This window comes from Mesorhizobium sp. M1423 (genome assembly GCF_040317575.1).
Lineage (GTDB): Bacteria > Pseudomonadota > Alphaproteobacteria > Rhizobiales > Rhizobiaceae > Mesorhizobium.
The window spans coordinates 171,041-228,711 of record NZ_JAMYKU010000007.1 but is presented as its reverse complement, the minus strand read 5'-3'; the positions used below and the strand labels follow the sequence as shown (position 1 = coordinate 228,711).

The following is a 57,671-nucleotide window of genomic DNA, read 5'->3' as shown; positions in this document are numbered from 1 at the left end:
CCGATCCGTGTGATGAACGTCGTCTGGTCGCCGAACGGGTAGAACGGGAAGGTGATCAGCAGCGAGATGGCGCCGTGGCCGACCGCCCACAGCATGGTGGCGATGGCGCGCGGATCGCCCTTGAGCCTGCCGGCGGCAACGCAGGCCTCGACCCTCTCGATCAGCACTTTCATCGCCGGGTTGCCGCTCTGCATTTCGGCGAACGTCTTGCCGGCCGGCGGCCTGACTTTTTCGGTCATGAAGACGGTGCGGTATTCGTTGGGATTCTCGAGCCCGAAGGCGGCATATTCGACCAGCACCGCCTTGAGTGCCTCGATCGGGTCGTCGGCCGTATGATTTTCGATGCGCCTGGCCAGGGTCTCGAAGGCGTTTTCGGCCAACGCGAACAGGATGTCCTGCTTGTCGGCGAAATAGGAATAGACCGACATCGGCGCATAGCCGACGCGCTTGGCGAGCTTGCGGATGGTGAGGCCGTCATAGCCTTCTTCCTGGACAAGCTTGTGCGCGGCGTCGACAAGTTCGGAACGCAGTTCGGCCTTTTGTTTTTCGCGGCGCTCCTGGACGCTTAGCTGCAATTGTTCGACTGCCTTAAATGACTGATGGCTGGATGCAGCATATATACGCTGTACGGCGTCGGGCAAGGGTGGCACGAAGCAGAAGCTCGACGTCACAAAACGATGTAACCCGGCAATAAAGCCGGCAACATCGGACTGTTACAGACAAACGCTAATTCGCGGCTCTGCAAGAATTGTGATCTGGGAGGCCAACATGGCCCTGACTGAGCTTTCGTCCGGCGTGCCGGACGTGAACCCGCTTTCCCATCGCGCCAGGATGGCGCTCAGGCGCGTCGTCATGGTCGCATGGCTGGCGATCGCGCTCGGCTTCGCCATGGAGGCTCTCATTCTGACCGTCAGATTTGCGGCAGGTTCCTACCCGGCGACGACGCTGATCCTGATCGAACTGGCGCAAGGCGTGACCTGGTCGTTCTTCGTCTGCGCCGGCGTCAGCCTCGGCACGGCGCTCGCCAAAGTGCGAGCCTCGCTCGGCGGCCTGATCGCCGCGATCTCGGCGCCGCTGGCCATGGGCATCGCCAAGGGGACGCAAAAGGTCATGGTCAGCGCGCTCGATGCGGCGGCAAAGCCGGCCGTTCTCTCGCTCACGACGCTCGGTGTGCTGCGGGCCATAGAATACGGGCTGCTCGGCTGGATACTGGCGTCGCTGGCATCGAAGGAAGAACCCCGTCCGCTCCATTTCGCGCTGGCAGGCGCCCTGATAGGCGCGGTATTCGGTGGCGGCATCACGGTGCTGACGATTGAGACGGCCGCGGCGAACGACGCTGCTCTGGCACTGCCACAGGCTATCGCAACCGGCCTCAACGAGATCGTGTTCCCAATCGGTTGCTCATTGGTCGTCTACATTGCGCTGCAGGTGAGCCGCCACATGAAGTACGTCGCGGCCGAAGCCAAATAGATTTAGGTTCCCAGGCCCGGATGCCAGTCAAACCGCTTCCGGCTGGCGTTCGATCAGCGTCAGCGTCAGCCAGCGCGCGGTCAGCGCCGGTTTTTTCGAGCCCTCGATCTCGATCGTCACGTCGTGCGCAGTCTGCACCCAGCCCGACGGCCTGACCTTGACATCGGCCAGCACGAAGCGGGTGCGGATGCGCGAGCCGGTTTTCACCGGCGCCAGGAAGCGCAGCGAATCGAAGCCGTGATTGACGCCCATCTTGCTGTTTTCCAGCGGCGGCATGGTTTCGAAGGTCATCGCCGACAACAGCGAAAGCGACAGGAAGCCGTGCGCGATGGTGCCGCCGAACGGCGTCTCGCGCCTGGCGCGCTCCGGATCGCAATGGATGAACTGATGGTCGTCGGTGGCATCGGCGAACTGGTCGATCATGCGCTGCGTGACCACCCGCCATGGCGACACGCCGACTTCCTTGCCGACGTTGGCCAGAAGCACATCGAGACTGATCGGTTCCACGCTGATGTCCTCCATCTTCACCCCCGGCATTTCACTCGCCGGATGGCGTGCGTCTCATTCCTTGAACAATGTCAGCCCGTGTTGCACCGACTGCCCGCCATCGATCGGCAGGATGGCGCCGGTGACATAGCTGCCGGCACGGCTGCACAAATAGAGCGTTGCGCCGGCAATGTCATCCGGTGCGCCGATGCGGCCGATCGGAACGTGGTTGCCGACATGTCTTGCCTGGTCTTCGGTGCCGGTGGCGAAGGCCGTCATCCGGCTCTGGAAAGGGCCGGGCGCAAAGGCGTTGACGGTGATGCGTCGGGCGGCCAACTCGATCGCCAGGATGCGTGTCAGGTGGTGAACCGCAGCCTTCGAGGCCGAGTAGGAGTAAGCGTCTTCGGCCAAAGGCTGCGTGCCCATCACCGATCCCAGATTGATTACCCGGGCCGGGTCGGCCTCGCTGGCAGCGGCCTCGAGCAGAGGCAGCAATTCGCGCGTCACATAGAAGACCGCAGTGACGTTGACGCCGAACACCTTGGCCCAGGCATGATAGGGAAAGCTTTCCAGCGGCGCGCCCCAGGAGATGCCGGCATTGTTGACCAGGATATGCAGCCGTTCGATCCGCGCCCTGACCTCGGCGACAAGCGCTGCAATGCCGGCCTCGCTGGAGACGTCGCCGGCGAAACCCTCGGCCCGGCCGGATGCCCCAAGCCCGTTCAGCTCGTCCGCTACCTTGGCGCAATCCTCGCCCTTGCGCGAGGCAATCATCACCGAGGCGCCGGCCCTGACCAGAGCGGTCGCCGCCATGCGGCCGATGCCGGTGGCGGCGCCGGTGACCAGCGCCGTCTTGCCGGCGACTGAGAACAGCTCGTCCAGATAGCTCATCGAATTCCTCCGCGCAGTTCACCGCTGTTTGATGGTGGGTCAATGAGCGGCTTCGCGTCGCCAAGGCTAGCCGAACTTCGATCACCCTTGCCACGGGTAAAGTACCTAGACCGGGGCGAGGGCACGCCTTGCGGCTGAAAGGTTAAGCCCCAGCGGCAAGGTGGTCATTCGGCCCTGACATGGGTCGGATGAATGATGCAGCCGTCCCCCTAAGCGAGCACCTTGGCCAGCGGTTCATTTCGCGCGTGAAGCAAGTCGTCATTACTCCTCCGCCCAAGCCGCAGGCAGATCTTGAGGACTTGGGACGGTAGCCGAGCGATAGGCAGGACTGACGTTCGTGATCGTGGGGGAGCTATGCCTTCCCGAGGGAGCTGTGGGTAAGAAACAACGCATCGTCCTGTTGGCAGCGGTTTTTGCGTCTGTCTTTGGCGTCTTTTTGCTGATCCTGATCCTGCAGATGGTCAGCCTTTTGGTTGACTAGACCCCAACGAAGACCGTTCGCCCGAAGGGCCGCTCTACCGTAGGCTTTCCAACTCGCGGATGCGTTTGGTGCCGTCGGCCTCGAGCTGCCTTGTGACCGCGCCGATCAACGCTTCGACGACGACGAAAAGGGCGGCGGATGAGTCCCAGGCCGAAGGCACGGCGGTACGCCCGGCGATGACGTGGCGGGCGAAGCGGGCGATCGGCGACAGCCACTGGTCGGTAAACAGCACGATCTGCACGCCACGCTGGTTGGCCGTCTCGGCGAAGCGGACAAGGCTGTCCTGGTAGCGCCTGATGTCGAAGATCACCAGCACGTCGCGTTTACCCATGTCGATCAGCCGGTCGCGCCAGACGCTTTCCTGCCCGCCGAGGTGAAAAACGTTGGGCTGGATGATGGCGAGGTGGGCGGCCATGTAGCGCGCCAGCGGGTCGGTGAACCGGCCACCGATCAGGAATGTCTTGCCGCGCCGGTCGGCCAGCTTGGCGACGATGTCGGCAAGCTGCTTATCCGAAAGGTGCCGGAAGGTCTCGCGCATATTGTCCAGCGTCGCTTCCAGCATCGGCGACACGGCGCTGCTGCCCGGCGACGGGGGATTGAGCGTCCGTGACGCCGGCGACTGCAATTGCGCCGCCAGCTCGTCCTGCAGCGCCGACTGGAATTCTGGATAGTTCTGGAAGCCGAGCCGGGCGACGAAACGCAGGATCGTCGGCGACGATACGCCGGCGGCGGCGGAGAATTCGGCGACCGTCTTCAGCCCGATCAGCGGATAGCTGGCGATCAGCGTTTGCGCTGCGCGCCGCTCGCCGGCCGGCATGGTGCCGATGCGGTCGGAGATCAGTTCGGCAATGCTGGAAACCATGTTTTTCCCCACCCTGGCCGGGCCGTTACCGCATTATCGAAATCGCGTTTGACAAAGCCGGCCAAACTGTATGAAATCATCCGCAGGGACGCAATGATGCAAAATACGTAACATACGATACAGCGCTCCCCGGGGACGGCAGACAATGGAGACAGCACGGCCCGCCAGCCTTGCATCGCCTGAAACCGTAAGGGTGACGAACCCCGGCGGATCAAGCCCTTTCGTGCTGACTTGCGACCACGCCTCCAACTTCCTGCCGCCGGAATTCGGAACGCTCGGCCTTGCCGCCGAGGAGCTTTCCCGCCACATCGCCTGGGATCCCGGCGCCTTGCCGGTGGCGCGCCGCATGGCCGAGGCACTCGATGCGACGCTGGTCGAGACCTGCATCTCGCGGCTCGTCATCGACTGCAACCGCCCGCTCGATGCACCGGACTTGATAGTGACGGTCAGCGCCAGCGAAAAAACCGTGGTCCCGGCCAACCAAGGGCTTTCGGCCGATCAGCGGGAGGCGCGCATCGCGCTCGCTTGGCGGCCGTTCCACGACCGGATCGCGACGATCATCGACGAGCGCCTGGCGGCCGGGCGGGAGACCAGGCTGGTCTCGATCCATTCCTTCACCCCGGTCTACAAGGGCAGCAGCCGGCCCTGGCATATCGGCGTTATCCACGACGAGGACCGCCGGCTGGCGGCGCCGCTGATCGCGGCGCTGCAGCGGCTCGCCGGCGTCACCGTCGGCGTCAACGAACCCTATTCGCCGGCCGACCGTGTCTATTTCACGCTGGAACGCCATGCCCGCTCGCGCGGGCTGCCCTGCGCGATGATCGAAATCCGCAACGACGAGATCTCCGGCGCAGCCGGGCAGCGGAAATGGGCGGATCTGCTCGCGGGTATTTTTCTCAATCTGGCGCCCGAGGCGGCCAAGGCCTCCAGACCAAGCGCAGTCGGAAAGTCAGTTCAATCGGCCAGCTAAGAAACCAACAGGGGACTAAAAAATGGCAGCACCGGGCTATACTGAAGTTGACAAGGCAGAGGACGTAAAGGTTCTCCACAACATGGGCTATGCCCAGGAACTGGAGCGGCGCCTCAGCCGCTTTTCGAATTTCGCGGTTTCCTTCTCGATCATCTGCATCCTGTCCGGCGGCATCAACTCGCTGGCGCAGGCAACCTCTGGGTCCGGCGGCATCGGAATCGGCATCGGCTGGCTGGTCGGCTGCTTCGTCTCGCTGACCTTTGCCGTCGCCATGTCGCAGATCAGCTCGGCCTATCCGACTGCCGGAGGCCTCTATCACTGGGGCTCGATCCTCGGCAATCGTGGCACCGGCTGGGTGACGGCCTGGCTCAACCTGCTCGGCCTGATCACAGTGCTCGGCGCCATCAATGTCGGCACCTGGACGTTTTTCCTCGGCGCCTTCGGACCGGCGCTCGGGATCGAGGGCACGCTGACCAACCAGATGATCTTCCTGGTCGTCATCACCGGTGCCCAGGCACTGATCAACCATCTAGGCATCAAGCTGACGGCCAAGCTGACCGACTTCTCGGGCTATCTGATCTTCTTCGGCTCGATCCTCATCGCGCTCGTCTGCCTGATCTCGGCCGAAACCTGGGATTTCAGCCGGCTGTTCACCTTCCACAATTATTCCGGCGATGCCGGCGCTGGTGTCTGGCCGTCCGTATCCAATGCCTGGGTATTCGCACTTGGCCTGCTGCTGCCGATCTATACGATCACCGGCTACGACGCGTCGGCGCATACCTCCGAGGAGACCATCAAGGCGGCGAGCTCCGTGCCACGCGCCATGGTGATGTCGGTAATCTGGTCGGCCGTCTTCGGCTATCTGTTCCTCGCAGCCTTCGTGCTGATGATCCCGAATATGGACGATGCGGCCAAGCAGGGCTGGAACGTGTTCTTCTGGGCCTTCGACCAGCGCGTCAGCCCCGGCGTCAAGGAGTTCGTCTACCTCGTCGTCTTCCTGGCACAGCTGCTTTGCGGCCTCGCCACCGTCACCTCCGCCTCGCGTATGATCTTCGCCTTCTCGCGTGACGGCGGCCTGCCGGGTTCCTCGGCACTGGCCAAGGTCAGCCCGACCTACCGCACGCCGGTAGCTGCGATCTGGACGGCATCGATCCTGTCCGTCCTGTTCGTCTGGGGCTCGACGCTGGTTTCAGTCGCCGGCACCTCGGCCTACACCATCGTCGTGTCGTGCACCGTCATCTTCCTGTTCCTCTCCTTCACCGTGCCGATCGTGCTCGGCATGCTGGCCTGGGGAACGCCGAAATGGGACAAGATGGGACCGTGGAACATGGGGCGCGCCATCTTCATGCTGTTCGGCGTGCTTTCGATCCTGTCGATGCTCCTGATCTTCGTCATCGGCATCCAGCCGCCGAACGACTGGGCGCTCTACATCACCGTCGGCTTCTTCATCCTGACGGCAATCGTCTGGTTTGCCTTCGAGCGCAACCGCTTCCAAGGTCCGCCGCTCGGCGACATTATCGCGGCGCGTCAGGCAGTGATCAAGGCTGCGGAACAGGCCGTCGGCGAAACCGGCCACTGAGGCCAGTCCTCCAGCTATGGCCGGCGCCTTGCCGGCCATAGCTTCCCACATCTTCAAAGTGACTTTCCACATCGTCAAAGTGACGAGCCCAAAACGACTAGCGCTGGAGTGCCGTAAGAATGGCCGGAAATTTCTCGTTCGATCAGTTGAAGCAAGCGGTCTCCAGCGGCGAGGTCGACACCGTGCTGGCCTGCATCGTCGACATGCAGGGGCGGCTTGCGGGCAAGCGGTTCCTGGCCCGGTATTTCGTCGATTCCGCGCATGACGAGACGCATGGCTGCAACTATCTGTTGGCCGCCGACATCGATATGGAACCGGTGCCCGGCTACAAGGCGGCGAGCTGGTCGAAGGGTTATGGCGATTTCGTCATGAAGCCGGACCTTGCGACGCTGCGGCGCGTTCCGTGGCTGGAGAAGACGGCGCTGGTGATCTGCGACGTGCTCGACCACCATACCCATGACGACCTGGCGCATTCGCCGCGCGCCATGCTGAAGAAGCAGGTCAAGCGGCTGCAGGAACGCGGCTATATCGGCTATTTCGCGTCCGAGCTCGAATTTTATCTGTTCAGCGAGACCTACGATTCCGCCCGCAGAAAGCACTGGCAAGGCCTCGAGACGGCATCGCCCTATATCGGCGACTACCAGATCGGCATCACCACCAAGGAAGAGGGCGTCATGCGCCGGCTGCGCAACGAGATGGAGGCGGCCGGCATCCCGATCGAGAATTCGAAGGGCGAGTGGGGTCCCGGCCAGGAAGAGATCAATGTTCGCTATGCCGAGGCGCTCGACATGGCCGATCGCCACGTCATCCTGAAGAACGGCGCGAAGGAAATCGCCGAGTCCGAAGGCAAGGCGATCTCGTTCATGGCCAAGTACAATTACGGGCTCGCCGGCAATTCCAGCCACATCCACAATTCGCTATGGAGCGCCGACGGCAAGACGCCGTTGTTCTACGACAAAAATGCCGAGTGGACGCTGTCGACGCTCGGCCAGCAATGGGCGGCGGGCCAGCTCAAATATGCCAAGGAATTCACCTGGTTCCTGGCGCCCTACATCAACTCCTACAAGCGCTTCCAGGCCGGCACGTTTGCGCCGACCAAGATCATGTGGAGCGAGGACAACCGCACCGCCGGTTTCCGTCTTTGCGGCGAGGGCACCAAGGGCATCCGCATGGAATGCCGCATCGGCGGTGCCGATTTGAACCCCTATCTGGCTTTCGCCGCGCTGATCGCGGCCGGGCTTGCCGGCATCGATGAAAAGCTTGAACTGCAGAAGCCCTTCGTCGGCGACGCCTACCAGGCCTCGCAGTTGCCTGAAATTCCAAAGACATTGCGCGACGCTACCGCGACGCTGGTGGAATCGAAGATGCTGAGGCAGGCACTCGGCGACGATGTGCTGGAACATTACGTCCACACGGCACACTGGGAACAGTTCGAATACGACCGCCGGATTACCGACTGGGAACTGCACAGGGGGTTCGAGCGGTATTAAATGACCTGTAACGTCGGCGCCGCCCGCCCCTCACCTTTACCCGCTCCCTGTGAAGAACGGGGCCAACGCCGGTGTTTCGTCCCTTCTAGAGCGGCGTCACCAACGAGAATTATTGTAGAATGTGAGGACCCAAGGCATGACCGAAACGGTCAAGATAAAATCCCCCATCGACGGTTCGATCTATGCCGAACGGCCTCTGGCCACGGACCAGGCGATCGGTGCCGCGGTCGAACGTGCCAAGGCGGCGCAGGAGAAGTGGGCGCAGACGCCGGTCGTCGAGCGCGGCAAGTACATGCTTGCCATGCTGGAAGCGCTGGTCGCCATGAGCGACGAGATCGTGCCGGAGATCGCCTGGCAGATGGGCCGGCCGGTGCGCTATGGCGGTGAGTTCGGCGGCGTCAAGGAACGCGTCAGCTACATGGTCGAGATCGCCGAGGCGGCACTGAAGCCGGTCATGGCCTCCAACCCGAAGCACGGCTTTCGCCGCTATGTGAAGAAGGTGCCGCTCGGCGTGGTCATGGTGATCGCGCCGTGGAACTATCCCTATCTCACTGCCGTCAACACGATCGTGCCCGCGCTGATGGCCGGCAGCGCCGTCATCCTCAAGCACGCGGCACAGACATTGTTGGTCGGCGAACGGTTTCAGCAGGCGTTCGACAGAGCCGGCCTGCCCAAGGGCCTGTTCCAGAACCTCGTTCTGAACCATGCGCAGACCGAAAGGCTGCTCGGCTCCGGCAAGATCGACCATGTCAACTTTACCGGCTCGGTCGCCGGCGGCCGCGCCATCGAAAAGGCGGCGGCGGGCACCTTCATGACGCTCGGCCTCGAGCTTGGCGGCAAGGATCCGGCCTATGTGCTGCCGGATGCCAAGATGGACCATGCCGTTGCCAATCTGGTCGACGGCGCCTTCTTCAATTCCGGCCAGTGCTGCTGCGGCATCGAGCGCGTCTATGTCCACGAGAAGGTCTACGACGAATTCGTCGAAGGCTTCATCGCCGAGACCAGGAACTACGTCGTCGGCAATCCACTCGACCAGGCGACCACCATGGGGCCGATAGCGCAGGCGCGCTTCGCCGACCTGATCCGCGAGCAAAAGGCGGAGGCGCTACGCAAGGGCGCCAAGGCGCACATCGACATGAAGGTGGCTAACGACAGGCAAGGCTCGCCCTATCTGGCGCCGGAAGTGCTTACCCAGGTCGACCACCAGATGAGCGTCATGCGCGAGGAAAGCTTTGGCCCGATCGTCGGTATCATGAAGGTGCGCCACGATGAGGAGGCGATCGCGCTGATGAACGACAGCCCCTATGGGCTGACGGCCTCGATCTGGACGCGCGACACGGACCATGCGGCGGCGATCGGCGACCGCGTCGAGACCGGCACCGTGTTCATGAACCGCTGCGACTATCTCGATCCGGCGCTGGTCTGGATCGGCGTCAAGGACACCGGCAAGGGCGCGGCACTGTCGGCCATCGGCTACGACAATCTGACCAGGCCGAAATCATACCATCTGCGCGAGGTGATCTAAGGTGGCGATCGGCAAGCCAACGATCGCTGTTGAGAGGGAGTAATGGCGGATACGCAACAATCGGCGCTGCCGGATCGTGAAGGTCCCGAGGGTATCGGCGGCTGGCTTGTCCTGCCGATGCTCGGGTTGATGCTCACCCCGATACTAGGGTTGGTACAATTGCACAACCGACTATCTCGGCATGTTACAGAACTGGCAGGCCTTCAGTTTGTCCCAAGGTGTGCTGATTGTTGCCGAATTGGTGATATCCGGCATACTAAACCTTACAGCCCCGGCCCTATTATTGTTCTTCATGTTCAAGCGCTGGCAGATATTCCCCGGCTGGTACATGATTTGGGCATTCGCGATGCCGATATATTCCGTTGTCGATTCATGGGCCGGGTATCTGGCTTTTCCCGACAGCTTTCCAACGCTGGATGATGCGTTCGATAAAGAAACGATGCGCGACATTTACCGTTCGGTCTGGGCCGCAGCCATCTGGATTCCGTACATGATGCGGTCAGACCGTGTGGCCAATACCTTTGTGAATTAACGACATCCGAGAGCATGAAAGCAGTCAGAAGGTCGAAATGACAAAACTCGTTTCTAAATGGAATTACCCTACGACCGTCCGCTTCGGCGCCGGACGCATCAAGGAGCTGCCGGAGGTGCTGGCGGCGACCGGCATCAAGCGGCCGCTGTTCGTCACCGACCCGGGACTGGCCAAGCTGCCGGTGGTGGCCTCGACGCTGAAGATCCTCGACGACGCCAAGGTGCCGTATGGCGTGTTTTCCGAGGTCAAGCCGAACCCGGTCGATTCCAACCTGACCGCCGGCATCGCCGTGTTCAAGAAGGGCAAGCATGACGGCGTCATCGCCTTTGGCGGCGGCTCGGCGCTCGACCTCGGCAAGCTGATCGCCTTCCAGGCAGGGCAGACGCGACCGGTCTGGGATTTCGAGGATGTCGGCGACTGGTGGACGCGCGCCGATGCCGATGCGATCGCGCCGATCATCGCCGTGCCGACCACGGCCGGCACCGGTTCGGAGGTCGGCCGCGCCGGCGTCATCACCAATGAAGCGACCCACACCAAGAAGGTCATCTTCCATCCGAAGCTTTTGCCGGCGATCGTCATCGCCGATCCGGAGCTGTCGGTCGGCATGCCGGGCTTCATCACCGCCGGCACCGGCATGGATGCGCTCGCCCACTGCCTCGAAGCCTATTGCGCGCCGGGCTATCACCCGATGGCCGACGGCATCGCCGTGGAAGGCATCAGGCTGGTCTTCGAAAACCTGCCGAAAGCCTATGCCAACGGCAAGGATCTGGTTGCCCGCGCCAATATGATGAGTGCCGCCGCCATGGGGGCCGCCGCCTTCCAGAAAGGGCTTGGCGCCATTCATTCGCTGTCGCATCCGATCGGCGCGCTTTACGACACCCACCACGGCATGACCAACGCCGTGTTCATGCCCTATGTGCTGGCCTTCAACCGGGAGGCGATCGAGCCGCGCATCGCCCGGCTCGCCGCCTATTGCGGCATCAAGGGCGGCTTCGACGGCTTTGCCAAGGCGATCGTCAAGCTGCGCAAGGAGCTCAAGGTGCCGCACGCACTGCCCGGCCTGATCAAGGGGCTCGACATGGACAAGAAGCGCAAGGGCCTGATCGCCGACATGGCGGTGGTCGACCCGACCGCCGGCGGCAACCCGGTCAAGCTGACCAAGAAGGCGGCGCTGACACTGCTCGAAAACGCCATCGCCGGCGCCGTCTGAGACAACTTCCGCATTGAAAATCCACTTGGGAAAAGAGGCGAAGAAAGGGGGAAGGATGAAAGGCACGGCCGAAACTAGTTAGCCGGAAAAATAACGGCGTGGCGATTGCTACAGCCGGTTAAAAAGAGTTTACTTTTTCGCACTGCAGGGCATCGCTTTCACAAAGCTTTCATCTGGCTGTCACACGAAAACGATACCGCATCGCAGGCGTCCAACGGCGTCAGTTCAACGGAGAGAACACATGTTCAAATTCACGGGAAAACTGCTTTCCCTTTCGGCCGTCGCCCTGATGGCGACCTCTGCCATCTCGTCGGCCCAGTCCATGGATGAACTGGTCGCCGCAGCCAAGGCGGAAGGCCAGCTCACCACGATCGCGCTGCCGCACAGCTGGTGCGGCTATGGCGACGTCATCGCCGGCTTCAAGGCGAAGTATCCGGAAATCACCGTCAACGAACTCAATCCCGATGCCGGCTCCGGCGACGAGATCGAGGCGATCAAGGCCAACAAGGACAATAAAGGCCCGCAGGCGCCTGATGTCATCGACGTCGGCCTGTCTTTCGGCCCGTCCGCCAAGGCAGATAACCTGATCCAACCCTACAAGGTGTCGACCTGGGATACGATCCCTGACAGCGCCAAGGATGCCGATGGCTTCTGGACCGGCGACTACTACGGCGTGCTCGCCTTCGGCGTGAACAAAGCCGTCGTGCAGAACGCGCCACAGGACTGGGCTGACCTGCAGAAGCCGGAATATGCCAATTCGGTGGCGCTCGCCGGTGACCCGCGCACGTCGAACAACGCCGTCATGTCGGTCTACGCTTCGGGCCTCGCGGCTGGCGGTACCGGCGGCCAGGACGCCGCCGCCAAGGGTCTGCAATTCTTCAAGCAGCTCAACGATGCCGGCAACTTCGTGCCGGTCGACGCTGAAGCGGCAGCTGTCGCCCAGGGCACGACGCCGATCGTGATGAACTGGGACTACAACCTGCTTGCCATGCGCGACAAGATGGCCGGCAATCCGGAAATCGAAATCGTCGTGCCAAAGGGAGCGGTGGTCGCAGGCGTCTACGTTCAGGCGATCAGTGCCTATGCGCCGCACCCGAATGCCGCCAAGTTGTGGATGGAGTATCTCTATTCGGACGAAGGCCAGCTCGGTTGGCTGAAGGGCTACTGCCACCCGATCCGCTTCAACGATCTCGCCAAGAAGGGCGTGATCCCGAAGGAGATGCTGGACAAGCTGCCGGCCGCCGAGAACTATGAAAAAGCGGTCTTCCCTACTTTGGAGGAACAGAACGCTGCCAAGAAGGAAATCAGCACGAACTGGGATGCCATCGTTGGCGCCGTCGTGAAGTAATTCATAGGGCGCTGGGCGGTTCGCCGCCCGGCGCCCTATGCCAACTTCGGGAACTCCATGGCAGATTCCACAATGTCCCAGACAGCCAGCGTCAGTCCTGGCGCGCCGGAGATCAGCCGCCTTCGGCTGCCACTGCATTGGTTAGGCGTAACTCCGTTCTTCATTTTCGCGCTGCTCTTTCTGATCTTGCCCACGGTAGGGCTGATCGCGGGCGCGTTCAAAAATGCAGCTGGCGACTATACGCTCGATAACATCATAGCGTTGTCGCAACCCAAGCTCGCGGCGGCCTATTGGGTATCCATTCAGATCAGCTTTGTTTCTGCGATCCTTGGCGCCTTGATCGGCCTGGCAATGGCCGTGGCAGTCGTTCGCGGAGGTTTGCCGTCGTGGTTACGCTCGGCGACCTTGACCTTCTCGGGCGTCGCCTCGAATTTCGCCGGCGTGCCGCTGGCATTCTCGTTCATCGCGACGCTAGGTCGGCTCGGAGTGGCGACAATCCTGTTGCGAGACATTTTCGGCATCAACATCTATTCGCTCGGCTTCAGTATCTTTTCGTTTTGGGGCCTAATCCTCACCTACCTTTATTTCCAGATTCCATTGATGATTGTCATCATCACGCCGGCGGTCGATGGGCTGAAGAAGGAATGGGGTGAAGCTGCCGCCACGCTCGGCGCAAGCAATTGGCAATATTGGCGCATGGTGGTCATCCCGGTCTTATGGCCGAGTTTTCTCGGTACGACGGTCCTCCTCTTTGCCAACGCGTTCGGGGCGGTCGCAACAGCCTATGCACTGACGGGGCCGTCACTCAACATCGTGCCCATCCAGCTGTTCGCGCAGATTCGCGGCGACGTGCTTTACAATCCGAATCTAGGCTACGCGCTTGCATTCGGCATGATAGTCATCACCGGCTTGGCCAACCTCTTCTATATCTTGTTCCAACGGCGAGCCGAGCGGTGGCTGAAATGAAGCAAGGCAGCCGCTTTTGGGCTTGGCTCGTTTTTGGCGTGGGAACCGCCTATTTTGTCCTGCCGCTTTTGGCGACCTTTGAATTCTCCTTGCGTAAGCGGCGCGGGGAATACTCCTTTGACGCCTACCGCTCAGTCTTCGAAGATCCGAATTTCCAGACGACATTTACCTACTCCGTCATTGTGGCGGTTTTCACCATTCTTTTAGGCGTGCTCCTCGTTGTCCCGACGGCCTACTGGATTCGGCTGCGGCTACCGAATCTGCGGCCGCTCGTAGAGTTCATCACTCTGCTGCCGCTGGTTATTCCCGCTATCGTCATCGTCTTCGGCTACATCAGAATGTTCGGTTCGAATTCAACGCTGCCTTTCCTGGCGACAGCGCGCGGCACCGATGTTCTGCTGGTCATCGGCTATGCAGTGCTGGCGCTGCCTTATATGTACCGGGCGGTCGATACCGGTCTCAGGACCATCGACGTCAGAACGCTCACCGAAGCCGCACAAATCCTCGGCGCCGGCTGGACCACCATCATCGCCCGCATCATCCTGCCGAACGTACTGATCGCCGTCTTATCCGGCGCGTTTCTGAGTTTTGCCATCGTCATCGGCGAGTTCACCATGGCCTCGCTGTTGAATCGCCCAGCCTTCGGCCCCTATCTGCAGAACATCGGCGCCAACAGTGCCTATGAGCCGTCGGCACTGGCGATCATTTCGTTCGCCATCACCTGGGGCTGCATGTCGCTGATCCAGATCCTGTCGCGCTTCGCGCCGAAATCGGCAAACCGCCCGAACTGATCGAAAGAAAAAGTCATGGCCGAGCCATTCCTCTCAATACAGCAGGTGCAAAAATCCTTCGGCGCCACCACCGTGGTGCAGGATTTCAACCTCGACGTCGAGCCGGGCGAATTCGTCTCCTTCCTCGGGCCATCGGGCTGCGGCAAGACGACGGTGCTGCGCATGGTCGCCGGCTTCGAGGAGCCGAGCGCCGGCAAGATCGTGGTGGCCGGCAAGGACATCACCCGGCTCAAGCCCAACCAGCGCAATGTCGGCATGGTGTTCCAGGCTTACGCGCTGTTTCCGAATCTGACCGTGGCGCAGAACATCGGCTTCGGGCTGAAGGTCGCGGGCATGCCCAAGCCCGATGCCGACAGGCGCGTTGCCGAGATGCTCGACCTCATCAAGCTGCCGCAGATGGGCGATCGCTATCCCTATCAGCTCTCCGGTGGCCAGCAGCAGCGTATCGCGCTGGCGCGGGCCATCGCGCCGAAGCCGAAGCTCCTGCTGCTCGACGAGCCGTTGTCGGCGCTCGATGCCAAGGTGCGTGTATCGCTGCGCGAGGAAATCCGCTCGATCCAGAAGAAGCTCGGCATCACCACCATCTTCGTCACCCACGACCAGGAAGAGGCGCTGTCGATTTCCGACCGCATCGCTGTGATGTATGGCGGCAAGGCCGAGCAAGTCGGCACGCCGTTCGAGATCTACAACCGACCGGCAACCAAATTCGTCGCCAATTTCGTCGGCACGCTGAACGTGCTGGAAGGCACGGTCACCGACGCGGCTTCGGGCAAAGTGCGCGTCAACTCGCAAGAGGTCTCGCTCAAGGGCAAGCTCAACGGCTCGAAGTCCGGGGACACGCTGTCGCTGGCGTTGCGGCCCGAGGCGATCTCGCTCGGCCGCCACCCCGGCCGCGACTCCAGCCTTTCGGGCGAAATCGCCGAGGTGCATTTCCTCGGTTCGGTGATCCGGGTGCGCGTCGGCATCGGCGGCAGCACGGTCTCGCTAGACACATTCAACAGCCCGGCAACGCCGCCGCCTGCAGTCGGCGAAAAGGCCGAGATTTCGTTCTCGTCCGGCGACATGCTTGTGCTGCATTGAGGCAGTTCTGGAAAAACTGTTCCACATTTTCCTGGGATCGCCTTCAGGCGATCCGCCAATAGACAGGCGGATTTGCCTCGGCGCGAGCAAAAGAACCGGATCTGCTCAGACCCAAGCTTGGTAGCGTGACAATTGTCGATTGGACGAATATACGGAGGTCGCGACGGTGTGATTTCCTGTGCTCCACATTTAGTCAGGGAATGTTGCAATCGCGGTCAATCTCATGCGTCAAAAGAGACAAGCAGACCGCCAAGGGAAACCCGCTGGGGAGTGAAGATTGATCCTTGAATTGGAATTGTCTGCAGCCGGTTTTGTGACCTGCAGTTTGGGACATTTTGGCTGATGGGCTCCAGCAATTTCCTGGACTCTGAAGACGCTGTGCGCAGGTTGCCTGGTCATCCGGAACAGGCCGACTTGGCGCGCGCAGCGTATTTCCATCAACTGAAATCGATGCCGGCGCCCCGCTATCATGGAAGTGCCGAGTTGCGCCGCAATTTGCCGAAGCAGCTTGGGCGAGCCTTTGATCTCGGGGTGGGCAATGGAATCCTGTCTCTTGCGTCGGCGGCCGATGGATGGCAGGTCACGGCGGTTGAGCCGGACCCTAGCGCGTTGACCGGAACTGATGCGATTCGGGCGCCCGCCAGAAACACCGGTACGCGCATTGATGTCGTCGAAGCCGGTCACCTGGTATCGTTCATTTGTGAAAAGGAAGATCGTGATGTCGGCTAAAGGGGTCGAAGAAGCGCGGCCGATAACAGTCACTGATACCGCGGCTGACATCTACTCGGACAGTCAGTACCTTGCCAACAATCCTGACTGGCATCTGGCCGATACAGCCTGGAAGGCGCGCGAGATCGCAAACATCCTGGAGCGCAACAATGTTGTCTGGCGCGACGCCGTCGAGGTCGGCTGCGGCAGCGGCGGCATCGTCGGCAAATTGGCCGCGCAATATCCGGGCAGACCTATTCATGGATACGATATTTCCGAAGACGCAGCAAAACTCTGGCCGCTGCAAAAGGCGTCTGGCGCGATCTTCCACCACGAGGATTTTCTGGCGACCAAGTCAGTGCATGACCTTGTCATGCTGATCGACGTCTTCGAACATGTCGAAGACTATATGGGCTTTTTGCGGGCACTGCGCCCGCACGGCCGCTATCACGTTTTTCATATTCCTTTGGACCTTCACGTCCAGGGACTGGTTCGGCGAGCTTACATGCACGCACGTCAGAAGGTGGGGCATCTCCATTATTTCACGCGCGAGACCGCGCTTGCGACGCTTGAGGACACGGGTTACACGGTGGTCGATTGGCACTTTACCGACGTGGCGGGCGAAGCCAACGTTTCCACGAGGCCTCTGCGCACCAAATTGCTCAATCCAGTGCGCAAACTGATAGGCAGCGTTGCCCCGGCTACCAGCGCGCTGCTGCTGGGCGGCTTTTCCCTCATGGTGCTCTGCCGGCCGCGCGATGATCCGTCCGCCCCGGCTGCCATGCCCTTGTGAACTTCAGATAGCCGGAGAGAAATCCTGATGACGAATCCCCAACGCGTCCTCTTACGGGCGGAGCTGGTTTCATAGGCTGGCGGTGCGCGCGAAATCTCGCCAAGGACGGCGCTCGGGTGTTGATCGCCGATAATCTTTCGGTCGGCATGCCGATGCCTGACATGGACGGATGCGAGACGCGGGAGATCGACATCCGCGACAAGAGTGGGATGGTAGAGTTGGCTGAGGGTTTCAAGCCCGACACCATTATCCACCTGGCGGCTATTCACCACATTCCGACATGCGAGCGACAGCGCGCCTATGCGTTGGACGTGAACGTGGTCGGCACCGAAATCGTCCTCGATGCTGCTGAAAAGGCTGGTGTCGGAACGGTCGTGCTGGCGTCCAGCGGCGCGGTGTACGACTGGGTCGATGCCCCGCTCGACGAGGATGCGACCAGGACCTGGCCTTGCGACAACTATGCTCTGTCCAAGCTGACCAATGAAAGCCAGCTTCGTTTCTGGGCCGACAGGACCGGCGGGAGGGGGCGTGTGGCGCGCATCTTCAACACTATCGGCCATGACGACCCCAATGCGCATCTCATCCCCGATATTCTCAACCAGCTCTACAATGCCAAGGGCCAGGCCAGGATCGCATTGGGCAATCTGAAACCGCGGCGCGACTACATCCATGCGGAGGATACCGCTGCCGGGGTGGCGGCTTTGGCCGGCGACACTGGTGAGGCGAGTTTCGATGTCATGAATATCGGTTCCGGCAGGGACGCATCGGTGGAGGAGCTTGTTCGCCTGATCGGAGCGGCGATGAAGGTCGATATCGAGATCGTCGAGGACAAGGCGCGCTTACGCAGGGTCGACCGCGCAACGCAACTGGCCAAGGTGGACAAGATCGGAAATCGAGTTGGCTGGTCCGCCAAGATCGAACTTCCAGCCGCCGTGGCCGATATCGTGCGCGGGTTTCCTTTCAAAAAGGCAGGCTGAGGCATCGAGGGGCGAAGATGATTACCGCGGGCTTCACGCTCATCGGCCGAGGCAACTGGTCAGGTGGGGAGACCTACCTGCGCAACATGCTCGGCGTTATTTCCAGCGAATTGGCCGGGAAGTTGCAGGCCAAGCTGTTCTTAACTCCGGCGCAGGCAGAAAAGATCGGCACATCGATGGATGCTTTCCTGGCCGCGCCGCCGATCGTCGATGCGAAGGTTGCTGATTTTGGCCGCGGTCGCAACGCCATCCGGGCGCTGGCCAGCGGCAGCGACGCCGATGCGGCACGGATACTAAGCCGCGAAGGCGTCGACGTGGTGTTCGAGCCGGCGCAGTTCTACGGCAACCGTTTTCCGATTTCTGTCGTATCGTGGATTCCTGACTTCCAGCACCGACACTTGCCACACCTGTTCTCGCGCTCCATGTGGTGGCGTCGCGATTTGGGATACCGTCTGCAGACGTCCGGCAAACGCATCATCCTGTTGTCGAGCGATGACGCCAGGCGGGACTGCGAGACGTATTATCCCGCAGCACGCGGCAAGACGGCGGTCGTTCGGTTTGCAATCGATCTTGATCCGGCCCCGCATATAGCAAGGCAGGCGGAGGTGATCGCACGGTATGAACTGCCGCAGCGTTATTTCTACCTACCGAACCAGTTCTGGTCGCACAAGAACCATGGGCTTGTGATCAAAGCATTGGCGCACATATCGGCAAATGGCGGGCTTGATAAGGTTGCCCCCGTGATCTTGACCGGGCGAACCGAAGACCCGCGCAATCCCCGACATTTCGACCAGTTGCTGGCTAGCGCCAGGGAGGCCGGCGTGTCGGGTCATTTCCGTCATCTGGGCCTTGTGCCTTACGAGGATGTGTTCGGCCTCAACGCTGCTTCCGATGCTCTCATCAATCCTTCGCTGTTCGAGGGCTGGTCAACCACGGTCGAGGAAGCCAAGGCGCTCGGCACACGGATGCTCCTCTCGGATATCAGCCTTCATCGGGAGCAGGCGCCAAACGCGACGTTCTTTCCGGTCGACGATGCCGTGGCGTTAGCGTCCGCCATGGTCACCATGTCTCAGGGACCGGCGCGAACGCATGAAAAGGCCGAAAAGCTGCGTGCCGATCATGCTGCGCGTCGCCAGATGTATGCGGACGCGCTTCTTGGAGCATTCCAGCGCGCCGCCGCAGTTCGCTGACCGCCCTCAGTCATGATCGAACCGTCCAGGCCCCTGCCGTCGGTCGCTTTTCACGGTTATAACTGGGCATGGCGCTTTTTGAACTGACCCTTGTTCTTCTCCTGGCCGCGGTCGCCCTGACGGCGTTGTCACGGCGTCTGCAGATTCCCTATCCTTCGTTGCTGGCGCTGGCCGGCGCCGGCATAGCCTTCCTGCCGTTTGCACCGACCATCGAGATCGACCCGGAGCTGGCGCTCGCTCTGTTCATCGCGCCGGTGCTGCTCGACGCGGCCTATGACACGTCGCTGCGCGATCTCAACCGCTACAAGGTTTCGCTCATCCTGCTGGCGCTCGGCGCCGTCATCTTTACCACCGTGACCGTGGCATTTGTCGGTTGGACGATGGCAGGCCTGCCCATTGCCGCGGCCATAGCACTTGGGGCGATCGTGGCGCCGCCCGATGCCGTCGCAGCCGCGGCCGTGCTCGGACAGTTCAAGGTGCCGCACCGCATCACCGCCATCCTGGAAGGCGAGAGCCTGCTCAACGACGCCACGGCGCTGTTGATCTACAGGATGTCGGTTTCCGCAGCCGCCGGCTCCATCCTGTTGAGCAGTGCCGTACCAATGATCCTGCTGTCGACGGTCGGCAGCCTTGCCGCAGGCTATGTGCTCGGCCGGTTGTCTCTCGCGATACTCGGCCGCATCGACGACCCGGCGAGCGGCACCGTGGTGCAATTCGCCTCAACGTTCGGCGTCTGGATCCTGGCCGACAGGATAGGGCTTTCCGCCATCATCACGATCGTCGTCTATGCCATGACGATCGCACGTACGTCGCCGCGCCGCATGCCGGCAAGGAATCGTGTCAGTTCCTACTCGGTCTGGGAGACGGCGGTGTTCGTGCTCAATGTCTTGGCCTTCGTTCTGATGGGACTTCAGGCACGGTTGATCGTCGGCCGCCTTGCTGAGCAGGGGCAGGTCGAAGCATTCATCTTCGCCGCAGCCGTGCTGGCTGTCGTCATCGTCTCGCGGCTGGTCTGGGTGCTGGGCTGTGGCGCGATCCTCAGAAGGCTGGCACGTCTGGGCGATGAGGACAGGCGGAGAGACGCTCCGACATTTCGCGGCGGCGTGCTCATCGGCTGGTGCGGCATGCGCGGCCTGGTGACGCTTGCGGCAGCCTTCGCCTTGCCGGCCGATTTTCCCGGCCGCGACCCGATCGTGCTCGCCGCTTTCACTGTCGTGCTCGGCACGCTGGTGCTGCAAGGCGTCAGCCTGAAGCCGTTGCTGCTTCTGCTCAATTTCGACCCCGACCAGACCGTCGACCGGGAGGTCGCGCAGGCGCGCGTCGCCATCATGCAGGCGGCGCTGGACGTGCTCAGCGGCAAGACATCGAGTGCGGCAGGGGCGGTGCGCGAGCAATATGCGGCGCAGCGCGCCATCGCCGAAAACCCGGAGGATGCCGAGGCCGCGACCGAGTATGACAGATTGCGTCTTTATGCCATCAAGAGCCAGCGCGATGCGCTGGAGCGTTTGCGCATCGACGGAACGATCGGCGACGAAGCCTACCACCGCCTCGAGGAAGAAATCGACTGGTCGGAACTGGCAGCATCCCCGCCCGGTCGGTTCCAGCCGCTGACCACTTAGCATCTGGCCCAAGCTCCCTCCGCCCGGCTGCACATTGCAAGGCTGTCAGCGAACGGCTACTGCCAGCAGGAAACTGAGCCGGATAAGCAATGAAGCTGGTCAGCTACAACATCCAGTACGGCTTCGGCAGCGATGGCCGCTACGATCTGGCGCGCTGCGCCAAGGTCGTTGCCGGCGCCGACATCATCGCCTTGCAGGAAGTGGAGCGGCACTGGTTGCGCAGCAACGAGGACGACCAGCCGGAACTTCTTTCGCAATTGCTGCCCGACTATCATTGGGCCTATGGCCCGGCCTTCGACATGGATGCCAGCCAACGGCGTGAAGGCCGCGTCGTCAACCGCCGGCGGCAATTCGGCACCATGCTTTTGTCGAAGCTGCCGATCGTCTGGTCGCGGCTGCACACGCTGCCGCTCAGGCGCACGCTGCGGCCGCTCAACACCCGGAATGCCGCACTTGAGTGCATGATCCGCACCCCCACCGGCCCGGTGCGGTTCTTCTCGCTGCATCTGGCGCATATCGCGGCCGAGGAGCGGCTGGAGCAGATCGAATACCTGCTCGCCGAGCATGACCGGGCGCCGTCCGAGGGCGGACCATGGAGCGGCGCCGACGATGAGCCGGCGCGCAACTGGAGCAATGGCGAACAGGAGCCGGAAAACCCGCTGGCGGCGATCTGGATGGGCGACTTCAACATGGAGCCGGGCAGCGCCGAGTACCGCCGCATCGCCGGCAGCGCGCCCTATCATCGCGGTGCCGCCTATCTCGACGGTTTTGTCGATGCTGCCGCCGTCGCCATGGAACCGACGGCGGATTTCCACACCCATGTGAAGACCATCGACGGCAGAGTGGCAAAGCGCCGGCTCGACCATTGCTTCGTCGGCGGCATGTTTGCCGGGCGCGTGCGTTCGGTCAGTGCCGATATCGGCCAAATCGCCTCCGACCATTTTCCGCTCTGGGTCGATATCGACATGGAAACGCCGGTAGCCACCGGGATCGGCGGCGGATGAGCCGCCGATGAGCCTGTTTGTCTTTTTCGCGGTGCTTGCCGCTGCGGCCATGCATGCGATCTGGAACGCGCTGGTCAAGGTCCATCTCGACCGTTTCCTGTCGATTACGCTGATGACGGCCGGCATGGGTGCCGCCGCGCTGGTGACGTTGCCTTTCGTCGAGGTGCCGAAGCCGGAAGTGTGGCCATACATCCTCGCCTCGGTTGTCTTCCACATGGGCTACAGGACGTTCCTGATCGGTGCCTACAAGGCCGGCGATTTCGCCCAGACCTATCCGCTGGCGCGCGGCACCGCGCCGCTATTGGCTGCTTTGGGGGGCATTGTGGTTGTGGCCGAGATGCCGGCGCCGCTCGCTATCGTCGGCATCGTCTTGTTGTCGGCGGGCACGCTGGTGCTGTCGTTTCGCGGCGGCGCGCATCTGGAGAAGTTGAACCTGCGCGCCGTCGGCTTCGCGCTGGGCACATCGATCTTCATCGCCAGCTATACGCTGTCGGACGGCAGCGGCGCGCGGCTCGCCGCCACCGCGTCGAGTTATGCGGCCTGGCTGTTCGTCTGCGACGCGCTGTGGGCGCTGGTGCTGTGCGTCGTCTTTCGCGGCCCACGGGCGCTGCCGGTGCTGGCGCGCGACTGGAAGGCGGGAATCTATACCGGCGTGCTCAGCGGCGGCGCCTACTGGATCGTGATGTGGGCGATGACCAAGGCGCCGATCGCCTCGGTGGCGTCGCTGCGCGAAACATCGATCCTGTTCGCCATGATGATCTCGGTGTTCGCGCTCGGCGAGAAGATGACGGCATGGCGAGGTGCTGCGGTGCTTAGCATCGTCGCCGGCGTCGTTGCGCTGAGACTGGGATAGTCACGCGATCTCCAGGTCGCACACTATCAGCCCGTCCGTGCCACCTTCGAGCGCCGCGACCAGTCTCGCGCCGGCTCGCTGGTGCGCTTCATGCTCCAGATAGGCATCGCGTGCCGCCGCATCGCGAAAGTCGATGGTGAAGCCGTGCGTGAAGCCGCGGGCGAAGGGTTCTGGGCTGGTGTTGGCGCTGAACTCGACCTTGCCCATGCCGTCGATCACCGGCCGCAACGCTTCGAGATCGCCATGGATTGCCGCGCGCTCGGCGGTGGCGACATCGTTGCGGAATCTGACGAAAACACAGTGCCTGATCATTCTTTGTCCCTCATGCCGCTCGGTTGGTGGAAAACACCGCCGGCGGCAGCGGCTCCCGGCCAAGGATCAGATCGGCGCCCTTTTCGCCTACCATGATCGTCGGCGCGTTGGTGTTGGAGGAGGGGATGCGCGGCATCACCGAGGCGTCGCAGACGCGCAGGCCCTCGATGCCGCGCAGCTTGAGATCGGGCGTTACCACGCTCATCGCATCGTGGCCCATGCGGCAGGTGCCGACCGGGTGGTGGTCGGTCTTGGAACTGCGGCAGGCGTAGTCGAACAGTTCGTCGCCGGTCTGCAGGTCGGGTCCCGGTAGTACCTCGCGCAGCACGTAGGGCTGCAGCGCCTTCTGCCGCATGATCTCGCGCGCCAGCCTCAGCCCCTTGATCGACATGTCGCGGTCATAGGGATCGGACCAATAGTTCGGATCGATCAGCGGGCGGTCGGCCGGGTCGGCACTGTTCAGCCGCACCGTGCCGCGCGAGCGCGGGCGCAGGAAGGCCGAGTTCAGTGTCACGCCCGGATTGTTCAGCTTCTCGACGCCGGCCTCGATGCCGGAGCCGAGGCCGAGATGCAGCTGGATATCGGGAGAGGCGGCGGTCGGATCGGCGTACCAGAAGCCGCCGGTCTCGAACAGGCTGGAGGCCACGGGGCCCTTCTTCAGGAGAAGATACTGCAGGCCGGCCCACGCCGTCCAGTGCAGCTTGGCGTAGTTGTCATAGGTGTGGTTGCCGGTGCATTCGGCGATGACGAACAGGTCGAGATGATCCTGCAGATTAGAGCCGACGCCGGGCAAATCGTGCACCGGCGTCACGCCGACCGCCTTCAGATGGTCGGCCGGGCCGATGCCCGACTGCATCAGAAGCTTCGGCGAGCCGATGGCGCCGGACGAGACGATCACCTCGCGTTCGGCGTGCAGGATCGTTGGCTGGCCGCCCGGCTTGTCGACGATCTCGACGCCGACAGCGCGGCCTTTGTCGACGACGATGCGTGTCACCAGAACGCCGGTCCTGATGGTGAGATTCTTGCGCTCGCGGATCGGCCTGAGATAGGCGACCGAGGCGGAGGAGCGTTTTGCGTCCTTCTGCGTCAATTGGTAGTAGCCGACGCCCTCCTGGCTGGCGCCGTTGAAGTCGGGATTAAAGGGAATGCCCATCTCTTGTCCGGCACGGAAATAGGCCTCGCAGATCGGCAGCGGCGCGATCGGGTTCGATACGCCGAGCGGGCCTTGGTCGCCGTGAAAATCGTTGGCATAGCGCTGGTTGTTCTCGGCGCGCTTGAAATAGGGCAGCACGTCGCGATAGCCCCAACCGGCAAGGCCTTCTTCCTTCTCCCAGGCATCGTAGTCGCGGGCGTTGCCGCGCGTGTAGATCTGGGCGTTGATCGAAGAGCCGCCGCCGATCACCTTGGCCTGCGTGTACCGGAAGACGCGATCGTTCATGTACTTTTGCGGCACCGTCGACCAGCCCCAGGCGGCGATGCCCTTGGTCATCTTGGCAAAACCGGCCGGCATGTGGATCAAGGGATGCCAGTCCTTGCCGCCGGCTTCGAGCAGCAGCACCTGATGCGACGGATCTTCGCTCAGCCGATTGGCGAGTACGCAGCCGGCCGGGCCGGCGCCGACAATTATGTAGTCAGTCATGGGATGTAGTCGATCATGGCGTCACCTGTTCATAGCCTCGGCACGGACAGCGCGCCGTCGACATTGATGACCGAGCCGGTCGAAAAGCCGAGCTTGCCCCCGGCGAGCGCCGCCACGGCGGCACCGATATCCTTGCTCTCGCCCCAGCGCATTGCCGGCACCAGGCCGCCGTCGATCAATCCGTCATATTTGGCGGTGACACCCGCGGTCATGTCGGTGCGGATGATGCCCGGCCGCACTTCGAACACGGCGATGTTTTCGGCGGCAAGCCGCAGCGCCAGGTTCTTCACCCACATCGAAAGCCCGGCCTTGGAAATGCAGTAATCGGAGCGTTCCGGCGAGGCCATGGCGGCACTGACCGAAGTGATGGTGATGATCGACCTCGCACCATCGCTCGGCAGGTCGAGCATCGCTTTGGCAACGGCCTGGCTGAGGAATACGGTGCCGCGCAGATTGATGCTGAGCACCCGGTCGAAATTTTCCGGCTTGAGTTCAAGCAGGTCGCCGCGCAGGACGGTGCCGATGCCAGCATTGTTGACCAGGCAGTCGATGCGGCCGAAGGCGCTTGTCGCGGCATCGATCAGCGCTGCATGGTCGTCGAGGTCGGCGATGTCGCCGCTGACATAGGCGAACTTCGCGCCGCGCCCGGTGATGTCGGCGGCGAGCCCGTCGGCGGCTTCGTTGGCAAGGTCGGCGACGAGGATGTCGAAGCCGGCGCTGGCCAGCGCCTCGGCGCAGGCAAGGCCGATGCCGCGCGCGCCGCCGGTGACGATCGCTGCCGGGCGGCTCATGTTGCGAGCTCCGTCTTGCGGATGTGGTCGGCGACGCGCAGCGCCTGTGCGGCGATCGACAGCGCCGGATTGACGGCGGCCGAATTCGGCAGGAAGCCGGCATCGACGACGAACAAATTGCTGTGGTCGAAGGAGCGGCAGAATGGGTCGAGCGGCGAGGTCGCCGGGTCATTGCCCATCTTCACCGTGCCGCACTGGTGCGAGGGCGTGCGCTTGTCGAACGGCCGCGACAGGACGATCGGATAGCCGCAGGCGCGGAAATTCTCGCGCATCACCTTGGTCAGCCCGTCGAGCGACTGCATGTTGGAGCGCCGCCACTGCATGATGATGTCCTTGCCGTCGACCATGATGCGGCTCTCGGGATCGGGCAGGTCCTCGCACATCAGATACCAGTCGACGGCGCGGCCGGCCATGAAATCGAGCGCGAATTTGGGCGCGCGCCTGACATTGGCCTTGAGGATGTTGCCGTCGATCTTGCCGAGGAGTTGGACATTGCCGAGCGGCTTGCCGCCCTTGCCGTCGGACAGATAATAGTCGTTCAGCATCAGCGTCTTCTGGTAGACGGATTTGTTCCGGCGGCGCGGATCGATCGCCAGCATGGCGCTCGAATTGTGGTTCATGAAGTTGCGGCCGACCTGGTCGGAGCGGTTGGCCAGGCCTTTGCCGCCGCCTTTGCCGTTGGGGGAAGGCGAACGCAGCAGGATGGCGGCGGAATTGACCGCGCCGGCCGACAGGATGACCAGCTTCGGCGCGACGCTCTTCAGCGTACCTTTCTGTCGATAATGGACGGCGGCGATCGTCCTGGCGTCCGGCGATGCTTCGAGATGTTCGACATGCGCGCCGGTCTCGAGCTTGATGTTCTGGTCGGCAAGGGCCGACGCCAGCGGCCCCGTTTGCGCGTCGACCTTGCCGGCGCCGGTGTTGGGAAACGCATCCCACGGCGTGCTGCCGTCTTTCAGCCAGGCTTCGATGTCGACGCCGAGCGGCAGCGATGCCGGATGCAGGCCCAGGCTCTTCAACTCGGCGCGCGCACGCGCGATAGGCGGCTCGTCGGGTACCGGGCCGAAAGGGTAGGGCGTCGAGTGGAACGGCTCGGTCGGGTCTTCGCCGAGCGCACCACGCACGCGAAAAAGCTGCTCGGCCCTGGAATACCAGGGTTCGAATTCCTCATAGGAAAACGGCCAGGCCGGCGAGATGCCGCCATAGTGCTCCATCTCCGAAAAGTCTTGCCTGCGGTAGCGGATCAGCACCGCGCCGTAGAATTTCGAATTGCCGCCGACATAGTAGTAATTGCCAGGGTTGAACGCGGCACCCCCGGCCTCGAGCCACATCTCCTTCGGCCGGTAGTGGCCATCGACGAAGATGGCGCGGGTGTCGCGTGTATGCGGCGTCGCCGGCAGCGGTTCGCCGCGCTCCAGCATCAGGATCGAGGCGCCACCGCCGGCAAGGCCGGAAGCGATCGTGGCGCCGCCTATGCCGGAGCCGATGATGACGATATCTGGATTTGTCATGGCCGTCAGACGATGCGTCTCTCGGTCGCCGGATCGAAGAACACCGCCTTGGTCAGGTTGAAGGCGAGCGGCGTGACCGTGCCGGGCTGGATGTTGGCGTCGGCGCGCAGCCGCGCCACCACCGCCTTGCCGCCGAGATTGGTGACCGCGAACGTATCCGAGCCGGCCGGCTCGATGACCTCGATGTGACAGTCGGCGCGGGCGATGTTCGAGGCGTTGCGTTCGGCGCCTTCGGGATCGGTCAGTGCTTCCGGGCGGACGCCGAAGATGATCGGTTTTCCCTGGAACGCCGACAGGCCGGCCGGCGCATTGGCCAGCGGCAGCGAGATCGGCTGGCGCGCCTCGCGCTCCATGACGACGGAGAAGCCGCTGCCGTTGCTGCCGATCGTCGCCGGGATCAGGTTCATCGCCGGCGAGCCCATGAAGTCAGCAACAAACAGGTTGACCGGATTGTTATAGATTTCGGCCGGCGTACCGAACTGCTGCACCTCGCCGTCGCGCATCACCGCGATCTTGGTGGCCAGCGTCATCGCCTCGATCTGGTCGTGCGTGACGTAGACGATGGTGGTGCCGGTGGTGGCGTGCAGGCGCTTGATCTCGATGCGCATGTCGACGCGCAGCTTGGCGTCGAGGTTGGACAAAGGCTCGTCGAACAGGAACAGCTTTGGATCGCGCACCAGTGCCCGGCCCATGGCGACGCGCTGGCGCTGGCCGCCGGAAAGCTGGCTTGGCTTGCGCTTCAGCAAATGGCCGATCTGCAGGACCTTCGCCACCTTGTCGATGGCCTTCTGGCGCTCGTCGGCCGGCACGCCGCGCATCTCCATGCCGAAGGCGATATTGCCGGCGACCGTCATGTTCGGATAGAGCGCGTAGCTCTGGAAGACCATCGCGATGTCGCGCTTGGAGGGGTGGAGATCGTTGATCGTGCGTCCGTCGACGCGGATTTCGCCTTCGGTGATGGTCTCCAGGCCGGCAATGGTGTTGAGCAGCGTGGACTTGCCGCAACCGGAGGGCCCGACCAGCACGAGGAAGCCGCCCTTTTCGAGGTCGAGATCGATGCCTTTCAGGATCTCGACCGCTCCGAAACGCTTCTTCAACCCGTCAATTTCCAGAAAAGCCATGCGATTATCCTTTGACGGCGCCGGCCATCAGGCCGCGCACGAAATAGCGGCCGGCGAGCACATAGACGAGGAGCGTCGGCAGCGCGGCGATCATCGCCGCCGCCATGTTGACGTTGTATTCGACGACGCCGGTCGAGGTGTTGACGACGTTGTTCAGCGCCACGGTCATCGGCATCACGTCGCCGGAGCCGGCATAGGCGGAGGCAAAGAGGAAGTCGTTCCAGATATTGGTGAACTGGTAGATCACCGTCACCACGATGATCGGCAGCGAGTTGGGCAGCATGATGCGCCGGAAGATCTGGAAGAAGCTGGCGCCGTCGATCTGCGCCGCCTTCACCAATTCATTCGGAAACGCTTCGTAGTAATTGCGGAAGAACAGGGTGGTGAAGCCGATGCCGTAGACGACGTGGACGAACACCAGGTTCACCGTCGGATTGCCGAAGCCGAAGGTGAGGCCGGTCGCGTTCTGCAGCTTGACGCCGAACCGGCCGAAGCTGCCGAGGATCGTTGCCATCGGCAAGAGAACCGATTGGAACGGGATGAAGCAGGCAAACAGCATCAGCCCGAACACCAGCGTCGCCCCGCGAAAGCGCCACTTCGTCAGCACATAGCCGTTGAGCGCGCCGAGCAGGGTCGAGATGACGACCGCTGGAACCACCATCTTGATCGAGTTCCAGAAATAACCCTTCATGCCGACGCAGGTGAGACCCGAGCAGACCTCGCTCCACGCCCTTATCCAGGGTGCGAAAGTCGGCGCTTGCGGCAGCGCCAGCATGTTGCCGTTCTGGATTTCGTCCATGGTCTTGAACGAGGTCACCAGCATGACGAATAGCGGCATCAGGTAGAACAGCGCGAACAGCGCCAGCAGCCCGTAGATGACGATGCGGTTGACCGTCCTGGCGCGGATACCGCCAGTGTTCTGGCGAGCAGGAGTGGCCACGGCGCTCATCGCGGCTTCTCCCGGAGCTCGGAATAGAGATAGGGAACGATGATCGCGGTGATGGTCATCAGCATGATCACGGCGCTGGCCGAGCCGACGGCCATTTCGTTGCGCTTGAAGGTGTACTCATACATGAAGTTCGACGGCAGCCAGGCCGAGCCGCCCGGCCCGCCGCTGGTCAGCGCGACGACCAGATCGTAGGACTTGATGGCGAGATGCGCGAGCACGATCAACGCCGAAAGGAAGATCGGCCGCAGCAGCGGAATGACGATGCGGCGGTAGAGCTGGAAGGTGGTGGCGCCGTCGATCTGCGCCGCCTTCATGATCTCGCCGTCGATCCCGCGCAGGCCGGCCAGGAACATCGCCATGATAAAGCCCGAAGCCTGCCAGACGCCGGCGATGACCACCGTGTAGATGACGAAATCCTTGTTCTTGATCCAGTCGAAATGGAAGCTCGTCCAGCCCCACTGGTGCAACGTCTGCTCGAGGCCGAGGCCGGGGTCGAGAAACCATTTCCAGGCAACGCCCGTGACGATGAAGGACAGTGCCATGGGGTAGAGATAGATCGGCCGCAACATGCCTTCGCCGCGGATCTTCTGATCAAGCAGGATCGCCAGGAACAGGCCGAGTGCCAGGCAGATGGAAATATAGAGGAAGCCGAAAATCCCCATATTGGTGATCGACGTGTACCAGCTGGACGGCGGATCGCTTTCGAAGGTCCAGCGCCATAGCCGCTGATAGGCGCGTGGCCCGGTGATGGCGTAGGAGGGAAAGGTCTTGGAGTTGGTGAAGGACAGATAGATCGTCCACAGGATGAAGCCGTAGACGAAGACGACGGTGGCGGCAAAGCTTGGCGCTAGCACGAGCTTCGGCAGCGCGTCCTGAAGGCGCGAGCGCACCGAGGCGCCCGGACGGGCATCGTGCTCCGGCGTCAGCGTGATACTGGTTTCAGCAACTGTACTCATCTGTCCATTCCGTATGGCGGGTCCGGAATTCGGCTGTCGCGGGCTCTGCGGCACGAAAGCGTGCCGGTCGGCGCAACCGCAAAACCTCGCCGCAGGGAAATCTCCCCGGCTTGCGCCGGGGAGATCATTCACATCGGCGGTGCCTTACTTGGCGTCTTCGATCGCGCTGACCAGTTGGGTCACGGCCTCGTCCGAGGTCTTGATCTGGCCGTGCACGAACTTCGAGACGACATCCTTGTAGGCGTTGGCAACCGCCGGAGGCGCGCCATAGCCTTGCGCCAGCGAACCGAACAGCGTGCCGCCTTCATTGGCGGCCTTCAAATCGGCCATGCCCTTCTTGCCGCAAGCGTCGAAATCGGTGTCCGGCACGTCGGTGCGGGCCGGAACAGAGCCCTTGACGACGTTGAAGGCCGACTGGAAGCTCTTCGACAGAGTGGCGGTGGCCAAGGCGATCTGGGCGGCCTTGCGGTCCTCCGGAACGTTGAACATGCCGAACATGTCGGAGTTGTAGACGACGCTGCCATCGGTGCCGGGGAAGCGGTAGCACAGGAAGTCGGTGCCGGGGACCTTCTTGGCGGCGTTGAATTCGCCCTTGGCCCAGTCACCCATCACCTGCACCAACGCATCGCCCTTGATGACCATGGCGGTGGCGAGGTTCCAGTCCCGGCCCGAGAAGTTCGGGTCGACATAGGTGACGAGCTTGGCGAGATTGTCGAACGACTTCTTCATCGTGTCGGACTTCAGCGACTCCTCGTCGAGGTCGTTGAAGGCCTTCTTGTAGAACTCGGGCCCGCCGGTCGACAGCACGACCGAGTCGAACATGGTGGCTTCCTGCCAATTCTGGCCGCCCAGCGCGAGCGGGATGACGCCCGCCGCCTTGGCTTTGTCGAGCAGCGCGATGAAGTCGTCGAAGGTCTTGGGCTCGGTGCCGCCGATCTTGTCCATCACCGCCTTGTTGATCCACAGCCAGTTGACCGAGTGGACGTTGACCGGGGCCGCGACCCACTTGCCGTCATAGACCGAGAATTTCTGCAGGGCCGCGGGAACGGACTTGTCCCAGCCTTCCTTTATCGCCGTCTCGGTCAGGTCGCCCATGACGCCGGCTGCGGCGTAGTCGAGCACGGTATAGCCAAGCATCTGCGAGGCGGTCGGGTAGTTGCCGGCCGCCACCATCGCCTTCAGCGCGGTCATGGCGGCGTCGCCGCCGCCGCCGGCCACCGGCACGTCCTTCCAGGCAAAGCCTTCCTTGGCCAGATCCTGCTTGAGCACGTTCAGAGCGGCAGCTTCGCCGCCCGACGTCCACCAATGCAGCATCTGGACTTCCTTGACGTCCTCGGCATGGGCCGCGAACGCAACGCCCGACGCGAGTGCCGTCCCGATAAGCAGTTTGCGCAACATGTACTTCCTCCCTTGTTGAACTTACAACGACCGGCGGATGGCCACCGGGTTCTTCCCAACTCAGCCGACCCACCATCCGGTGCGCTGGCCGCGATGAAACTGGATTGTCTTTTCCTCGGTATAATCCTCGACGGCGCGCTTGCCGAGTTCGCGTCCCAAACCGGACTGCTTGTAGCCGCCGAAAGGCAGTTCGGGGTAACCCTCCATGAACGTGTTCACCCAAACGGTTCCCGAACGCACATTCCGCGCCACCGACATGCAGGTATCGATGCTGGCGCTCCACACGCCCGCCGACAGACCATAGGGCGTGTTGTTGGCGATGTGCAACGCCCTTTCAATCGATTCAAAAGTCAGCACCGAGAGCACCGGACCGAACACTTCCTCGCGCGCAATGGCCATGTCTTCGGTGACGTCGCGAATGATGGTCGGGTCGAGATACTGGCCGGCGCTGGATGCAAGTTGCTTGCCGCCAGTATAAATCCGGCTGCCGTCGTTTTCCGCTGCCGTCACGTAGCCGGTGACCTTGGCCACATGGTCGGCGGAGATCATCGCGCCAACCTTGGTGCGGTCGTCGAGCGGGTCGCCGACAACCACCTTGGCGGTGAGGGCTTTGACGGCGCCGAGGAACTCGTCGGCGATCGCCTCATGGACGATCAGCCGGCTGCCGGCATTGCAACATTCGCCGGCATTGAAGAAGCCGCCGAATACCGCCGCGTCGGCGGCGGCCTCGAGGTCGGCGTCGGGAAAGACGATCTGGCCGTTCTTGCCGCCGAGCTCCATCGAGACTTTCTTCAGCGAGTTGGCGGCAGACGCCATGGTCATCTTGCCGACGCGGGTGGAGCCGGTGAACGACACCATTTCGACCAGCGGATGGCTGACCATCGGTGCGCCGACATCGGCGCCCAGCCCGGCAAGGATGTTGACGACGCCATCGGGCAAGCCGGCCTGCATCAGGATCTCGCCGAGCACGAAGGTCGAGGCCGAGGTCATCTCGCTCGGCTTGACCACCGCCGTGCAGCCGGCGGCGAGCGCGAAGGGCAGTTTCTGGCTGACGATAAGGAACGGGAAATTCCACGGCGTGATGATCGAGACGACGCCGATCGGTTCGCGCAGCACGACACCGAGCATGGCATCGCCGAGATTGGCGTAGCTTTCGCCGTGAAGCGTGCGGGCGAGTGCCGCAGCATAGCGCCAGATGTCGATGGCGCCGCCGATCTCGCCGCGCGCCTGGGCGATCGGCTTGCCGGATTCCAGCGCGTCGAGCCGGGCAATCTCGTCCAGTCGCGCCTCGATCAGGCCAGCCGTCTTGAGCAGGATCGCGGCGCGCTCGGCGGCTTTCATGCGCGGCCACGGGCCGGTCTCGAAGGCCTTGTGCGCGGCCTGTACCGCCGCCTCGACGTCCGCCGCGCCGGCTTGCGCATAGCGCGAAACGGTGAAGCCGTGGCCGGGGCTGCTGCGCTCCAGCGTGCGGCCGTCCTGGGCGCCGACGAACTTGCCGCCGATCAGCAGTCGGTAGCTTTTCGGCGCTGCGGCTGCCTCGGCGGGCATGGTGATGTTAAGAGGCGCGTTCATGTGATTTCCAGGTTCCGCTCGCATTCTATGATCTTGAAAACGCCGGTTTCTGCTTGGCTTTGAAAGCCTCGACGCCGGCCCTGAGATCGCTCGTCAGCGCAACGAAGCCGCTGGCCAGCGCTTCGGTCGCGGCGGCACTCTCTTCGCCTTCGGCGATGGCAATCATCAGCTTGGCGGCTTCGGTTGCCAGCGGCCCGCGCTCGGCGATCTTGCCGGCCCAGGCCTTGGCGTCCGCGAACGCCTTGCCGGTCTCGACCGCCCGGTCGACAATCCCCCACGCCATCGCATCGGTTGCCAGAAACACCTCGCCGCCAAGCGCCATCCGCCGCACCGCCTGTGCACCGAAGCGGCGCACGGCGCGCTGTGTGCCGGACCAGCCGGGAACGACGCCGATCGAGGTCTCGGGGAAACCCAGCTTCACCTGTGTTTCTGCCACGCGGAAGTCGCATGCAGCCGCCAGTTCCAGCCCACCGCCCAGCGCATGGCCGGCAAGCACGGCGATCGTCGGCTGCCGCAGCCGCGCCAGCCGGTCGAAGACGCGGTGGCCGTAGCGCACCCATTGCACCTGGAAGTCGACAGCGCTCATTTCTGCCCATGCTTCGACATCGCCGCCGGCGCAAAAGCCCTTGCCTTCGCCGCAGACCAGCACGACGCGGACGCCATCCGCCGCCTCGGCCTCGTCGAGTGCCGCTTCCAGCGCCCGCAGCATCGGAATGTCGAGCGCGTTGAATTTCTCCGGCCGGCGCAGCGTGACAATGCCGATGGCGCCGTCAGTTTCAAAGGTTACTAGACGCTCAGCCATGTGCGCCCCCAAGCGAGGCGCCGCTATTAAGCAACAGGCCGATCGGTCGGTCGTGGTAGAGCGCGTCCGGCGTCACTTTGAGGTCGTTGGCGACAGCAAGCGGGATCTCGGCCTGCGCCAGCACATCGCGTTCAAGGTCGATGCCCGGCGCCAGCTCGGTGACCATCAGCCCTGCCGGCGTCAGCTTCATCACGCAGCGCTCGGTGATGTAGGTGATGTCCTGCCCTTGGGCGACGGCACGCTTGCCCGAGAAGGAGATGTGCTCGACCTCGCCGACGACTTTCTTGACCTTGCCCTCCTGGTCGATGCGGATGCCGCCATCGGCCAATGAGAGTTTGGCACCGGCATTGAAGAAACCGGAAAAGACGATCTTCTTCGCCCGTGCGGTGATGTCGACGAAGCCGCCGGCGCCGGCGGTGACATGCGGCCGCGCCGAAAGCTTCGAGACATTGACAGAGCCGTGGCGGTCGATCTGCAGGAAGGACAGCAGCGAGGCGTCGAAGCCGCCAGCCTGAAAATAGATGAACTGGTGCGGCGAGGGCATGAAAGCGTCGGCGTTCGACGAGCAGCCGAACTTGAAGTCGAGCAGCGGCACGCCGCCAACCGCGCCCTGTTCGATGACCCAGGTGACCTTGCCGTGCTGGCCTTCCTCGAGCAGGATGCGCGGCACATTGGCCGAGATGCCGAAGCCGATATTGACGGCCATGCCGTCGGCAAGCTCCATGGCGACGCGGCGGGCAATGACCTTCTGGACGTTCATTTCAGCGTTGCGAAAGCTCGACATTGGCCGGAAGATCTCGCCGGAGATGGCCGGATCGTAGGGCGTCAGCGTCGTCTGCAACTGGTCGGGCGCCACCACGATATGATCGACCAGCACGCCGGGCACACGCACATCGTGCGGCTTCAGCGTGCCGTTCTCGACGACGCGCTTGACCTGCGCGATGACGATGCCGCCATTGTTGCGAGCGGCCAGCGCCTGTTCGAGGCCGCCGAGATAGGCGCCTTCATGCTCATAGGTGAGGTTGCCGCGCTCGTCGGCGGTGGTGGCGCGGATGATCGCGACCTGCGGCACGATCGAGCGGAAATAGAGCCACTCCTCGCCATCGAACTGCTGCACGGAAACGATCGGCTCGCTGGCGGCGGCATTCATGGCGCAGCCTTGGTGGCGCGGGTCGGCGAAGGTGTCGAGCCCGACCTTGGTCAGCACCCCGGGGCGCTTGGCGGCGGCCTCGCGATGCATGTCGAACAGGATGCCGGACGGCACGTTATAGGCGGCGACCGAATTGTCGCCGATCATCTTCCAGATCTGCGGCGGTTCGGACGAGGACGGCCCGGATGGATAGGAGCCGCACAAAGTGCGCTTCAACAAGCCGGGCTTGGCGAGATGATCAATGCCCTTGATGCCGTACATGTCGCCGGCGGCGATCGGGTGCAGCGTCGTGATATCCTTGGGATGCCCATCCGCGTCGAAGCGCTCGCCGATGGCGGCCAGCACCGCGTCCGGACAGCCGAGGCCGCTCGACGATGACACGGAAACGACCATACCATCCTTGATCAGGCCGGCAGCCTCAGTCGCGGAGACGAGCTTGCTCACCCAGCACTCCCGAGCTTCGGGTCGATGGCAACGGCCTTGCCGGACCTGGCCGACTGCAATGCCGCTTCGGCCGCGGTCAGCGACCAGACGCCGTCCTCGCCGGTGGCGGAAGGCTGGCCCTCGCCGCGGATCGCCGCGTGGAATTGGCGCAGCGAACGGGCATAGAGGTCTTCGCGATCGAAGCTCAATTCCTCCTCGCCCTGTGCCGTTCGCAGCAACACAGAGCCGACTGGCTTCTGCGTCATCACGTCCCTGCCGATCAGCGAGCCTTCGGTGCCATGCACCTCGAAGCCGGTCCCGGCGAACTTGGTGGTGAAGCCCTCATGCGACTGGGCGATGACGCCCGATGCGAAGCGCCAGAGGCACATGGCGCCGTCTTCCAGCCCGCCGGCGGCCATGCCGGCCGATTGTGTGAAGGCCGAGATCCCGACTGGATCGTCGCCGAGCACGAAGCGCAGCGTATCGGCATCGTGGACGGTGATGTCGAGCACCACGCCGCCGCCGGCGTCCGGCCTGGTGATGCGCCAGCCCTGCAGGTTTTCCGGCAGATAGACAGAGTGGAAGACGCGCGCGGCGATCGGCCTGCCAATGCGGCCGGCAGCGATCGCTGCGCGCATCGCCCGATGCGAGCCGGCATTGCGCAAATGGTGATTGGTGCCGAGCACGACGCCGGCGGCCCTGGCCGCCGCGACGATCTTGCGGGCGTCGGCACTGGTCAGCGCCAGCGGCTTTTCGCACAGCACATGCTTTCCCGCCTCGAGGGCGGCGAGTGCCTGTTCGAGATGCAATTCGTTGGTGGTCGAGATGTAGACGGCGTCGATATCGGATTTGAGCAGGGCGTCCAGCGTCGTGACCGCCGCCTGAATACGGTTTTCGCTGGCATAGGTGCCGGCGCGCTCCGGGCTGGAGCTCATCACTGCGGCGATCTCGCCGTCCGGCTGCGCGCGGATGGCGCCGATCATGAACTGTCTTGCGATCGTGCTGGCGCCGATCAGCCCCCAACTGACGGTCATGCCGCGTCTCCTATTCCTGCGCAGCTATGCTCCTTGCGATCGGGGCCGCAGCTTTCCCTGACCACGAGGTTGACGGCGCCGATATGATCCTCGGCGCGCGTGGTGCGCGATTGGATCATCCTCAGCACGACATGGGCGGCGCGCTCGCCGAGGCCGGCGGTGTTCACCGACACGCTGGTCAGCGCCGGCATATAGTGCTCGGCCTCGGCGACGTCGTCGAAGCCGACGACGGCAAAGTCCGCGCCAGGCTCCAGGCCGCGCTTGCGTAGCGCCAGCAAGACGCCGAAGGCGACCGCATCGTTGAAGCAAAGGGCCGCAGTGGGCGGCGCGGCCATGGCGAGCGCGGTTTCCAGGCAGGCAATGCCGCCCTTGCGGCTGGTTTCGCCCTCGAAGACCAGCCTGTCGGCCGGTGCGATGCCGAGCGCTTCACAGGCCTCGCGAAAGCCGCCCAGCCGCTCGTGATAGACGACAAGGTCGGACGAACCGCCGAAGAAGGCCAGCCGGCGGTGGCCCTTACCGATCAGATGGGCGGTAGCGAGATAGGCGCCGCGATGATTGTCGGGCGTGATCACCGGGATGCGGCTTTCGGGGAGGCGGCGCATGACGAAGACAACCGGAACGCCCGCGGTCTCAAGGCGGCGGAACGCGCCGGGCGTGGTGCCGCGCGCGGGAGACACGACGAGCCCGGCGACACCCTGCTCCATCAGCGATTTCAGAACCTCTTCCTGGCGCACCGGGTTTTCAGCCGTATTGGCGATGAAAGGCACGACGCCGGCCGACTGGAAGACGCGCTCCATGCCGACCGCCAGTTCGGCGAAGAACGGATTGGTGAGATCGTTGATGACCATGCCGATGACATTGGAATGGGCCTTGCGCAGATTGGCGGCGCCGCGGTTGTAGACGTAGCCGACGTCCTCGATCGCCTTGCGAACCTTGAGCGCAGTTTCAGGCCGGATCAGCCCGCTGCCTTGCAGCACCAGCGAAACCGTCGATTTGGACACGCCCGCCTCACGGGCTATGTCGAGTATCGTTGCCTTGGCCCGGCTGGCCATCCAGATCTGTCCTCCCGATGGTTTCTTATGCGATTTATTGGAACGATCTAATCCCTCCTATGGATTTGAGTCAATCGCGTTTTTGCGAATCCGTGAAAATGCGGCTCATGGCGCCCAATTGCCAAGGAGTGTATGGCTTTCTGCTGTTGCGCTGCCGCAATTCGACCGGCGCACGGCGGAGCGGCAAAGCATCTTGATTTATTGGAACGTTCCATTTAATAGGCGCTGGGAAGGGAGAGAGCCATGGACATCACCTTGCCAGGGGAAGGCGGCGGCCGCATCCGCTACCGGCTTGTCGGCCAGCCGGTGCAGCCTGCGGCCGGCGCGCGGTTCTCGCGCATCGCCTATGCCGCCGCCCATGTGGTCGCCGATCCTGTGGCGATGACCGATCCGTGGTCCCGGCCGGCAGTCGACTGGGACAAGACGATGGCGTTTCGCCGTCACCTTTGGCGGCTCGGCTTCCGCGTCGCCGAAGCGATGGACACCTCGCAGCGCGGCATGGGTTTCGACTGGGCAAATGCCAGGGAATTAATCCGCCGCTCGATCGCCGAGGCGCGCAGCGTCGACGGCGCCGATCTCGCGTCGGGCGCCGGCACCGACCATCTGGCGCCGGGCGCCGCGAGCACGCTCGCCGATGTCATCGCGGCCTATGAAGAGCAGCTCGGCTTCATCGAAGGACTTGGCGGCAAGGCGATCATGATGGCCAGCCGTGCACTGGCGGCGGTCGCCAAAGGGCCCGACGATTATGTCAGTGTCTACGACCGCATCCTGTCCCAGTCCTCCGGCAAGGTCATCCTGCACTGGCTGGGCGATATGTTCGACCCGGCGCTGAAAGGCTACTGGGGCAGCAGCGATTTCGAAACTGCGCTCGAGACGGTGATCGCGATCATCGAACGCCATGCCGGCAAGGTCGAAGGCATAAAGATATCGCTGCTCGATGCCGGCAAGGAGATCGCGCTCAGGGACCGGCTGCCCGAGGGCGTGGTGATGTTCACTGGCGACGACTTCAACTACCCCGAGCTGATCGCCGGCGACGGCGACAGGCATTCGCACGCGCTGCTCGGCATTTTCGATGCCATCGCGCCCGTCGCCAATGCGGCGCTGGCAAAGCTGGCCGACGGCGACCGCGCCGGCTATGACGCGCTGATGGTCCCGACAGTGCCGCTGTCGCGCAAGATCTTCGAGGCGCCGACCGAATATTACAAGGCCGGCATCGTTTTCATGGCATGGCTTAACGGCCATCAGGAGCACTTTTCGATGATCGGCGGCATGCAATCGGCGCGCGGCATCCGTCACTATGCCGATGTCTTTCGCCTTGCCGATCAGGCGGGGTTGCTGGCCGAGCCGGAACTCGCCATCGCCAGAATGACAAGCCTCTGCGCAGTAGCGGGTGTCTGATCGCTAGACGTTACAGCGTCTGATCCAAACGCCTGGTTTGGGTGGTTTTGCGATTTGGCTTGTCTGGATAAATCTGTATGCGGTATGCGTCCGGCAACAGAGAAGCCGATCCGGCGCTCCGCCGGCCACTGGCAAAGCTGCCGTTCTGCATTGGGGTGAGTTGATGACCTTCGACCTTCAGGGCAAGCGCGTTTTTGTCGCCGGGCATCGCGGCATGGTCGGCTCGGCCATCCTGCGCAGATTGGCCGACGAGGATTGCGAGGTCCTGACCGCCTCGCGCGCCGAGCTCGATCTTCTCGACCAGGCCGGGGTGCGGCGCTGGATGGCCGACCGCAAGCCGGATGCAGTGGTGATGGCAGCGGCCAAGGTCGGCGGTATCCTGGCCAACGACAGGCTTCCGGTCGATTTTCTGCAGGACAACCTCGTCATGCAGAACAATGTCATCGACAGCGCCTTCCGTAACGAGGTGCAGAAGCTGCTGTTTCTCGGTTCATCCTGCATCTATCCCAAATTCGCGGCGCAGCCGATCTCCGAGGACGCCTTGCTGAGCGGCCCGCTCGAACCCACCAACGAATGGTATGCGATCGCCAAGATCGCCGGGCTGAAACTGTGCCAGGCTTACCGGCGTCAGCACGGTGTCGACTACATCTCGGCGATGCCGACCAATCTCTACGGCCCGGGCGACAATTTCGACCTCAATTCCAGCCATGTCGTGCCCGCTCTGATGCGCAAGGCGCACGAGGCCAGGCGCGCCGGCCGCAAGACCCTGGAGGTGTGGGGATCGGGCACGCCGATGCGCGAGTTCCTGCATGTCGACGACGCCGCCGACGCCCTGGTCTGGCTGCTGAAGAATTATTCGGGCGACAGCCACATCAATGTCGGTTCGGGTGAAGACATCACCATTGCCGACCTTGCCCGCACCATCGTGTCGGTCGCCGGCGCCGATGCCACGATCACATTCGATCCGACAAAGCCGGACGGCACGCCGCGCAAGCTGATGGACGTGTCGCGCCTGTTCGCCACCGGCTGGCGTCCGCGCTACTCGTTGCGCAGCGGATTGGAACAGACCTATGCCTGGTTTCTGGAGCACGTCGAGACTGGCGATCTTCGCCTCGGCGCGGCCTGAGGTCGGTATTGGCGAGCTCGGCGTCAGGATCGGATCAGGCCGAGAACGTCAGCCGATGAAAACACCGACGGCCGATTGAGGGATTGTCTGGATGGTGGGCGTGACAGGGATTGAACCTGTGACCCCTGCAATGTCAATGCAGTGCTCTCCCGCTGAGCTACACGCCCATCCGAAGCCGCGCATACACCATTTTTGGTTCAGCGCGTCAATAGCGGGAAAGGGAAAGAATGGCTGGCTTGCCGCGTCGGTCAAGACGCGACAAAAAGCGCGTCAGGCGGCCTGCAACATCTTTTCGACTTCGTTGACGAGGTCGCGCAGGTGGAACGGCTTCGACAGCACCTTGGCGTCTTTCGGCGCTTTCGAATCGGGGTTCAGCGCGACGGCGGCGAAGCCGGTGATGAACATCACCTTGAGATCGGGGTCGATCTCGGTGGCGCGGCGGGCGAGCTCGATGCCATCCATCTCGGGCATGACGATGTCGGTCAAAAGCAGCGAAAAAGGTTCCTCGCGCAGCCGCTCATAGGCGCTGGCGCCATTGTCGAAATCGCTGACCTGATAGCCGGCGCGCTCCAGCGCCTTGACGAGGAACCGGCGCATGTCGTCGTCGTCTTCCGCCAGCAGAATGCGTGCCATCTTGTCCCGTCCGAATCACCCAACCGACAATGCCGTGCGGCAAGCCCGTTAACCATGCTGTATATGAGGAGGTGACGGTAAACATCAAGTGAACGTTGGGCGCACAATCCTGATTTGGCTAGCGCTTCGGCGGCTGGACATGCGGGCGGCGAGGTGGCACTTTCCTGTCATGATGCATTGGTATTTCCGGGTTCGTTCAAATTGAAAACGGCAGCCGAGGATTTTTCGGTCGTTCCACCCTTCGAAATCCGATCGGGCGCCGAACAGCGCGTTCCCTTCCTCTTCAACTCGCCGCATAGCGGCCGCTACTATCCGGACCGGTTCATGGCGATGGCCAAGCTGGACCGCAACGCCATCCGCCGCTCCGAGGACTGCTATGTCGAGGAATTGTTCGGCGGTGCCGTTGCGCTCGGGGCGCCGATGCTGGCGGCAAACTTCCCGCGCGCCTATCTCGACGTCAACCGGGAGCCGTGGGAACTCGACCCTCGCATGTTCGCCGAACCGGTGCCGTCCTTCTGCAACATCCGCTCGGCGCGGGTGGCCGGCGGGCTCGGTACCGTGCCCAAGCTGGTAGGCGAGGGGCTCGACATCTATTCCGGCCGCTTGCCGCTGGCCGAAGCCGTGGCGCGCATCGAAGCGGTCTACAAACCCTATCACGAGACGCTGAAACGGCTTTTGACCAGAACCCATGCGCGCTTCGGTTATGCCGTGCTAATAGACTGCCACTCGATGCCGGCAAGCATAAGAGTTGGCGACAGCGGATTGCGGCCGGATTTCATCGTCGGCGACCGGTTCGGCATCTCCGCCGCGGCGGCGTTGACCGAGACGGCGATCGGCCTGCTCACCGGCATGGGCTACAGCGTCGCCCACAACAAGCCCTATGCCGGAGGCTTCATCACGGAGCACTATGGCCGCCCGGTGCGCCATCTGCATGCGCTGCAGATCGAGGTCAATCGCGGGCTCTACATGAATGAGCGGACGTTCCAGAGATCAGCTGGTTTCGACGCGTTGGCCGACGACCTGGCGCGGTTTTCGGCCGAGTTGATGGCAATGCCGGATCATCATTTCGTCGATCTGCCGCTGGCCGCCGAATAGCGGCCGGAATCGCGGCATTCGCCGCTCATGTGGCAGCGTAAAAAGCGTAAAAAAAGACCGCATCGTTTGCACGACACGGTCGAAGTCTAGGGAGGAAACGCCCAAGGAGGGCATGGACAGGAACCCCTGTCCGAGAACAAACGTATTGTGCGCTGCACAAATGTCAAGGCACGTTCCGGCTTTTTTAATTCACTGTGAAGTGGAAATTGCATTTCCATGATGACTGCGTTGCATTCGAGCAACAGTTGGCGTCGTGCGAAAGGCTCCGAATGCGCTTGTTTCGGTACAAAACGCCCTTGTTTCGGCACAAATCCGTAGGCAAACCGGCATCTCAAACATGCTGGAGCGGGAGAATCAGTTGGACATCAGCATCGATTTCATGCGGCGCATTGCGCGTGCCGCCGCAGCCGAGACCTTGCCGCGCTTCCGCAGCCAGGGGGCGGTCGCCAACAAGGAGCACGGCAGCTTCGACCCGGTCACGGAGGCCGACCGTGAGGCCGAGCGCGCGATCCGGGCGCTGATATCAGCGCAATACCCCGATCACGGCATTCTCGGCGAGGAGCATGGCAGCGAAAACATCTCCAGCCGGCATGTCTGGGTGATCGATCCGATCGACGGCACACGCGCCTTCATTTCCGGCCTGCCGGTGTGGGGCACGCTGGTCGGGCTGACGGTCGACGGCGATGCCGTCGCCGGCCTGATGTCGCAGCCCTTCACCGGCGAGCTGTTCTACGCCAACGCTTCCGGCTCGCATTATGAAGGTCCCGGTGGCCCGCGAAAACTCACGACGCGCAAGACCACGAATCTCGCCGAGGCGACGCTGTTCACCACCACGCCGGCGCTGTTCAAGGGAGACGCGCGCTTGCGCTACGACTTGTTCGAGCAACAGGTCCAGCTCGCCCGCTACGGCACCGACTGCTATGCCTTCGCCATGGTGGCGGCAGGCAGCGTCGATATCGTCGCCGATCCCGGATTGAAGCCCTACGACATCGTTGCGCTTATCCCGATCATCGAGAAGGCAGGCGGCGTCGTCACCACTTTCGAGGGCGGACCGGCGGAAAAGGGCGGCGACATCCTGGCGGCGGCGACACCGGAGCTGCACGCAGCGGCGATGGCGGCGCTGCGCGGCTGAGAATCCGGTACCCAAGCGTCTGTTTTTGCGCAAATCCGACGGAAACCGCGGTACGGTTCTAAAGCGCGTCGCGTTTGAATGGGCGCGCTCGTTTTAATGCATGTCGTTATCGCAAAACCGCTGCGCACTTTTGCGGGACATGCATTAGCTATCGGCAGGCCAAGCGTCCGAGAGACGCAGGCCCCACAAAATGAGCACGAAAGAGATGAGGCCGGTCGGCGCGGACGAATACGCCACGCCTTTGATGACGGCTTCCTGAAAGGCGCTTCCGTGGAAGGCTCCGGCCGCCAACGGCATTGTCTCGTTGCCGGCCCCCCAGGCGCTGGCGATCACGTAGGCGGCCAGGATCGCCAAAGCCGAATAGATCAGGAGCCAGAACGCAATCCGCGACATCGCCGCGCCGAGATTGAGCCTAGACCATGCGAGGCCTAGCGCCAGCAACAGAACGCCCTCCAGGGCGCTGAGCGTGTGCGCGGACAGTCCGAGCCGCGGTGCGGCGAGGTACGGTATTGCAAACCCTTCGAATGACGAAAACAGCAGCAGCGCGACGCCAATCTGCAGTAGCCGATGCCCCTGACGTGACAGCGTGTTCGATGCGTTCATGGTCGTTTTTCTCCCGGTCTCTGCCGAATTGCCTCCAATCTCTTTGGCCGCTACCTAGCGCTCGATGCCTGAACGGGAATAAGGGGCAAGCTGCGCCGGGCAAGCAACCCGCGCAGGCTTTGTTGCCGGGCGCTGGCGAAGCGGTTAAACAGCGTCGCCGGTTCCTGGGATGAAAGCATCGAATGCCGCAAGCAGTTGCTCGCGATAGAGGTCGGCCTCCTGCAGGATCTCGTGGCGAGCGCCGTCGATCATCACTAGCGAGCCGACGCGCAGACGTCTTGCATAGGCTTCGACTGCCCTGGTCGAGACGACCTGGTCGGCGCCGGCGGCGATCATCAGCAAGGGCACCTGGATCTTGGCCATGAAATCCGGGTCGCTGACGATCAAGGACGCCTCCGTGGCCGCCTTCAGCCAGCAGATCGTCGGTCCGCCGAGCGCCAGCTGCGGATAGGTTTCGTAGATCAGCGTGTTGCGCCGATAGCGTTCCGGGTCGCTGGTCAGCTTGTTTATGGCGAAGGGCACCGATTCCTTCGGCCGCGGCCCCCATGCGGCATAGAGCCGGCCAAGGCCGAGAAGGCAGAACAGCGAACAGATGCCGCGAACGGTTTTTACCGAAACCGGGAGGTCAGGCACGGTGAAGAATGGTGCGATCAGCACCATGCGACGTACGCGGTTCGCCATTGAGGGTGCGGCGAGCAGCGCAATCACCGCCCCGGCCGAATGGGCCAGTATGTAGTAGGGTCCCCGGCAATCGGGCAGCACGATCTCTTCGAAGAACTGCTCGAGATCGCCGGTATAGTCGAAAAAGCTTCGGACGTAGCCGCGCTGGCGATCGCCGATCATCCGGTCGGAAGCGCCTTGGCCGCGCCAGTCGAGGGTCGCCACGCCAAAACCCCGGTCGGCAAGGTTGCGAATGGTCTCGAAATACTTCTCGATGCACTCGTTGCGGCCGGTCAGGACGACGACGGTGCCCTTCATCGGGCGGGCAACCGCGGCAAACAGCCCATAGCGGATCTTCTTGCCGTCGCGCGTGGTGAAGAAGCCGCCGGCCGCGTTTTCCGGCAGCGGATTGCCTGGAGTTTCGTAGAACAGGGAGGGCTGGGGGAACAGATCGGTCATACGGTGTTTGCTTGGCGTCGGTGACGGCGTGGGCGCAAGTCAGGCATAAACGCCCATGCGCCAAAAGCAAAGGAATTCGGGACGCCGGGGACGTCGACCCAGGCAGCGAACAAGTAAGGCCGGAAGCAGCCTAGGGCGTGCTTCCGGCCTCTGTCGACCCGGGAGGAAGGGACGTTACACCCGGTTCGGCCTCGTCGTGTCGCCTTCTCAGGCGACCTGTTTCTGATCTCGAGAACAGTTTTAATGCCGTCTGGCTGAACGCTCGCCGAAGCCACGGTTCATCTGCCGTTCATCGGCATCGGGACGTGATCAGGGGCCGATGCGGTTCGGACGCGGGCAAATCTTGAAATGCCGTCGCCCGCTTCCCAAATTTGTTATGCGGCCGCCAATGTCGGGGCCGCTGGCCCATCCGGAACGCCGTCACGGGTTTCGCACCGGCCATACGCAAACCTTGTTGCTCAACAGGAGAACACACCATGCGTCACGTTGATTTTTCCCCGCTCTACCGTTCGACCGTCGGTTTTGACCGGCTGTTCACCATGCTCGATTCGCTTGCGCAGCCGGAAGGCCAGACCTATCCGCCTTACAACATCGAGCGCACCGGCGAGGACGCCTATCGCATCTCGATGGCTGTGGCCGGCTTCTCGGAAGATGAGATTTCGATCGAAGCTCACCGCAATGTGCTGACCGTCAAGGGTGAGCGCAAGGAGGAAGGCAATGGCGAAGGCTCCGAACTGCTCTATCGCGGTATCGCCAGCCGAGCCTTCGAGCGCCGCTTCCAGCTTGCCGATCACGTCGAGGTTGTCGGCGCCGCGCTGAAGAACGGCCTGCTTTTTGTCGACCTCAAGCGCAACATCCCCGAAGAGCTGAAGCCGCGCAAGATCGCGATCACCTCGGCTCCGGCCAAGGCCAAGCAGATCGAGGCCAAGACCGCCGCCTAAATCGGGCAGCTAAACTCCCCGGGACGCCAACTCCCCGGGAAAAAGGGGCGGTGCAGCAAATGCGCCGCCCCTTTTTGCTGGTGGTAAGACTTGCTATCCGGCGAGCAGGTAGCCGAAACGGTCGACCTCGTCGGCCGTGGTCGCGAAGCTGGTGACGAAGCGATAGAGAGCTTCGTCCTCGCCGACATGGTTGTCGTAGCCGAGCGGCCTATGCCAGTCGTGGAACACGGCGCCTGCTGCTTGCACTCTTTCGGCCTCGGCCTTTTTCATGACCGCGAAGACCTCGTTCGCCTGCGGTAGCCAGGCCAGCCGGGCTGAAGGGGAATCTTCGATCGCCGCGGCTAGGCGTGCCGCCATCGCATTGGCGTGCCGTGCCGTGTCGAGCCATAGCCCACCCCTGAAATAAGCATCGAATTGCGCGGCGATGAAGCGCGATTTCGAGAACAGTTGGGCGGCGCGCTTGCGCAAAAACGCCAATTCCTTGGCTCGCTCGAGGTCGAACAGCACGATCGCCTCGGCGCACCAGCAGCCATTCTTGGTGCCGCCGAAGGAAAGGATGTCGACGCCGTGCTTCCAGGTCATTTCCGCCGGCGTCGTTCCCAGCGCGACGAGCGCATTGGCAAAGCGGGCCCCGTCCATGTGCAGCGGCAATCCGTGCTGCTTTGCAATCGCCGAAATCCTGGCGATTTCGTTCAGCGTGTACACGGTGCCGACCTCGGTCGATTGGGTGATCGAAACCGCCATCGGCCGCCCGGAATGGACGTTTTCGGGTGCGAAACGGTCCACTGCCCGTTCCAGATCGCCGGCATCGATCTTGCCGAGTGCGCCGTCGATTGTATAAAGCCGCGAACCGCCGGTGAAATATTCCGGTGCACCGCATTCGTCCTCGATGACATGCGATTCGCGATGGCAGAAGGAAATGCCGCCTGGCTTGTTATAGGTAGTCAGCGACAGCGAATTGGCAGCGGTGCCGGTGGCCACGAAAAACACCGCGACCTCGCATTCGAAGATTTCACTGAAGCGCTGGTAAACGGCCTTGTCGAGGACACCGTCGCCATAGGCGGTGGAGAAGCCGTCGGTATGGGCCGACAGGCCGGCAGCGATACGGGGATGGGCGCCTGCCCAATTGTCGGAAGCGAAAATCATGCGTCTGCCTATGCTGGGAAAATTGGTGCGAGCTTGGCCGCTTTCGCATGCCGGCCGCAAGTGGCAGATGCCGAAAATCCGCTAAAGCCAGCGAAAGCCAGACCGTAGATGCAGCGACTGAAGGTTACGCTGTCGCCGCGTTCCGCGCAATTTTCTGTCGCCAACGTTCCAATAATTTTGTGAATCGGTCTTGTATGCGCTCAAGATTTCTGTCATAAATTTAGGACAGTAGTGCTGTCTTATTTTGTCGCACAAAACTGGCCGCATTGGCATATGATTGCGCCTGTACGGCCATTGCCGCGAGCGACAGCTAGACAGCCTGGCTCTGGCCTGTACGAATACCATATGCGAACCATGCGGAAAGCCGCACGGTCGGCAAGAATTTCGCAAGACGTGCCGCAAGATTGAAAGGGGAGCCACGCGCTTCCCGACGGAAACCAGCGCCCGAAGGGGACGGAACGGAGGACAGGACGATGACGGACATGACGCCATCTGCGACGAAGGCCGCGCAGACGAAAGCGGCAGCCGTCAAAAATCCGTCCCTGACCAATATTGGGCGAACCAGCACCGGCTATGCCGCGCACGGCCTCTACGATCCGCGCAACGAGCATGATGCCTGCGGCGTCGGCTTCATTGTCAACATGAAGGGCGTAAAGTCGCACCAGATCGTCGAGGACGGCCTTGCCGTGCTCGAAAACCTGACGCATCGCGGCGCTGTCGGCGCCGATCCGCTGGCCGGCGATGGCGCCGGCGTGCTGGTGCAGCTTCCAGACCGTTTCTTCCGCGAAGAGATGACAGCCCAGGGCATCGAACTGCCGCCGGCCGGTCAGTACGGTGTCGGACACTGGTTCATGCCGCAGGATGCAGCACTTCGTGCTCACATCGAGGACATCATTGCCGAATCGGCGCAGTCCGAGGGGCTTCCGCTCATCGGTTTCCGTGATGTGCCCGTCGACAATTCGTCCTTGTCGACGGCGCCTGATATCGTGGCGTCCGAGCCGTTCCATCGTCAGATATTCATCGGCCGTACAGCCGACATTCTTGACGACGAGGAGTACGAGGCCAGGCTCTATCTGTTGCGCAAGGTGATATCGGGCCGCATCTACGCCGAGAACGACAACAAGGACATCGGTTCCTACTGCGTGTCGCTGTCGGCGCGCACCATCGTCTACAAGGGCATGTTCCTGGCCTACCAGGTCGGCGCCTATTACAAGGACCTCACCGATCCGCGCTTCGAAACCGCGCTGATCCTGGTCCACCAGCGCTTCTCGACCAACACGTTCCCGTCGTGGAAGCTGGCGCATCCCTACCGCATGGTCGCGCACAATGGCGAGATCAACACCGTGCGCGGCAACAACAACTGGATGGCGGCGCGACAGGCGTCCGTCGATTCCGAACTGTTCGGCAACAACATCTCGAAGCTTTGGCCAATCTCCTACGACGGCCAGTCAGACACCGCCTGCTTCGACAATGCGCTCGAGTTCCTGTTCCAGGGCGGGTACAGCCTCAGCCACGCCATGATGATGCTGATCCCGGAAGCCTGGGCCGGCAACAAGCTCATGGATGCCGACCGCAAGGCTTTCTATGAATACCATGCCGCGCTGATGGAGCCGTGGGACGGACCGGCGGCGGTGGTCTTTACCGATGGCCGCCAGATCGGCGCCACGCTCGACCGCAACGGTCTGCGCCCGGCACGCTACATCGTCACCGACGATGACCGCGTCATCATGGCCTCGGAAGCCGGCGTGCTGCCGGTGCCGGAGGAGAGGATTGTCAAGAAGTGGCGGCTGCAGCCCGGCCGTATGCTTCTGATCGACCTCGAGAAGGGCCGCATCGTCTCTGACGAGGAGCTCAAGTCGGAGATTGCGACCAGGCATCCGTACAAGAGCTGGCTCGCCAACACGCAGCTCATCCTCGAAGACCTGAAGCCGGTCGAGCCGCGCGAATTGCGCAGGGATGTCAGCCTGCTCGATCGCCAGCAGGCGTTCGGCTACAGCCAGGAAGACACCAAGCTGTTGATGTCGCCGATGGCGACCACCGGCCAGGAAGCCGTGGGATCGATGGGCACCGACACGCCGATCTCGGCGATGTCGGACAAGTCGAAGCTGCTCTACACCTATTTCAAGCAGAACTTTGCTCAGGTCACTAACCCGCCGATCGACCCAATCCGCGAGGAGTTGGTGATGAGCCTGGTGTCCTTCATCGGGCCGCGGCCCAACATCTTCGACCTGGTTGGCAATTCGCGCCGCAAGCGGCTCGAGGTGCGCCAGCCGATCCTGACCAATGGCGATCTCGAAAAGATCCGCTCCATCGGCCACACCGAGGACCGGTTCGACACCAAGACGATCGACATTACCTATGGCTCGAACGAGGGCGCAGCGGGCATGCAGGGTGCCATCGACCGCTTGTGTGAGCGGGCGGAGGCGGCGGTCGCCGGCGGCTACAACATCATCATCCTGTCCGACCGCCAGGTCGGGCCGGACCGGATCGCCATCCCGGCGCTTCTGGCGACAGCCGCGGTGCACCACCACCTGATCCGCAAGGGATTGCGCACTTCGGTCGGGCTGGTCGTGGAATCCGGCGAGCCGCGCGAAGTGCATCATTTCTGCTGCCTTGCCGGCTATGGCGCCGAGGCGATCAACCCTTATCTTGCCTTCGACACGCTGCTCGATATGCACAAGCGTGGCGAACTGCCGAAAGAGGTGGACGCCTACGAAGTGGTCTCCCGCTACATCAAGTCGATCGGCAAGGGCATCCTCAAGGTGATGTCCAAGATGGGCATCTCGACCTACCAGTCCTATTGCGGCGCGCAGATCTTCGACGCCATCGGGCTGAAGACCGATTTCGTGCAGCAATACTTCACCGGCACCGCGACACTGATCGAGGGCGTCGGACTGGACGAGATCGCGGCCGAGACGCTCAGCCGCCATACCGATGGTTTCGGCAACGACCCGGTGCTGCGCAACAGCCTCGAGGTGGGCGGCGAATACGTGTTCCGCATGCGCGGTGAAGCACACATCTGGTCGCCGGATGCGGTGGCCACCTTGCAGCACGCCGTGCGCCAGGGCTCGTGGGAAACGTTCAAGGACTATTCCGCCCAGATCGACAGCGAGACGGCCCGTGCCCAGACCATTCGCGGCCTGTTCAAGATCAGGCTCGCGGAAGAAACTGGGCGCAAGAAGGTTTCGCTCGACGAGGTCATGCCGGCGGCCGACATCGTCAAGCGGTTCTCGACCGGGGCGATGTCCTTCGGCTCGATCTCCAGGGAAGCGCACACGACGCTGGCGCGCGCCATGAACGCCATCGGCGGCAAGTCGAACACCGGCGAGGGCGGCGAAGAGGCCGACCGCTATCTGCCACTGCCGGGCGGCGGCAAGAACCCCGAACGCTCGGCGATCAAGCAGGTCGCCTCGGGACGCTTTGGCGTCACGGCGGAGTATCTTGTCAATTCCGACATGATGCAGATCAAGGTCGCGCAAGGGGCAAAGCCCGGCGAGGGCGGCCAGTTGCCGGGCCACAAGGTCGACGCGACCATCGCCAAAGTCAGGCATTCGACGCCGGGCGTCGGCCTGATCTCGCCGCCGCCGCATCACGATATCTATTCGATCGAGGATCTGGCGCAGCTCATCTACGACCTGAAGAACGTCAATCCGGCGGCGGACGTATCGGTCAAGCTGGTCTCGGAAGTCGGTGTCGGCACGGTTGCGGCCGGCGTCGCCAAGGCGCGTGCCGATCACATCACCATATCAGGCTATGACGGCGGCACTGGCGCTTCACCGCTGACCTCGCTCAAGCATGCCGGCAGTCCGTGGGAAATGGGCCTTGCCGAGACGCACCAGACGCTGGTGCTCAACGGCCTCAGGTCGCGCGTCGCGCTGCAGGTCGATGGCGGCCTGCGCACCGGGCGGGACGTTGTCATCGGCGCGCTGCTCGGCGCCGACGAGTTCGGTTTCTCGACCGCGCCGTTGATCGCGGCCGGCTGCATCATGATGCGCAAGTGCCATCTCAACACCTGCCCGGTCGGCGTCGCGACGCAGGACCCGGTACTGCGCAAGCGCTTCAAGGGCACGCCCGAGCACGTCATCAACTTCTTCTTCTATGTGGCGGAAGAGGTGCGGGCGCTGCTCGCCGAGATGGGCTACACCCATCTCGACCAGATCATCGGCGACACCGACCTTCTGGAAAAGCGCGAGCTGATCCAGCACTGGAAGGCGCGCGGGCTCGACTTCAGCAAGATGTTCTACAAGCCGGATGCGCCGCACGAGGCGGTGCACTGGACCGAGCGGCAGAAGCATCCGATCGACGACGTGCTCGACCGCAAGCTGATCGAACTGGCAAAGCCGGCGCTCGAAGCCAGGCAGCCAGTCAGCATCGAACTGCCGATCCGCAACGTCGACCGTTCGACCGGCGCCATGCTGTCGGGTGAAGTGGCAAAGCGCTTCAAGCACAAGGGCCTGCGCGAGGACACGATCTCGGTCAAGCTCACCGGCACGGCCGGCCAGTCCTTCGCCGCCTTCCTGGCGCGCGGCGTCTCGTTCGAACTGGTAGGCGCGGCCAACGACTATGTCGGCAAGGGCCTGTCGGGCGGCCGCATCGTCATCCGTCCGCCGGAGAATACGAAGATCGTTGCTGCCGAGTCCATTATTGTCGGCAATACCGTGCTCTACGGCGCGACCGAGGGCGAGGCCTATTTCTGCGGCGTCGCCGGCGAGCGTTTTGCCGTGCGCAATTCGGGCGTCGCCGCCGTCGTTGAAGGCGTCGGCGACCATGGTTGCGAATACATGACCGGCGGTATCGTCGTCGTCATCGGCCAGACCGGTCGCAACTTCGCCGCCGGCATGTCGGGCGGCGTCGCCTATGTGCTCGACGAGGCGGGCGATTTCGCCGAACGCTGCAACATGGCGATGGTCGAGCTGGAGCCGGTTCCGGAAGAGGACGACCTGATGGAAAAGCTGCTCCACCATGGCGGCGATCTCGACCACAAGGGCCGTGTCGACGTATCCGGCGATATGACCAGCCATGACGAGGAGCGGCTCTACCAGCTGATCTCCAACCACGTCCACTACACGGGCTCGGTACGAGGTCGCGAGATCCTCGACGATTGGGCGATTTTCCGGCCGAAATTCCGGAAGATCATGCCGGTCGAATACCGCCGCGCGCTGATCGAGATGGAACGTATGCGCACGAACGTGGCGGCGGAATAGATTTGGAAATTGCCGGGAAGCCATGCGTCCCGGCAACCATCTTCATCAACAATCCTGACCTCGGACTGAAGGTTGCCACGGCTGCCTTATGAGGTTAACGGGTGCGTCGCCAGGCGTGCCTTCCGGACAGCAGGGACTGGACTATGGGCAAGGTAACAGGGTTTCTCGAGATCGATCGGCAGGTGCACAAGTACCAGCCGGCTTCCGACCGCATCCGGCATTTCCGCGAGTTCACGCTGCCGATGTCGGATAAGGAGATCGAGAAACAGGCGGCGCGCTGCATGGATTGCGGCATTCCGTATTGCCATGGACCGACCGGCTGCCCGATCCACAACCAGATCCCGGACTGGAACGACCTCGTCTACAATGGCGACTGGGACAACGCGATCCGCAACCTGCATTCGACCAACAATTTTCCGGAATTCACCGGCCGCATCTGTCCGGCACCTTGCGAGGAAGCCTGCACGCTGAACCTCGAGGACATTCCGGTCGCCATCAAGACGATCGAGCAGGCGATTGCCGACAAGGCCTATGAAACCGGCCATATCCGGCCCTATCCGCCGGAACGGAAGACCGGCAAGCGCGTCGCGATCATCGGCTCGGGGCCGGCCGGCATGGCGGCCGCCCAGCAACTCGGCCGCGCCGGCCATGACGTTCACGTCTATGAGCGCGAGAGCCGGCCGGGCGGGCTGATGCGCTACGGCATCCCCGACTTCAAGATCGAGAAGCATTATATCGACCGGCGCATCGAGCAGATGCAGGGCGAGGGTGTCAGCTTCCATTGCGGCGTCAATGTCGGCGTCGACAAGCCGGTCGCCGAACTGCTCGCCGAATACGACGCGGTGCTCTATTGCGGCGGTTCCGAAACGCCGCGCCCGGCCAACATCCCGGGCGACGATCTCGACGGCGTGCACGACGCGATGCCCTATCTGGTGCAGCAGAACAAGCGCATCGGCGGCGAGCCGATCCAGTCGGTGGCATGGCCGTCGCGCCCGATCGTCGCCGGCGGCCAGCATGTCGTCGTCGTCGGCGGCGGCGACACTGCCTCCGACTGCGTCGGTACCGCCTTCCGCCAGGGCGCGGTGCGCGTCACCCAGCTCGACATCCGGCCGCAGCCGCCGGAAAAGGAAGACAAGCTGTCGGTCTGGCCCTACTGGGCGACCAAGATGCGCACCTCATCCTCGCAGGCCGAAGGCGCCGAGCGCGAATTCCAGGTGGCGACGCTTGAATTCATCGGCGAAGACGGCCAGCTGACCGGGGTCAAATGCTGCGAGGTCGACGAAAAGCGCAAGCCGATCGCCGGCACCGAATTCGTCATCCGCGCCGATCTCGCGTTCATCGCCATCGGCTTTGCCGGGCCGGCCGCTCGAGGGCCGGTGTCGGAACTCGACGGGCAGATGACGATCGTCACCGACAGCCGCCGTTCGAAGAACGTCGAGGCCAATGACCGCGATTACAGAACCAGCGTCGAAAGGCTCTATGCGGCTGGCGACGTGCGGCGCGGCCAGTCGCTGGTCGTCTGGGCAATCCGCGAGGGCCGCCAGGCGGCGCGCGCCATCGATGAGGCTCTGATGGGATCGAGCGTGCTGCCGCGCTGAGTCCGTTCCGAAACTCTACAGAAAGAGTCGCCGGTTTTACTGCCGGATCGCCGTCGTCGTGTCGGATGCAGCAGCCGCAGTCGCAGGTTGTATCTTGGGCGGCCACGAGAAATCGTCGGCGCGGCCGGGCGAGGCGTCGGTCGCCTTGCCCTCGACGATCAGCTTTTCGCCGGGCAAATTCTTGTCCGCCTTTGCCGGCGGGGCGGCGCCGAGAAGTTCCGAGCCGCCGTCCAGCGCCGGATCGCTGAGCAGCATCGGCACAGTGCGATCGGCGGCTATCGGTGCGGCAGCAGGTGCCGGCGCCTCGACGGGAGCGCCGGCCGGGGCAGAAGCTGTGACCACGCTTCCCGGAGCGGCCAGCCCAAGGATCTTCATCAGCGGCTTTTCGGTGTAGAAGGCGAGCTTGCGCTTGCCGGCCTTCGACATGTTGATGCCGTCGTCGGAGCGCAGGCGCACCGATTGGCCCTTTATGTCCGGTCCGCTGGTGATAAAGGCGCCGTTCTCGTCGACGAACCCGTCCCAGACATCGACGAATTCGCCGCCGTGGCTTTCGGCGGACGAGCGGTAGATGTCGTTGAAGGCCAGCATGTCGGAGGTCATTTTCGAGACCCGGAAGGCCGGCATGCCAACCCACAGATACGGCACCTTGGCTGAAGCGATGGCTTTGCCGAGCGCTTCGGTCCGGCGCTCGTACTCCTTGGTCCAGTTTTCGGATCGCGGCTGCTCACGCACATCGCCGACGCGCATCTGCTGACGGTCGTTCGATCCGAGCATGACGACGACGGCTGCCGGTTTTTCGGCAGCGATCAGCGACTTGACCTGTTCGGGCCAGTTGTAGACATCGTCGCGCACGAAGCCGGACGAGCCGTTGGCGCGGACGACAATCCTGACGCCGGTGTTTTCGGCAAAGGCGGCGTCGAGCCCCTCAGCCAGTCCAGACGCCATGAAATCGCCGACCACCAGAACGACGCGCGCATCGGGCGCCTTCTCGGCCACCGGGGTTGTCGGCTCGGCCGGCGCCGGCCGGCGAACGGACCGGGGCTTCCTCAGCTTGGGTCTGGGCTTTGTTCTCTGGAATTCTCTCGGGAATTCGGGCGGCGGCTGCTCAAACCGCTCGCTTCTGCGCGGAAACAACAGGTCGCGCAGCGACCAGCCACGACTTTCCGGCTCCTGCGCCATGGCCGAGGTATGAAAGGCGCTGGCCGCGCCGACTGCCAGAACGACGATCGCCAGAACGAGGATCGGCACGCGACGAACGATCAACCGGATGCGCGCAGCCGAAACCAATCACCCTCTCCATCCCGTAACCGGCTCTAGTTTTGCCTGAGCCATTTGAGCACTTCCTTGCTCGGATACCCGTCCTGGGTCAAGCCGGCCTTTGCCTGGAAGGCCATGATGGCGGTTTTCGATCCGTCACCGATCTTGCCATCGAACTTGCCGTCGTAATAGCCGTGCTCGGAAAGTCGCTTCTGAAGCTCCTGCCTTTCCTCGAAGGAGAGCTTGGTAAACGGTCGCTTCCAGTCCTGCACAAGCCCGCCATAACCGGCGATTTCGTCGGCAAGAAGGCCCACGGCGAGCGCATATTTGTCGGCATTGTTGTAGCGCTTGATGACCGAGAAATTCTTGATCATCAGGAAAGCCGGCCCGCCCCGGCCACCGGGCAGCTTCAACGTCGCCTTGTCCCCACCGTTCTTGAACGGCTTGCCGTTGGCACGGGTGACGCCAAGCGCCTGCCATTGCGACAGCGACTTCGAGCCCCCGGGCAGCTTCTTGCCGTCCGGAAGGCTGACCTCATAACCCCAGGTCTTGCCTGCCTGCCAGCCGTTCTTCCTCAGCAAATTGGCGGCTGTCGCCAGTGCGTCGGGAATCGAATTCCAGATGTCGCGCTTGCCGTTGCCGTCCATATCGACCGCATAGGACAGGTAGCTGGTGGGGATGAACTGGGTATGACCCATCGCGCCGGCCCAAGAGCCGCTGAGATGGCTTTCGTCGATGTCGCCGGTCTGCAGGATCTTCAGCGCCGCGATCAGCTGGGTGCGGGCAAATTTCGCGCGCTTCGGGTCGGCATAACCAAGCGTCGCCAGCGAGCGCACGACATTGCGCATGATGTCATCGCGCTTGAGGGTTTCGCCGTAGTTCGACTCCATCGACCAGATGGCCAGCAGGATGTAGCGGTCGACGCCGTATCTTGCCTCGATCCTGTCCAGCCACGGCTTCCATTTCCTTGCCATCTGCTGGCCGGCGGCGACCGACTGGTCATGGACGCGGTTGTCGAAATAATCCCAGGCGGGTGCGGTGAATTCGGGTTGAGTACGGGCCTTTTCCAGCACCATCGGATCAGCATCGCTGATGCCCTTGAATGCCTGGTCGTAGACGGAGCCGGAAACGCCGCTCGCCACGGCGGTAGCACGGAAGCTGGCGACCCATTGGCGGAAGCCGGCATCGGCAAAAGCCGGCCCGCTGGGCATGAGCAAGGCAAGCGAGAGGCTGGCGGCCGTCAGGACGCTGGTGAAGCGCCTTGCGACGTTGCGAACGGACATCTTTTCCTCCTTCTTCATCTCAGGAAGACTATTCATCGCCGAACCCGGTTAGCATTTGGTTTACCATAGGTGCCGCCCGGGATGAAAAGATGCGTCGACGCTTTACCAGCTGAGATTTCTTGCCCCGTCGTTCAGTAATGCTCGATTTCGGCATGAAAATGTCTCGAATCGGGATTGCCGAACCGGCATGCAAATGGATAATTGGCACATGAAGAGAGTTCGCAAGGCAGTATTCCCGGTTGCCGGTCTCGGCACGCGCTTTCTCCCCGCCACCAAGGCCATTCCCAAGGAAATGCTGACGGTCGTCGACAGGCCGGTCATCCAGTATGTGGTCGATGAGGCGCGCGAAGCCGGGATCGAGCATTTCATCTTCGTGACCGGCCGCAACAAGGCGGTTATCGAGGATCACTTCGATGTCCAGTTCGAGCTCTACGACACGCTTGCGCAGCGCGGCAAGGATGATCAGCTCGCCCGCTTGCAGCGGCTGCAGCCGGCGCCGGGGCAGACCAGCTTCACCCGCCAGCAGGTGCCGCTCGGCCTTGGCCACGCCGTCTGGTGCGCGCGCGAGCTTGTCGGCGACGAGCCCTTTGCGCTGCTGTTGCCCGACATGATCATGCAGTCGGAAAAAAGCTGCATGAAGGACATGGTCGAGCTTTACGCCGAGACCGGCAACAACATCGTCGCCGTGCAGGAATGCGATCCCGCCGAGGCGCATAAATACGGCATTGTCGGCCGCGGCGAGGACGCCCATCACGGTTTCAGCATCACCGGCATGGTGGAAAAGCCGAAGACCGGCACCGCGCCGTCGAACCTCTTCATCAACGGGCGCTATATCCTGCAGCCGGAGATATTCAAGATACTCGAAGGCCAGGAAAAAGGCGCCGGCAACGAGATCCAGCTCACCGATGCAATGCTGAAGCTGCAGAAGCAACAGCCCTTCTACGGCTACCACTACCGCGGGCGGACGTTCGACTGCGGCTCGCCCGAAGGCTTCGTCGAGGCCAATGTTGCCTTCGCACTGTGGCGCAGCGACATGAATGCAAGCATGGCCGGTGTCATTCGCACGCTTCTCGACGAACTCGCGCCGTCAGAACGCCGCGGCGTAGCCTTCTAGCTTCAACACCGGTTCCCGCTGACTGGCTAAAGCGCGCCGCATTCGACCAGCCTTATGCGATGCGCTTTAGGTTCTTGTTTTATGCATGTCGTTATCGCAAAACCGCTGCACACTTTTGCGCGACATGCATTAGCGCTGCAACTTCAAGCCGACGAAGATACTGTTGGCCGTGTAGTCGCGTCCAACCAGGTTGCTGGTCAGTTTTTCAGTCCTGACGCGGGTGGTGAGCCCGGCATAGCGGTTCAGCCACCATGTCAGCCCAGCCTCGGCGCTCAGCGTCAAATCATGATTGTCGGAGCCGGTATAGTCGCGCCATTCAACGCCGAGAGCGGCATTTCCGGTCAGGTTGGCGCGGATTTGCCGCTCTCCGGTGAGGCTGCTGGAATAGAGCATGTCGCCGCTTTCGCCCGCGTTCGTCGTGTTCTCGGCGGTCGTCTGTGCGGTGAGGCCGATCGTGGTGCCGCGTTCCGGCGACCATTTGAGATCG

The 57,671-nt window shown here is 62.8% G+C and carries 50 protein-coding genes, 1 tRNA gene and 1 pseudogene (2 of these 52 running past the window's edge); 27 read left to right on the top strand and 25 right to left on the bottom strand.

The window, feature by feature from the left end; translation table 11 throughout:
* A protein-coding gene (locus tag NKG95_RS11900) for a TetR/AcrR family transcriptional regulator (protein WP_352857420.1) crosses the window boundary here: on the bottom strand, positions 1-575 show its 5' portion. Its footprint begins 67 nt before the window's first position; only the first 575 of its 642 coding nucleotides appear in the window; the start codon lies at positions 573-575; the stop codon falls past the left edge of the window.
* A 193-nt stretch (positions 576-768) separates the two neighbouring features.
* Between NKG95_RS11900 and NKG95_RS11895 the strand changes: the two genes are divergently transcribed.
* A complete protein-coding gene (locus NKG95_RS11895) occupies positions 769-1,470 on the top strand; it encodes a hypothetical protein (protein ID WP_352845539.1) in 702 nt (233 codons plus the stop codon).
* A 27-nt stretch (positions 1,471-1,497) separates the two neighbouring features.
* Here NKG95_RS11895 and NKG95_RS11890 read toward each other — a convergent pair whose 3' ends face one another.
* Together NKG95_RS11890 and NKG95_RS11885 are read right to left on the bottom strand one after the other, a co-directional pair.
* A complete protein-coding gene (locus NKG95_RS11890; RefSeq protein ID WP_031194015.1) occupies positions 1,498-1,992 on the bottom strand; it encodes a MaoC family dehydratase in 495 nt (164 codons plus the stop codon).
* Positions 1,993-2,031: 39 nt separating this feature from the next.
* Complete coding sequence (locus tag NKG95_RS11885) at positions 2,032-2,847, bottom strand: SDR family oxidoreductase (protein WP_353040693.1); 816 nt, start codon at positions 2,845-2,847, stop codon at positions 2,032-2,034.
* A gap of 337 nt (positions 2,848-3,184) precedes the next feature.
* On the opposite strand from NKG95_RS11885, the gene NKG95_RS11880 reads away from it, so the two are divergent.
* On the top strand, positions 3,185-3,328 hold the full coding sequence (locus tag NKG95_RS11880; RefSeq protein WP_352484631.1) for a hypothetical protein: 144 nt from the start codon (positions 3,185-3,187) through the stop codon (positions 3,326-3,328).
* A gap of 34 nt (positions 3,329-3,362) precedes the next feature.
* On the opposite strand, the gene NKG95_RS11875 is transcribed toward NKG95_RS11880, so the two are convergent.
* Positions 3,363-4,190 (bottom strand): MurR/RpiR family transcriptional regulator, encoded by an 828-nt coding sequence (locus NKG95_RS11875; RefSeq protein WP_353040692.1) that lies wholly within the window; start codon positions 4,188-4,190, stop codon positions 3,363-3,365.
* A gap of 145 nt (positions 4,191-4,335) precedes the next feature.
* On the opposite strand from NKG95_RS11875, the gene NKG95_RS11870 reads away from it, so the two are divergent.
* The 17 genes and pseudogenes from NKG95_RS11870 (at position 4,336) to NKG95_RS11790 (ending at position 22,825) form a co-directional block, all read left to right on the top strand.
* Positions 4,336-5,160: an N-formylglutamate amidohydrolase gene (locus NKG95_RS11870; RefSeq protein ID WP_353040691.1), complete on the top strand. Its 825-nt coding sequence runs from the start codon at positions 4,336-4,338 to the stop codon at positions 5,158-5,160.
* Positions 5,161-5,182: 22 nt separating this feature from the next.
* Positions 5,183-6,739, top strand: coding sequence for an amino acid permease (locus NKG95_RS11865; protein ID WP_353040690.1), 1,557 nt, complete (start codon positions 5,183-5,185; stop codon positions 6,737-6,739).
* Positions 6,740-6,858: 119 nt separating this feature from the next.
* Entirely contained in the window at positions 6,859-8,229 is a 1,371-nt protein-coding gene (locus NKG95_RS11860; RefSeq protein WP_352845543.1) for a glutamine synthetase family protein, read from the top strand.
* A gap of 136 nt (positions 8,230-8,365) precedes the next feature.
* A complete protein-coding gene (locus NKG95_RS11855; protein WP_353040689.1) occupies positions 8,366-9,754 on the top strand; it encodes an aldehyde dehydrogenase family protein in 1,389 nt (462 codons plus the stop codon).
* Positions 9,755-9,935: 181 nt separating this feature from the next.
* On the top strand, positions 9,936-10,286 hold the full coding sequence (locus NKG95_RS11850) for a DUF2569 family protein (RefSeq protein WP_353040688.1): 351 nt from the start codon (positions 9,936-9,938) through the stop codon (positions 10,284-10,286).
* A gap of 37 nt (positions 10,287-10,323) precedes the next feature.
* On the top strand, positions 10,324-11,496 hold the full coding sequence (locus NKG95_RS11845) for an iron-containing alcohol dehydrogenase (RefSeq protein ID WP_023719041.1): 1,173 nt from the start codon (positions 10,324-10,326) through the stop codon (positions 11,494-11,496).
* A 241-nt stretch (positions 11,497-11,737) separates the two neighbouring features.
* On the top strand, positions 11,738-12,844 hold the full coding sequence (locus NKG95_RS11840) for an ABC transporter substrate-binding protein (RefSeq protein WP_353040687.1): 1,107 nt from the start codon (positions 11,738-11,740) through the stop codon (positions 12,842-12,844).
* Between the two features lie 72 nt (positions 12,845-12,916).
* Positions 12,917-13,810 (top strand): ABC transporter permease, encoded by an 894-nt coding sequence (locus NKG95_RS11835; RefSeq protein WP_031194018.1) that lies wholly within the window; start codon positions 12,917-12,919, stop codon positions 13,808-13,810.
* Entirely contained in the window at positions 13,807-14,601 is a 795-nt protein-coding gene (locus tag NKG95_RS11830) for an ABC transporter permease (protein WP_353040686.1), read from the top strand. Before NKG95_RS11835 ends, NKG95_RS11830 begins: the two co-directional genes overlap by 4 nt.
* A gap of 15 nt (positions 14,602-14,616) precedes the next feature.
* Positions 14,617-15,681 carry an ABC transporter ATP-binding protein gene (locus tag NKG95_RS11825; protein WP_023719045.1) on the top strand — a complete coding sequence of 355 codons (1,065 nt, stop codon included), beginning with the start codon at positions 14,617-14,619 and terminating at the stop codon, positions 15,679-15,681.
* Positions 15,682-16,023: 342 nt separating this feature from the next.
* Entirely contained in the window at positions 16,024-16,410 is a 387-nt protein-coding gene (locus NKG95_RS11820; protein ID WP_353040685.1) for a class I SAM-dependent methyltransferase, read from the top strand.
* A complete protein-coding gene (locus NKG95_RS11815) occupies positions 16,346-17,182 on the top strand; it encodes a class I SAM-dependent methyltransferase (protein WP_198030481.1) in 837 nt (278 codons plus the stop codon). Before NKG95_RS11820 ends, NKG95_RS11815 begins: the two co-directional genes overlap by 65 nt.
* A gap of 62 nt (positions 17,183-17,244) precedes the next feature.
* A pseudogene (locus tag NKG95_RS11810) lies at positions 17,245-18,159 on the top strand (NAD-dependent epimerase/dehydratase family protein); the annotation flags it as partial.
* A 17-nt stretch (positions 18,160-18,176) separates the two neighbouring features.
* Positions 18,177-19,349 carry a glycosyltransferase family 4 protein gene (locus NKG95_RS11805; protein WP_352856958.1) on the top strand — a complete coding sequence of 391 codons (1,173 nt, stop codon included), beginning with the start codon at positions 18,177-18,179 and terminating at the stop codon, positions 19,347-19,349.
* 68 nt (positions 19,350-19,417) lie between these two features.
* Positions 19,418-20,968: a cation:proton antiporter gene (locus NKG95_RS11800; RefSeq protein WP_353040684.1), complete on the top strand. Its 1,551-nt coding sequence runs from the start codon at positions 19,418-19,420 to the stop codon at positions 20,966-20,968.
* 89 nt (positions 20,969-21,057) lie between these two features.
* Positions 21,058-21,972, top strand: a complete 915-nt coding sequence (locus NKG95_RS11795) for an endonuclease/exonuclease/phosphatase family protein (RefSeq protein ID WP_352918346.1) — start codon at positions 21,058-21,060, stop codon at positions 21,970-21,972.
* 7 nt (positions 21,973-21,979) lie between these two features.
* Positions 21,980-22,825, top strand: a complete 846-nt coding sequence (locus NKG95_RS11790) for an EamA family transporter (protein ID WP_023719051.1) — start codon at positions 21,980-21,982, stop codon at positions 22,823-22,825.
* Here the strand turns inward: NKG95_RS11790 and NKG95_RS11785 are convergent, their stop codons facing one another.
* From NKG95_RS11785 to NKG95_RS11725, 13 genes are all read right to left on the bottom strand, one after another.
* Positions 22,826-23,137 (bottom strand): Dabb family protein, encoded by a 312-nt coding sequence (locus tag NKG95_RS11785; RefSeq protein WP_352845560.1) that lies wholly within the window; start codon positions 23,135-23,137, stop codon positions 22,826-22,828.
* A 10-nt stretch (positions 23,138-23,147) separates the two neighbouring features.
* The gene (locus NKG95_RS11780) at positions 23,148-24,776 is read right to left on the bottom strand and encodes a GMC family oxidoreductase (protein ID WP_352481919.1); all 1,629 of its coding nucleotides are present in this window, start codon (positions 24,774-24,776) and stop codon (positions 23,148-23,150) included.
* A 29-nt stretch (positions 24,777-24,805) separates the two neighbouring features.
* Positions 24,806-25,567, bottom strand: a complete 762-nt coding sequence (locus tag NKG95_RS11775) for a 3-ketoacyl-ACP reductase (RefSeq protein WP_023719054.1) — start codon at positions 25,565-25,567, stop codon at positions 24,806-24,808.
* Positions 25,564-27,078 carry a GMC oxidoreductase gene (locus tag NKG95_RS11770; RefSeq protein WP_353040683.1) on the bottom strand — a complete coding sequence of 505 codons (1,515 nt, stop codon included), beginning with the start codon at positions 27,076-27,078 and terminating at the stop codon, positions 25,564-25,566. Before NKG95_RS11770 ends, NKG95_RS11775 begins: the two co-directional genes overlap by 4 nt.
* Positions 27,079-27,083: 5 nt before the next feature.
* Positions 27,084-28,199, bottom strand: a complete 1,116-nt coding sequence (locus tag NKG95_RS11765) for an ABC transporter ATP-binding protein (protein WP_023719056.1) — start codon at positions 28,197-28,199, stop codon at positions 27,084-27,086.
* A 4-nt stretch (positions 28,200-28,203) separates the two neighbouring features.
* Positions 28,204-29,148: a carbohydrate ABC transporter permease gene (locus NKG95_RS11760; protein ID WP_023719057.1), complete on the bottom strand. Its 945-nt coding sequence runs from the start codon at positions 29,146-29,148 to the stop codon at positions 28,204-28,206.
* Positions 29,145-30,104: a carbohydrate ABC transporter permease gene (locus NKG95_RS11755; protein WP_353019930.1), complete on the bottom strand. Its 960-nt coding sequence runs from the start codon at positions 30,102-30,104 to the stop codon at positions 29,145-29,147. The genes NKG95_RS11760 and NKG95_RS11755 overlap by 4 nt, the downstream gene beginning before the upstream one ends.
* A gap of 144 nt (positions 30,105-30,248) precedes the next feature.
* Positions 30,249-31,502 (bottom strand): ABC transporter substrate-binding protein, encoded by a 1,254-nt coding sequence (locus NKG95_RS11750; RefSeq protein ID WP_031194023.1) that lies wholly within the window; start codon positions 31,500-31,502, stop codon positions 30,249-30,251.
* 60 nt (positions 31,503-31,562) lie between these two features.
* Positions 31,563-33,074 (bottom strand): aldehyde dehydrogenase family protein, encoded by a 1,512-nt coding sequence (locus NKG95_RS11745; RefSeq protein ID WP_353009948.1) that lies wholly within the window; start codon positions 33,072-33,074, stop codon positions 31,563-31,565.
* 25 nt (positions 33,075-33,099) lie between these two features.
* Complete coding sequence (locus tag NKG95_RS11740; RefSeq protein WP_352845567.1) at positions 33,100-33,876, bottom strand: enoyl-CoA hydratase/isomerase family protein; 777 nt, start codon at positions 33,874-33,876, stop codon at positions 33,100-33,102.
* On the bottom strand, positions 33,869-35,470 hold the full coding sequence (locus NKG95_RS11735) for an acyl CoA:acetate/3-ketoacid CoA transferase (protein ID WP_353040682.1): 1,602 nt from the start codon (positions 35,468-35,470) through the stop codon (positions 33,869-33,871). Before NKG95_RS11735 ends, NKG95_RS11740 begins: the two co-directional genes overlap by 8 nt.
* Positions 35,467-36,483 (bottom strand): Gfo/Idh/MocA family protein, encoded by a 1,017-nt coding sequence (locus tag NKG95_RS11730; protein WP_353040681.1) that lies wholly within the window; start codon positions 36,481-36,483, stop codon positions 35,467-35,469. Before NKG95_RS11730 ends, NKG95_RS11735 begins: the two co-directional genes overlap by 4 nt.
* On the bottom strand, positions 36,480-37,535 hold the full coding sequence (locus tag NKG95_RS11725; RefSeq protein WP_353040680.1) for a LacI family DNA-binding transcriptional regulator: 1,056 nt from the start codon (positions 37,533-37,535) through the stop codon (positions 36,480-36,482). The genes NKG95_RS11730 and NKG95_RS11725 overlap by 4 nt, the downstream gene beginning before the upstream one ends.
* A gap of 243 nt (positions 37,536-37,778) precedes the next feature.
* Here NKG95_RS11725 and NKG95_RS11720 point away from each other — a divergent pair, with 243 nt between their 5' ends.
* Both NKG95_RS11720 and fcl read left to right on the top strand, forming a co-directional pair.
* Positions 37,779-38,933, top strand: coding sequence for a dihydrodipicolinate synthase family protein (locus NKG95_RS11720; RefSeq protein ID WP_023719064.1), 1,155 nt, complete (start codon positions 37,779-37,781; stop codon positions 38,931-38,933).
* Between the two features lie 163 nt (positions 38,934-39,096).
* Positions 39,097-40,059 carry a GDP-L-fucose synthase gene (fcl, locus tag NKG95_RS11715; protein WP_353040679.1) on the top strand — a complete coding sequence of 321 codons (963 nt, stop codon included), beginning with the start codon at positions 39,097-39,099 and terminating at the stop codon, positions 40,057-40,059.
* 92 nt (positions 40,060-40,151) lie between these two features.
* Here fcl and NKG95_RS11710 read toward each other — a convergent pair.
* Both NKG95_RS11710 and cpdR read right to left on the bottom strand, forming a co-directional pair.
* Positions 40,152-40,226 (bottom strand) — tRNA-Val (locus NKG95_RS11710).
* Positions 40,227-40,329: 103 nt separating this feature from the next.
* The gene (gene cpdR / locus NKG95_RS11705) at positions 40,330-40,692 is read right to left on the bottom strand and encodes a cell cycle two-component system response regulator CpdR (RefSeq protein ID WP_006199474.1); all 363 of its coding nucleotides are present in this window, start codon (positions 40,690-40,692) and stop codon (positions 40,330-40,332) included.
* 153 nt (positions 40,693-40,845) lie between these two features.
* On the opposite strand from cpdR, the gene NKG95_RS11700 reads away from it, so the two are divergent.
* Entirely contained in the window at positions 40,846-41,787 is a 942-nt protein-coding gene (locus NKG95_RS11700; protein ID WP_023719085.1) for an N-formylglutamate amidohydrolase, read from the top strand.
* Positions 41,788-42,145: 358 nt separating this feature from the next.
* Positions 42,146-42,919 carry a histidinol-phosphatase gene (gene hisN / locus NKG95_RS11695; protein ID WP_353040678.1) on the top strand — a complete coding sequence of 258 codons (774 nt, stop codon included), beginning with the start codon at positions 42,146-42,148 and terminating at the stop codon, positions 42,917-42,919.
* A 144-nt stretch (positions 42,920-43,063) separates the two neighbouring features.
* Here the strand turns inward: hisN and NKG95_RS11690 are convergent, their stop codons facing one another.
* Both NKG95_RS11690 and NKG95_RS11685 read right to left on the bottom strand, forming a co-directional pair.
* Positions 43,064-43,522, bottom strand: a complete 459-nt coding sequence (locus NKG95_RS11690) for a styrene oxide isomerase (RefSeq protein WP_353040677.1) — start codon at positions 43,520-43,522, stop codon at positions 43,064-43,066.
* A 144-nt stretch (positions 43,523-43,666) separates the two neighbouring features.
* Positions 43,667-44,641, bottom strand: coding sequence for an alpha/beta fold hydrolase (locus NKG95_RS11685; protein WP_352494701.1), 975 nt, complete (start codon positions 44,639-44,641; stop codon positions 43,667-43,669).
* A gap of 476 nt (positions 44,642-45,117) precedes the next feature.
* Here NKG95_RS11685 and NKG95_RS11680 point away from each other — a divergent pair, with 476 nt between their 5' ends.
* Positions 45,118-45,582 (top strand): Hsp20 family protein, encoded by a 465-nt coding sequence (locus NKG95_RS11680; protein WP_023675381.1) that lies wholly within the window; start codon positions 45,118-45,120, stop codon positions 45,580-45,582.
* 93 nt (positions 45,583-45,675) lie between these two features.
* On the opposite strand, the gene NKG95_RS11675 is transcribed toward NKG95_RS11680, so the two are convergent.
* Positions 45,676-46,728, bottom strand: a complete 1,053-nt coding sequence (locus tag NKG95_RS11675; RefSeq protein WP_352790804.1) for a threonine aldolase family protein — start codon at positions 46,726-46,728, stop codon at positions 45,676-45,678.
* A 473-nt stretch (positions 46,729-47,201) separates the two neighbouring features.
* On the opposite strand from NKG95_RS11675, the gene gltB reads away from it, so the two are divergent.
* Both gltB and NKG95_RS11665 read left to right on the top strand, forming a co-directional pair.
* Positions 47,202-51,932: a glutamate synthase large subunit gene (gene gltB, locus NKG95_RS11670; protein WP_353040676.1), complete on the top strand. Its 4,731-nt coding sequence runs from the start codon at positions 47,202-47,204 to the stop codon at positions 51,930-51,932.
* Positions 51,933-52,075: 143 nt separating this feature from the next.
* Complete coding sequence (locus NKG95_RS11665) at positions 52,076-53,530, top strand: glutamate synthase subunit beta (protein ID WP_353040675.1); 1,455 nt, start codon at positions 52,076-52,078, stop codon at positions 53,528-53,530.
* A 36-nt stretch (positions 53,531-53,566) separates the two neighbouring features.
* On the opposite strand, the gene NKG95_RS11660 is transcribed toward NKG95_RS11665, so the two are convergent.
* The gene (locus NKG95_RS11660) at positions 53,567-54,817 is read right to left on the bottom strand and encodes an SGNH/GDSL hydrolase family protein (RefSeq protein ID WP_353040674.1); all 1,251 of its coding nucleotides are present in this window, start codon (positions 54,815-54,817) and stop codon (positions 53,567-53,569) included.
* 26 nt (positions 54,818-54,843) lie between these two features.
* Positions 54,844-56,070, bottom strand: coding sequence for a lytic murein transglycosylase (locus NKG95_RS11655; protein WP_353040673.1), 1,227 nt, complete (start codon positions 56,068-56,070; stop codon positions 54,844-54,846).
* 208 nt (positions 56,071-56,278) lie between these two features.
* Here NKG95_RS11655 and galU point away from each other — a divergent pair, with 208 nt between their 5' ends.
* The gene (galU, locus tag NKG95_RS11650; RefSeq protein WP_023719094.1) at positions 56,279-57,184 is read left to right on the top strand and encodes a UTP--glucose-1-phosphate uridylyltransferase GalU; all 906 of its coding nucleotides are present in this window, start codon (positions 56,279-56,281) and stop codon (positions 57,182-57,184) included.
* Positions 57,185-57,313: 129 nt separating this feature from the next.
* Here galU and NKG95_RS11645 read toward each other — a convergent pair whose 3' ends face one another.
* On the bottom strand, positions 57,314-57,671 hold the final stretch of the coding sequence (locus tag NKG95_RS11645; protein ID WP_353040672.1) for an outer membrane beta-barrel protein. 1,394 nt of this gene lie beyond the right edge of the window; 358 of the gene's 1,752 nt are visible here — the last part of the coding sequence; its start codon lies off the right edge, out of view; its stop codon occupies positions 57,314-57,316.

Bases quoted from the DNA above. Each gene is read 5' to 3' on its own strand.
- NKG95_RS11800 (WP_353040684.1), top strand. From the start codon at position 19,418: ATGGCGCTTTTTGAACTGACCCTTGTTCTTCTCCTGGCCGCGGTCGCC.
- NKG95_RS11680 (WP_023675381.1), top strand. From the start codon at position 45,118: ATGCGTCACGTTGATTTTTCCCCGCTCTACCGTTCGACCGTCGGTTTT.
- NKG95_RS11875 (WP_353040692.1), bottom strand. From the start codon at position 4,190: ATGGTTTCCAGCATTGCCGAACTGATCTCCGACCGCATCGGCACCATG.
- NKG95_RS11730 (WP_353040681.1), bottom strand. From the start codon at position 36,483: ATGACCGTCAGTTGGGGGCTGATCGGCGCCAGCACGATCGCAAGACAG.
- NKG95_RS11825 (WP_023719045.1), top strand. From the start codon at position 14,617: ATGGCCGAGCCATTCCTCTCAATACAGCAGGTGCAAAAATCCTTCGGC.
- NKG95_RS11760 (WP_023719057.1), bottom strand. From the start codon at position 29,148: ATGAGCGCCGTGGCCACTCCTGCTCGCCAGAACACTGGCGGTATCCGC.
- NKG95_RS11655 (WP_353040673.1), bottom strand. From the start codon at position 56,070: ATGTCCGTTCGCAACGTCGCAAGGCGCTTCACCAGCGTCCTGACGGCC.
- NKG95_RS11865 (WP_353040690.1), top strand. From the start codon at position 5,183: ATGGCAGCACCGGGCTATACTGAAGTTGACAAGGCAGAGGACGTAAAG.
- NKG95_RS11750 (WP_031194023.1), bottom strand. From the start codon at position 31,502: ATGTTGCGCAAACTGCTTATCGGGACGGCACTCGCGTCGGGCGTTGCG.
- NKG95_RS11665 (WP_353040675.1), top strand. From the start codon at position 52,076: ATGGGCAAGGTAACAGGGTTTCTCGAGATCGATCGGCAGGTGCACAAG.
- NKG95_RS11795 (WP_352918346.1), top strand. From the start codon at position 21,058: ATGAAGCTGGTCAGCTACAACATCCAGTACGGCTTCGGCAGCGATGGC.
- NKG95_RS11815 (WP_198030481.1), top strand. From the start codon at position 16,346: ATGTCGTCGAAGCCGGTCACCTGGTATCGTTCATTTGTGAAAAGGAAG.
- NKG95_RS11840 (WP_353040687.1), top strand. From the start codon at position 11,738: ATGTTCAAATTCACGGGAAAACTGCTTTCCCTTTCGGCCGTCGCCCTG.
- NKG95_RS11835 (WP_031194018.1), top strand. From the start codon at position 12,917: ATGTCCCAGACAGCCAGCGTCAGTCCTGGCGCGCCGGAGATCAGCCGC.
- NKG95_RS11805 (WP_352856958.1), top strand. From the start codon at position 18,177: ATGATTACCGCGGGCTTCACGCTCATCGGCCGAGGCAACTGGTCAGGT.
- NKG95_RS11740 (WP_352845567.1), bottom strand. From the start codon at position 33,876: ATGGCTGAGCGTCTAGTAACCTTTGAAACTGACGGCGCCATCGGCATT.
- NKG95_RS11675 (WP_352790804.1), bottom strand. From the start codon at position 46,728: ATGATTTTCGCTTCCGACAATTGGGCAGGCGCCCATCCCCGTATCGCT.
- NKG95_RS11820 (WP_353040685.1), top strand. From the start codon at position 16,024: ATGGGCTCCAGCAATTTCCTGGACTCTGAAGACGCTGTGCGCAGGTTG.
- NKG95_RS11830 (WP_353040686.1), top strand. From the start codon at position 13,807: ATGAAGCAAGGCAGCCGCTTTTGGGCTTGGCTCGTTTTTGGCGTGGGA.
- fcl (WP_353040679.1), top strand. From the start codon at position 39,097: ATGACCTTCGACCTTCAGGGCAAGCGCGTTTTTGTCGCCGGGCATCGC.
- NKG95_RS11755 (WP_353019930.1), bottom strand. From the start codon at position 30,104: ATGAGTACAGTTGCTGAAACCAGTATCACGCTGACGCCGGAGCACGAT.
- NKG95_RS11720 (WP_023719064.1), top strand. From the start codon at position 37,779: ATGGACATCACCTTGCCAGGGGAAGGCGGCGGCCGCATCCGCTACCGG.
- galU (WP_023719094.1), top strand. From the start codon at position 56,279: ATGAAGAGAGTTCGCAAGGCAGTATTCCCGGTTGCCGGTCTCGGCACG.
- NKG95_RS11690 (WP_353040677.1), bottom strand. From the start codon at position 43,522: ATGAACGCATCGAACACGCTGTCACGTCAGGGGCATCGGCTACTGCAG.
- NKG95_RS11725 (WP_353040680.1), bottom strand. From the start codon at position 37,535: ATGGCCAGCCGGGCCAAGGCAACGATACTCGACATAGCCCGTGAGGCG.
- NKG95_RS11850 (WP_353040688.1), top strand. From the start codon at position 9,936: ATGTTACAGAACTGGCAGGCCTTCAGTTTGTCCCAAGGTGTGCTGATT.
- NKG95_RS11885 (WP_353040693.1), bottom strand. From the start codon at position 2,847: ATGAGCTATCTGGACGAGCTGTTCTCAGTCGCCGGCAAGACGGCGCTG.
- NKG95_RS11685 (WP_352494701.1), bottom strand. From the start codon at position 44,641: ATGACCGATCTGTTCCCCCAGCCCTCCCTGTTCTACGAAACTCCAGGC.
- NKG95_RS11890 (WP_031194015.1), bottom strand. From the start codon at position 1,992: ATGGAGGACATCAGCGTGGAACCGATCAGTCTCGATGTGCTTCTGGCC.
- NKG95_RS11895 (WP_352845539.1), top strand. From the start codon at position 769: ATGGCCCTGACTGAGCTTTCGTCCGGCGTGCCGGACGTGAACCCGCTT.
- NKG95_RS11765 (WP_023719056.1), bottom strand. From the start codon at position 28,199: ATGGCTTTTCTGGAAATTGACGGGTTGAAGAAGCGTTTCGGAGCGGTC.
- NKG95_RS11745 (WP_353009948.1), bottom strand. From the start codon at position 33,074: ATGAACGCGCCTCTTAACATCACCATGCCCGCCGAGGCAGCCGCAGCG.
- NKG95_RS11870 (WP_353040691.1), top strand. From the start codon at position 4,336: ATGGAGACAGCACGGCCCGCCAGCCTTGCATCGCCTGAAACCGTAAGG.
- NKG95_RS11790 (WP_023719051.1), top strand. From the start codon at position 21,980: ATGAGCCTGTTTGTCTTTTTCGCGGTGCTTGCCGCTGCGGCCATGCAT.
- NKG95_RS11770 (WP_353040683.1), bottom strand. From the start codon at position 27,078: ATGACAAATCCAGATATCGTCATCATCGGCTCCGGCATAGGCGGCGCC.
- NKG95_RS11845 (WP_023719041.1), top strand. From the start codon at position 10,324: ATGACAAAACTCGTTTCTAAATGGAATTACCCTACGACCGTCCGCTTC.
- NKG95_RS11860 (WP_352845543.1), top strand. From the start codon at position 6,859: ATGGCCGGAAATTTCTCGTTCGATCAGTTGAAGCAAGCGGTCTCCAGC.
- NKG95_RS11855 (WP_353040689.1), top strand. From the start codon at position 8,366: ATGACCGAAACGGTCAAGATAAAATCCCCCATCGACGGTTCGATCTAT.
- NKG95_RS11785 (WP_352845560.1), bottom strand. From the start codon at position 23,137: ATGATCAGGCACTGTGTTTTCGTCAGATTCCGCAACGATGTCGCCACC.
- cpdR (WP_006199474.1), bottom strand. From the start codon at position 40,692: ATGGCACGCATTCTGCTGGCGGAAGACGACGACGACATGCGCCGGTTC.
- NKG95_RS11775 (WP_023719054.1), bottom strand. From the start codon at position 25,567: ATGAGCCGCCCGGCAGCGATCGTCACCGGCGGCGCGCGCGGCATCGGC.
- gltB (WP_353040676.1), top strand. From the start codon at position 47,202: ATGACGGACATGACGCCATCTGCGACGAAGGCCGCGCAGACGAAAGCG.
- NKG95_RS11780 (WP_352481919.1), bottom strand. From the start codon at position 24,776: ATGACTGACTACATAATTGTCGGCGCCGGCCCGGCCGGCTGCGTACTC.